47 protein-coding genes (1 of these 47 running past the window's edge) are annotated in these 57671 nt (G+C 46.2%); 20 read left to right on the top strand and 27 right to left on the bottom strand.

Annotated elements, in window-relative coordinates:
• The 6 genes in view from QQL66_RS05335 to pilG are tightly spaced (at most 52 nt apart) and all read right to left on the bottom strand, a layout consistent with a single transcriptional unit that may run on beyond the window.
• On the bottom strand, window positions 1-7019 hold the 5' portion of the coding sequence (locus QQL66_RS05335) for an Hpt domain-containing protein (protein ID WP_284379647.1). 1258 nt of this gene lie to the left of the window's left edge; 7019 of the gene's 8277 nt are visible here — the first part of the coding sequence; the start codon lies at window positions 7017-7019; its stop codon lies beyond the left edge, outside the window.
• A 50-nt stretch (window positions 7020-7069) separates the two neighbouring features.
• Window positions 7070-7948: a CheR family methyltransferase gene (locus QQL66_RS05330; RefSeq protein WP_284379645.1), complete on the bottom strand. Its 879-nt coding sequence runs from the start codon at window positions 7946-7948 to the stop codon at window positions 7070-7072.
• A 42-nt stretch (window positions 7949-7990) separates the two neighbouring features.
• On the bottom strand, window positions 7991-10069 hold the full coding sequence (locus QQL66_RS05325) for a methyl-accepting chemotaxis protein (protein ID WP_431356886.1): 2079 nt from the start codon (window positions 10067-10069) through the stop codon (window positions 7991-7993).
• 52 nt (window positions 10070-10121) lie between these two features.
• On the bottom strand, window positions 10122-10649 hold the full coding sequence (locus tag QQL66_RS05320) for a chemotaxis protein CheW (RefSeq protein ID WP_284379644.1): 528 nt from the start codon (window positions 10647-10649) through the stop codon (window positions 10122-10124).
• A 35-nt stretch (window positions 10650-10684) separates the two neighbouring features.
• On the bottom strand, window positions 10685-11065 hold the full coding sequence (gene pilH / locus QQL66_RS05315; protein ID WP_284379642.1) for a twitching motility response regulator PilH: 381 nt from the start codon (window positions 11063-11065) through the stop codon (window positions 10685-10687).
• 37 nt (window positions 11066-11102) lie between these two features.
• On the bottom strand, window positions 11103-11489 hold the full coding sequence (pilG, locus tag QQL66_RS05310; protein WP_284379640.1) for a twitching motility response regulator PilG: 387 nt from the start codon (window positions 11487-11489) through the stop codon (window positions 11103-11105).
• Window positions 11490-11816: 327 nt separating this feature from the next.
• On the opposite strand from pilG, the gene gshB reads away from it, so the two are divergent.
• The 4 genes from gshB (at window position 11817) to ruvX (ending at window position 14925) form a co-directional block, all read left to right on the top strand.
• A complete protein-coding gene (gshB, locus tag QQL66_RS05305) occupies window positions 11817-12773 on the top strand; it encodes a glutathione synthase (RefSeq protein WP_284379638.1) in 957 nt (318 codons plus the stop codon).
• A gap of 162 nt (window positions 12774-12935) precedes the next feature.
• Window positions 12936-13883: an energy transducer TonB gene (locus QQL66_RS05300; RefSeq protein WP_284379637.1), complete on the top strand. Its 948-nt coding sequence runs from the start codon at window positions 12936-12938 to the stop codon at window positions 13881-13883.
• Window positions 13884-13919: 36 nt separating this feature from the next.
• Window positions 13920-14471: a YqgE/AlgH family protein gene (locus tag QQL66_RS05295; protein ID WP_284379635.1), complete on the top strand. Its 552-nt coding sequence runs from the start codon at window positions 13920-13922 to the stop codon at window positions 14469-14471.
• Between the two features lie 34 nt (window positions 14472-14505).
• The gene (ruvX, locus tag QQL66_RS05290) at window positions 14506-14925 is read left to right on the top strand and encodes a Holliday junction resolvase RuvX (RefSeq protein ID WP_284379632.1); all 420 of its coding nucleotides are present in this window, start codon (window positions 14506-14508) and stop codon (window positions 14923-14925) included.
• Between the two features lie 71 nt (window positions 14926-14996).
• Here ruvX and pyrI read toward each other — a convergent pair whose 3' ends face one another.
• The 4 genes from pyrI to QQL66_RS05270 form a co-directional block, all read right to left on the bottom strand.
• Window positions 14997-15470, bottom strand: a complete 474-nt coding sequence (pyrI, locus tag QQL66_RS05285) for an aspartate carbamoyltransferase regulatory subunit (protein WP_284379630.1) — start codon at window positions 15468-15470, stop codon at window positions 14997-14999.
• Between the two features lie 11 nt (window positions 15471-15481).
• Window positions 15482-16408, bottom strand: coding sequence for an aspartate carbamoyltransferase (gene pyrB / locus QQL66_RS05280; RefSeq protein ID WP_284379628.1), 927 nt, complete (start codon window positions 16406-16408; stop codon window positions 15482-15484).
• A 326-nt stretch (window positions 16409-16734) separates the two neighbouring features.
• Entirely contained in the window at window positions 16735-17868 is a 1134-nt protein-coding gene (locus QQL66_RS05275) for a PilT/PilU family type 4a pilus ATPase (protein WP_284379626.1), read from the bottom strand.
• A gap of 111 nt (window positions 17869-17979) precedes the next feature.
• Entirely contained in the window at window positions 17980-19014 is a 1035-nt protein-coding gene (locus tag QQL66_RS05270; RefSeq protein WP_284379624.1) for a type IV pilus twitching motility protein PilT, read from the bottom strand.
• A 308-nt stretch (window positions 19015-19322) separates the two neighbouring features.
• Here QQL66_RS05270 and QQL66_RS05265 point away from each other — a divergent pair, with 308 nt between their 5' ends.
• From QQL66_RS05265 to rdgB, 8 genes are all read left to right on the top strand, one after another.
• Window positions 19323-20030, top strand: coding sequence for a YggS family pyridoxal phosphate-dependent enzyme (locus QQL66_RS05265; RefSeq protein ID WP_284379622.1), 708 nt, complete (start codon window positions 19323-19325; stop codon window positions 20028-20030).
• A 36-nt stretch (window positions 20031-20066) separates the two neighbouring features.
• A complete protein-coding gene (gene proC / locus QQL66_RS05260) occupies window positions 20067-20891 on the top strand; it encodes a pyrroline-5-carboxylate reductase (protein ID WP_284379617.1) in 825 nt (274 codons plus the stop codon).
• 132 nt (window positions 20892-21023) lie between these two features.
• A complete protein-coding gene (locus tag QQL66_RS05255; protein WP_284379615.1) occupies window positions 21024-21617 on the top strand; it encodes a YggT family protein in 594 nt (197 codons plus the stop codon).
• Window positions 21618-21853: 236 nt separating this feature from the next.
• Window positions 21854-23824, top strand: a complete 1971-nt coding sequence (locus QQL66_RS05250; protein ID WP_284379613.1) for a dynamin family protein — start codon at window positions 21854-21856, stop codon at window positions 23822-23824.
• A gap of 140 nt (window positions 23825-23964) precedes the next feature.
• Window positions 23965-25116, top strand: a complete 1152-nt coding sequence (gene metX / locus QQL66_RS05245) for a homoserine O-succinyltransferase MetX (protein WP_284379611.1) — start codon at window positions 23965-23967, stop codon at window positions 25114-25116.
• A 56-nt stretch (window positions 25117-25172) separates the two neighbouring features.
• Window positions 25173-25766, top strand: a complete 594-nt coding sequence (gene metW / locus QQL66_RS05240; protein WP_284379822.1) for a methionine biosynthesis protein MetW — start codon at window positions 25173-25175, stop codon at window positions 25764-25766.
• A gap of 9 nt (window positions 25767-25775) precedes the next feature.
• On the top strand, window positions 25776-26249 hold the full coding sequence (locus QQL66_RS05235; RefSeq protein WP_284379609.1) for a DUF4426 domain-containing protein: 474 nt from the start codon (window positions 25776-25778) through the stop codon (window positions 26247-26249).
• A gap of 57 nt (window positions 26250-26306) precedes the next feature.
• Window positions 26307-26909 (top strand): RdgB/HAM1 family non-canonical purine NTP pyrophosphatase, encoded by a 603-nt coding sequence (rdgB, locus tag QQL66_RS05230; protein WP_284379607.1) that lies wholly within the window; start codon window positions 26307-26309, stop codon window positions 26907-26909.
• 65 nt (window positions 26910-26974) lie between these two features.
• Here rdgB and QQL66_RS05225 read toward each other — a convergent pair whose 3' ends face one another.
• Window positions 26975-28603, bottom strand: a complete 1629-nt coding sequence (locus tag QQL66_RS05225; protein WP_284379605.1) for a methyl-accepting chemotaxis protein — start codon at window positions 28601-28603, stop codon at window positions 26975-26977.
• A 207-nt stretch (window positions 28604-28810) separates the two neighbouring features.
• Here QQL66_RS05225 and hemW point away from each other — a divergent pair, with 207 nt between their 5' ends.
• Window positions 28811-29971, top strand: coding sequence for a radical SAM family heme chaperone HemW (hemW, locus tag QQL66_RS05220; RefSeq protein ID WP_284379603.1), 1161 nt, complete (start codon window positions 28811-28813; stop codon window positions 29969-29971).
• A gap of 129 nt (window positions 29972-30100) precedes the next feature.
• On the opposite strand, the gene trmB is transcribed toward hemW, so the two are convergent.
• The 6 genes from trmB to ftsY all read right to left on the bottom strand — a co-directional run bounded on the left by trmB (window position 30101) and on the right by ftsY (window position 35560).
• The gene (gene trmB, locus QQL66_RS05215; protein ID WP_284379601.1) at window positions 30101-30871 is read right to left on the bottom strand and encodes a tRNA (guanosine(46)-N7)-methyltransferase TrmB; all 771 of its coding nucleotides are present in this window, start codon (window positions 30869-30871) and stop codon (window positions 30101-30103) included.
• 22 nt (window positions 30872-30893) lie between these two features.
• Window positions 30894-31283, bottom strand: coding sequence for a DUF423 domain-containing protein (locus QQL66_RS05210; RefSeq protein WP_284379600.1), 390 nt, complete (start codon window positions 31281-31283; stop codon window positions 30894-30896).
• A gap of 158 nt (window positions 31284-31441) precedes the next feature.
• Complete coding sequence (rpoH, locus tag QQL66_RS05205; protein ID WP_284379599.1) at window positions 31442-32305, bottom strand: RNA polymerase sigma factor RpoH; 864 nt, start codon at window positions 32303-32305, stop codon at window positions 31442-31444.
• A 134-nt stretch (window positions 32306-32439) separates the two neighbouring features.
• A complete protein-coding gene (gene ftsX / locus QQL66_RS05200) occupies window positions 32440-33564 on the bottom strand; it encodes a permease-like cell division protein FtsX (protein ID WP_284379598.1) in 1125 nt (374 codons plus the stop codon).
• An 11-nt stretch (window positions 33565-33575) separates the two neighbouring features.
• A complete protein-coding gene (ftsE, locus tag QQL66_RS05195; protein ID WP_284379595.1) occupies window positions 33576-34235 on the bottom strand; it encodes a cell division ATP-binding protein FtsE in 660 nt (219 codons plus the stop codon).
• A gap of 32 nt (window positions 34236-34267) precedes the next feature.
• Window positions 34268-35560 carry a signal recognition particle-docking protein FtsY gene (gene ftsY / locus QQL66_RS05190; protein ID WP_284379592.1) on the bottom strand — a complete coding sequence of 431 codons (1293 nt, stop codon included), beginning with the start codon at window positions 35558-35560 and terminating at the stop codon, window positions 34268-34270.
• A gap of 370 nt (window positions 35561-35930) precedes the next feature.
• On the opposite strand from ftsY, the gene rsmD reads away from it, so the two are divergent.
• Window positions 35931-36605 (top strand): 16S rRNA (guanine(966)-N(2))-methyltransferase RsmD, encoded by a 675-nt coding sequence (gene rsmD, locus QQL66_RS05185; protein ID WP_284379591.1) that lies wholly within the window; start codon window positions 35931-35933, stop codon window positions 36603-36605.
• Between the two features lie 46 nt (window positions 36606-36651).
• Here rsmD and QQL66_RS05180 read toward each other — a convergent pair whose 3' ends face one another.
• The gene (locus QQL66_RS05180; protein WP_284379589.1) at window positions 36652-37266 is read right to left on the bottom strand and encodes a tRNA-uridine aminocarboxypropyltransferase; all 615 of its coding nucleotides are present in this window, start codon (window positions 37264-37266) and stop codon (window positions 36652-36654) included.
• Window positions 37267-37479: 213 nt separating this feature from the next.
• Here QQL66_RS05180 and QQL66_RS05175 point away from each other — a divergent pair, with 213 nt between their 5' ends.
• The 4 genes from QQL66_RS05175 (at window position 37480) to QQL66_RS05160 (ending at window position 41673) form a co-directional block, all read left to right on the top strand.
• On the top strand, window positions 37480-38493 hold the full coding sequence (locus tag QQL66_RS05175; protein WP_284379587.1) for an amino acid ABC transporter substrate-binding protein: 1014 nt from the start codon (window positions 37480-37482) through the stop codon (window positions 38491-38493).
• 113 nt (window positions 38494-38606) lie between these two features.
• Window positions 38607-39785, top strand: a complete 1179-nt coding sequence (locus QQL66_RS05170) for an amino acid ABC transporter permease (RefSeq protein ID WP_284379586.1) — start codon at window positions 38607-38609, stop codon at window positions 39783-39785.
• Window positions 39786-39795: 10 nt separating this feature from the next.
• Window positions 39796-40875, top strand: coding sequence for an amino acid ABC transporter permease (locus tag QQL66_RS05165; RefSeq protein WP_284379583.1), 1080 nt, complete (start codon window positions 39796-39798; stop codon window positions 40873-40875).
• Between the two features lie 39 nt (window positions 40876-40914).
• Window positions 40915-41673: an amino acid ABC transporter ATP-binding protein gene (locus QQL66_RS05160; RefSeq protein WP_284379580.1), complete on the top strand. Its 759-nt coding sequence runs from the start codon at window positions 40915-40917 to the stop codon at window positions 41671-41673.
• 143 nt (window positions 41674-41816) lie between these two features.
• On the opposite strand, the gene QQL66_RS05155 is transcribed toward QQL66_RS05160, so the two are convergent.
• The 6 genes from QQL66_RS05155 to QQL66_RS05130 all read right to left on the bottom strand — a co-directional run bounded on the left by QQL66_RS05155 (window position 41817) and on the right by QQL66_RS05130 (window position 50501).
• On the bottom strand, window positions 41817-42650 hold the full coding sequence (locus QQL66_RS05155; protein ID WP_284379577.1) for a substrate-binding periplasmic protein: 834 nt from the start codon (window positions 42648-42650) through the stop codon (window positions 41817-41819).
• 222 nt (window positions 42651-42872) lie between these two features.
• Entirely contained in the window at window positions 42873-45137 is a 2265-nt protein-coding gene (gene parC, locus QQL66_RS05150; protein WP_284379575.1) for a DNA topoisomerase IV subunit A, read from the bottom strand.
• On the bottom strand, window positions 45109-47559 hold the full coding sequence (locus QQL66_RS05145; RefSeq protein ID WP_284379573.1) for an efflux RND transporter permease subunit: 2451 nt from the start codon (window positions 47557-47559) through the stop codon (window positions 45109-45111). Before QQL66_RS05145 ends, parC begins: the two co-directional genes overlap by 29 nt.
• A gap of 195 nt (window positions 47560-47754) precedes the next feature.
• Entirely contained in the window at window positions 47755-48018 is a 264-nt protein-coding gene (locus tag QQL66_RS05140; protein ID WP_284379572.1) for a hypothetical protein, read from the bottom strand.
• A 123-nt stretch (window positions 48019-48141) separates the two neighbouring features.
• On the bottom strand, window positions 48142-50055 hold the full coding sequence (locus QQL66_RS05135) for a HAMP domain-containing sensor histidine kinase (protein WP_284379570.1): 1914 nt from the start codon (window positions 50053-50055) through the stop codon (window positions 48142-48144).
• A gap of 44 nt (window positions 50056-50099) precedes the next feature.
• Window positions 50100-50501 carry a response regulator gene (locus QQL66_RS05130; RefSeq protein ID WP_284379568.1) on the bottom strand — a complete coding sequence of 134 codons (402 nt, stop codon included), beginning with the start codon at window positions 50499-50501 and terminating at the stop codon, window positions 50100-50102.
• A gap of 142 nt (window positions 50502-50643) precedes the next feature.
• Between QQL66_RS05130 and QQL66_RS05125 the strand changes: the two genes are divergently transcribed.
• A complete protein-coding gene (locus QQL66_RS05125; protein ID WP_284379567.1) occupies window positions 50644-51510 on the top strand; it encodes a substrate-binding domain-containing protein in 867 nt (288 codons plus the stop codon).
• Window positions 51507-52586 carry an ABC transporter substrate-binding protein gene (locus QQL66_RS05120; protein ID WP_284379565.1) on the top strand — a complete coding sequence of 360 codons (1080 nt, stop codon included), beginning with the start codon at window positions 51507-51509 and terminating at the stop codon, window positions 52584-52586. The genes QQL66_RS05125 and QQL66_RS05120 overlap by 4 nt, the downstream gene beginning before the upstream one ends.
• Window positions 52587-52758: 172 nt before the next feature.
• On the opposite strand, the gene QQL66_RS05115 is transcribed toward QQL66_RS05120, so the two are convergent.
• The 3 genes from QQL66_RS05115 to QQL66_RS05105 all read right to left on the bottom strand — a co-directional run bounded on the left by QQL66_RS05115 (window position 52759) and on the right by QQL66_RS05105 (window position 57487).
• On the bottom strand, window positions 52759-54729 hold the full coding sequence (locus tag QQL66_RS05115; protein ID WP_284379563.1) for a TonB-dependent receptor plug domain-containing protein: 1971 nt from the start codon (window positions 54727-54729) through the stop codon (window positions 52759-52761).
• Window positions 54730-55249: 520 nt separating this feature from the next.
• The gene (locus QQL66_RS05110; protein WP_284379561.1) at window positions 55250-56737 is read right to left on the bottom strand and encodes a hypothetical protein; all 1488 of its coding nucleotides are present in this window, start codon (window positions 56735-56737) and stop codon (window positions 55250-55252) included.
• A 24-nt stretch (window positions 56738-56761) separates the two neighbouring features.
• Complete coding sequence (locus QQL66_RS05105) at window positions 56762-57487, bottom strand: aspartate/glutamate racemase family protein (protein WP_284379558.1); 726 nt, start codon at window positions 57485-57487, stop codon at window positions 56762-56764.
• Window positions 57488-57671 lie beyond the last annotated feature (184 nt).

Below are 57671 nucleotides of genomic sequence, written 5' to 3'. Positions count from 1 at the left end.
TGTTCAAGAGGCGCAACCATGCGCTCCATCACCGTACGATCCATTTCACCTTCAGCGTTCTCGACTTTAAAGTCGACCTGCTTACCCAGCTCCTGTGCTACCTGACGAACAATTCGACGAAGACGAGGTACCAAACGGCTGAACGGCACCATTCGAGTTTTCATCAAGCCTTCTTGTAGCTCGGTATTAATGCGTGACTGCTGGAGCAGTAATGTTTCAGAATCTTTTACCTTGTTTTCCAAGGTTGTGCGCAGATCAAGAATATCCGTCACCGATTCCAATAAAGCACGAGACAACTGCTGCATGTTGGTATAACGATCCATCTCCAAAGGATCAAAGTCGTCATAATCATGCGTCTGTTGCATCTCTGTCCGGTAAGAGATCTGAGCTTGCGTTTCAATATCCAGACGCTTCAACTGTTCTCTCAGTCGGCTTACCGTCATATCCATATCTTCAAGGGTGAAGCCGATATCGGATACTTCAGTTTCCAATCGACCACGGGTAATGGATGTCTCACCCGCAAGGTTCACAAGATTCTCAAGCAGGTCAGCCGAAACCTTAACGGCTTCTTGCCCCACTTTAGAACCTTGATCCACTAAAGCTTCACGAATTGACGGACCAAACTCAGGTGCTGGAATTTTCTCAATTTCAACTTCGTCACCCAGAATCAATTCATCCGGTGCGTCTTCGTCATCATCAAGTAACGATATTTCTTCAAGTAAATCTTCGTCTGATAATTCAAAAGAAGGTAATTCAGCCGTGTCAGTGTCCGACATAGCGTCATCCAATGACGACAGATCCAGCTCTGACGACAAATCGGAATCAAATGACTGCTCCACCATTGCTTCGAGAGCATCGCTGATAGAGTCACTCTCAACAGATTTTGGAGAAGCACCCGCTTCATCTGAACCTTCAATTAACTGACCGATTTGATCGATACGCTCTACCAGGCCAGCAAAGAAACCTTCAGTGAGTTCACCCGTATACTGTTCAATATGGCTCTCTAACTCATGTGTGGCTTGGGCTAGTGGGTCCAGTTTGGCTAGCCTTGCCCCCCCTTTCAGGGTATGAAGCAAACGCAGAACTTCTGCTTTCGGTCCATTGGCATTAGGATCTTGTGACCAAGCATAACAGGCGTTATCTAATTGCTCCGACAGCTCAGAAGCCTCTTCCAGGAAGATATCCGATACTTCCATCGCTGCTGCATCAAGTGCAGACAATCCAAAGGCGCTAAGATCAATATCATCATCGAGAGCAGACTCATCTTCCTTGGCTGCCTCTGCATCCAAAGCCAGCTCAGTTAAAGCATCGTCAAAATCGGCCTGATCAAAATCAGCTGCCAGCTCTTCTGTCTCAGCTAACCCATCAAGATCCAAGCCACCCTCAAGATCCAAGGCACCATCGAGATCTGAAGCGTCTTCAGCGTCTATGGCTTCTACATCTGTAACTTCGACATCTGTAGCTTCAATAACCTCTGTAATTTCTTCTAGATCAGGTAGTTCCTCAACTTCGGGTAACTCATCAACGCTTGCCTGAACTTCAGGTTCTTCAGTTGAGTCAACCTGTTCTTGGACTTCAGTCTCTTCTTCAAGTACATCTGCAAGAGCTATAGAAACGTCTTCTTCAGTGGATTGATCCAGTTCAGACAAGTCAATCTCGTCTTCCGCTTCAACTTCAAGCTCAGGCAATTGTTCAAACTGATCAACAACATCACTGTCTTCGGCGTCGTCTAACTCCGACAAATCCGTATCGAATGCGTCTTCGTTTTCACTATTGTGTTCATCAGGATGAGCAACGTCTGCAGTTTGCGGAGCACTGTAAGCTAATACAGACTCATCATACGCGCCTGTCTTACAGTACTCAGAAATAGCTTCGATTAAATCATTCGCAGCAAATGGCATTTGCTGGTTTTGAACCGCGTCCGTCATATCCGTTAAACGGTCATGACAAGCGCGAAGCAGATCAATAAGAGCATCAGAACTGGCAAACATTCCATTGACCAGCCCTTCATAAAGATTTTCTAATTCATGCCCCAAGTCACCAATTGGAGCCAGCTCGGCCATTCGTGCGCCACCCTTCAAAGTATGAAGTTCCCTTTGAAGCTCGGCTACTGGCGTTAAATCGTCCTGTTGATCGGCCCATTGTTCCAAGTGCTCAGTAATGCTATCGAGCAGCTCTTCCGCTTCTTCCAGGAAGATTTCAACCAACTCTGGGTCCACATTGCTGCTCAGAGGCTGAGGCACTGACTGAGACAGTTCTTGGTCAGCTTGAGCTGTTAGCTCAGTGATTTCTTCTGACTCGGAATAAGACGGGGTAGGAGTCTCCGAAGACAGCTCAGCAATGATGCGCTGTTCTAGCTCCGGATAGGCCACAGGTTCTTTGTTTTCATGAATGTCAGAAACCTGAGTAGCAATAGCATCATGACAATCTTGTAACAGATCTAATAGCGGCTCGTTGTATTTTAAACGACCTTCTGATAATCCTTCGTACAGATTTTCTAGCTCATGGCACAAATCACCGATTGGCTTAATTTCAGCCAAACGCGCACCACCTTTTAAGGTGTGAATCGCGCGCTGCAATTCCTGAATCGGCTCTTCATTATCTAATTGACCGCGCCATTGCTGAAGATTCTCATCCAGGTGCGAAACAATGTCATCGGCCTCTTCCAAGAAAATACTGACCAATTCACTGTCTTCATCGGTATCATCGTCAATGGCTTCCGGTTCTTCTAGCTCCACAGCTTCTGAAGCTTCAGCAGGCGTACCACCAAACTCATCAAATTCGTCAACCAATGCGGCTAGATCATCATCCGACGCCAATTCTTCAAGGGTAAAATCATCACCCGAATCAGGCAGATCCAAATCATCCAAGGACGCAATTTCTTCCATGGCCATGGACACTTCAGCATCATCCAGTGCTACATCGCCCAAGGCATCGAAGGTTTGTTCTTCACTTTGCTCGTCTTCTGGATAAACCTCCAATTCAGAGAATTCTTCCAGATCAACATCTTGAAGAGGGTCAACCAGAGAGGCTTTGTCCAGAGACATAATTTGTGCAATCTGATCAGCCGTTGAAGAAATAGCCTGACCAGCTGCCAGGAGATCCATCAAGGAAACAAGAGACTCGTATCCCATATCCAATGCATCGAAGAATGCGCTGTTTGGCACTCCATCCATAGCCGTGATGTCTGTAACAAAACGGTCTAACGTGTCGGCCATATTACCAAACGCAATCAATCTTGCCATACGAGCCGCTTTGGCAAGCGTCTCACATTCCGCACCAAGGTCATTGGCCAGCTGTGTATTCAATGGCGATGAGCGCCATTGCTGAATGATTAATTCAATATCCCCCAAGATATCCATACCTTCCATCAGGAAGATATTCATCATTTGATGATCAGGAGATACATCAGTATCAACAACAGCACCACCCTCTTGCTGTACTGCAAGTTCGCTAGGAAGACGCGTAAATGAGGAAGACAGGGATTCAAGCCAATCAGGATCTACCGTTAAATCTACCTGTCCTTGCGCATCAATGTGAGCAATCGCATCGCGAATCCAACCAGCTGCATCCGACAACTGAGAAATCAGTTGCTGATCTGCCATCAAATGCGCCGCGCGAACTTCTTTAACGACTCGTTCACAGGTACCTGCAAACTCAGCAATTGGTGTCACAGAAGCCATGTGAGCACTACCTTTCAAGGTATGCAAGGCTCGTTGTACATCGTCCGTCAGTAGCGCGGAATCCTTATAAAGATTCTCTTGCGTATAGCTATCCAACACATCCAAATGCGTTAGTGCTTCACTCTTGAAGATTTCTAACAGATCCGACGTCTCATCACCGTCCAACTGAATTTCTTCAAGGGTATCTTGATCTTCTGCTTCGTGCTCAGAAAGAGTGCCATCGGTAAAGTCATTCTCTTCAAGATCAAAGGCATCCAGCTCAGAAGCGGCTAAATCTTCGTCATCCGAATCGCCTAGAGACAGTGACTCAGTCAGCTGAGCAGCGATATCGTCAGGGGCTAAATCGAAGGAATCACTCTGATCTTCCTCACTCTCAAGTTGTGAGAATTGATCCAGATTGTCCGTTTCAAACGCTTCACGTGAAGAATCATCAATGTCATCGATCTCTGCTTCTTCGAATTCTTCAACGCCATTGTCTGAGATTTCAAGCTCAGCGCTTTCAAGTGCTGAGCTATCTAATGCCAGTTCATCAGTATCTGAAGTCAGAGACTCGCTGTCGCTTGCTTCATCTTCAGCATCCGATGATGGAATGTCAGTCTCAACAGCCTCTTCCGAGGTCGCAACCGATAGAGATGATGCAGCACCGGATTGATATCCTTTACCGTCAATCAAAGCATCAGCCGCATCCATTAGCGGTTGAGTATCGATGCCGGAAGGTTGCCCTTTCGAAAAAGAGGCCACTAGAGTTGGCAATACCGCACACACATCGTCTATCAAATCAAACAAATCCGGCGATGCCTGAATTGTCTGATCAATCACGCGATTGAGCATGTTTTCTACTTTCCAAGCAAGTTCACCCACTTGCTCAGCACCGACAAGGCGACCACTGCCTTTTAAGGTATGGAATGCTCGTCTGACTTCCGTTTGAGCATCTGTGTTCTCATAGTTCGCTTTATATGCAGGAAGGAACTCGGCTATGGTTTCTTGAACTTCTTCTGCTTCTTCAACAAAAATCTCGATGATTTCATCATCAATCATATCGTCAGAAGCATCCGATTCAGCCTCGTCCGACGAGGCTTCATCAGACGTACTGTCCGTAATTTCTTCTTGAGCAATCTCGGAAGCTTCAGTGACTTGAGGAACTTCCAAAACAGACTCGAGAGAACTGTCACCTAATATAGAAGCTAAGTCTTCATCAGAGGCCAAACCAAGTTCTAGATCTAGCCCATCATCAATGGAATCCAGCTCAGCTAAAACAGGATCTGACTCCAGCTCAGCTTCCTCTTCCACATCCAAAACCGGAATCGAAGGTTCCTCAGGCAGTTCAGAGAACTCCAAACCTAGTTCATCTTCGACCGGAACAACAACGGTTTCTGCCTCAAGGTCTGCGGCTTCAACGGAAGATGTATCTGGCTCAGCTGAATCCGTCACTTCCTCATCCAAGACAGGAAGGTCTATTTCTAGCACGTCATCAACTGACTCTGATTCCGCCATAGGAGCTGATTCTGCAACAAGCTCAGAATCCTCCACAAACTCAGTCGCTTCAGCGAGTTCGCTTACCGTGTCAGACGGCAACTCCAGAGGTTCAAGATCTAAGGTATCGTCAATAGCGACTATGTCGTCATTGCCATCATCTAAATCAATGTCTTCAATCGGTGTAAATGACGAATCTTCCGGTAACGATGTACCTGTAATGGCTGCGATACTCTCAGCAGCAACCTGAAGGACTGACCCTCCTTCTTCCTGGCTGTTTTCTGCTACACGCTCAAGATAATAATCAACACCGGCGACAGCATCCGCAAGGCTGTCCATCATTTCCCAAGTTGGTTGTTCTGGCGGCTCAGCTAATAAGCGTTCTTCAATGATACCCCGTGTTTGCGTAAGTATTTCCGAGGCTTGAAGCAACTGAGGCACCATAGCCAATGCGCCTTCAACACTTTTAAGAAGCTCTGGCACATGTTGAATTTCAGTCACGCTCCACTGCGATGCGATATAACCGATGATGGCATCTTTTACTTGTTCTAAACCGTTACGACACTCTTTAACTACCGCAGTTTGCGCCGTATTCAACGCATCCACCGGGATGTCAGAAGTCGATTCAGATTTATTGTTAGAAGCAACGGCATTGTTCAAACCGACTTCTAACATCAGTAATTCACTGGCAATCGACATCAATTCAGATTGCTCAGGTTTTTCCTGAACTTCAATCCAATGATTAATACGATCAATTTGATCCAATAAGGCTTTTCGTTGAGGACCTAATCCAAGAACAGCCAAAGTATCCGCGATTTGTTTAAAGCTTGCGCCTAATTCACCCAACTTAGCAAAGTCGTAATCAGCAGAACGAGTAAAGAGATCAAACTGCTCTTTCAGGTTTGCCAGCTCTTCAGTCAGTGCAGTTACCACCGAGCCCATGGCTGACTTGTATGAACCATGAAATGCCTGATTCTGTTCTTCAGGAAGTGCTGCATTTAAGCCAAAGACTTGTTTGATACTGCGTACAGCGGGCGTTTCCGAATGGGATTTAGCAATGTAGTACAGCAGATTTTTGGCTAACTCTTCTGGCACAGGTGCATTTAATGCAGCGTCGCCATCGGAGATGAGTCTCACAATCTCTTTTTCCAATTGCCTTAACAGCCCTTTCAGGGAAAAGCTGCTCTCGATGGAGTTATTGGACATCCCCTCAACAATCGCACCTGCAATCCACCATAAACGAGCCATTGGAGCTTCACCACAGAGCTGCTCCAAATGCATACAGGCTTTCGCCAGTGCTGCAAAACTTTTATCAAGCCCTTGGTTTCGGATAACACCGAGCAGACCCAGCTTATAAGCTTCTCTTAAACGGCTAAGCTTTTCAGCAGCACCGGCAGAAACAAATTGAAATTCCCCTTCAGAACGAAGCGGCAACAGATTCGGGCTGAATAATGATGTCTCGGTAAGAAGACTTTCACCACATGCAGAGCGAAGATCGTTCAATAGAGGCAGTAAAGTTACAGGTATGTCGTCCTTGCCCGATTGAAGATGTTCAAGATAGCCTGGCAATTGAAGAATTGCCTGCATCAACACTTCCTGAGCTTCTCTGACTTCACGAACCTTGTTATTGATGATTGCCTGAGCAACCTTCTCCATCTCTTCAGCGAGAAGTGCAGCCCCGTAAAACTCCACCATCTGCAAAGTACCATGCACCTGATGGATATAGGTCAAACAGAAACGCATGCGAGTTCCGTCTTCAGGAGACTCAACATAAGCTTCAAGCGCCTGTTCCGCTTGCTTCAGGGTTTCTTCAATTTCACCTTTTACCCACTCTAGGGCAACATAGTCGCGGTGCTCAGTCATAATGACTCCAATCTCACCTATATGTCCTGTAGCTTGTTCATTTCAAAGATCTAAGCTTTGAAACGTTCAAACGCTAATACGTCTCTACTATCTACTTGTCTTAATTTGGGGTGGCTCCAGTCAGTAACCTCACCCAAGCCTAATACCAAAATACCGCCAACTTTCAAACGTTCAGACAGTCGATTTACGACTTCTTTCCGGCGCCATTTTCTAAGGTATATCAACAAATTCTGACAAAAGATGATATCCATATCGCGTATTGGAACACGATCAAGATCCAGAATATTAACTCGCGCAAAGCACACTCGGTCTGCAATGCGTTGTTTAATTTTTATTGTGTTGTCCAGCCTGTCAAAGCAGTGATGATAATGGTCAGGAATCCAATCGGCTTTTCTGGCTTTGTAGATTCTAAGTTTGGCACTGCTGATGGCAGATAAACTAATATCCGTTCCTATCACACCGTAGCTAGCCATGTGTTCACTCTCTGTTAACACTTTCTCGGCCAACATCGCCAAACTGTAACTCTCTTCGCCACTCGAACATCCCACACTCCACATCTCTATTGACCTTGTTCGTTCTGACGAATCAACAAGCTCTTTAAGATAGGTTTCGATAAAGGAGTATGAATCAAGATGTCGAAAGAACTGGGTTTCCTGAACCGTTAAGGTATCGATTAATTCTGACCATTCCTTAATGCCATTTCGTTCATTAGTCACATACTCCAGATACTGTTCATAATCATGAATATTATGCAGTTTCATTCGGCGATTCAGACCGCCCTGAAGATATGTTCTTAAATGGTCAGCTAATTGAAGCCCTGTTCTCTGCTCGATAAGCGCACGCCATTGCTCATAGCTTTGGTCATCAAACTGACCAAACATCGTATTCTGAAGCCCATTACCTCTATCGGCTTCGTCTTTACTAGACATGCGCGATTGCCATTCCTCTTATTGCCAGACAACAAACCCAGGTTAAACCTGGGCGTGTTCTTCCTCGACAGTCGGAACCAACTCAGAATCTGGAAGCTTAAAGCCTGCCACTGATTCACGAAGGTGGTTCGCCAATTCAGCCAAGTTACCAATAGACTTCGCGGTTGCAGTTGTACCAGACGAGGTCTGAGAAGTAATTTCCTGAATCACGTTCATCGTGTTTGAGATATGACCAGCAGATGACGCCTGCTGACGAGCAGCATTCGAAATGTTCTGAATCAAGTCTGCAAGGTTCTTAGATACTGTCTCAATTTCTTCCAGTGCCACACCCGCGTCTTGTGCCAAGCGAGCTCCGGTCACCACCTCAGAAGTGGTTTGTTCCATTGAGATAACAGCCTCGTTGGTATCGCTCTGAATCGCTTTTACCAAAGATTCGATCTGTTTGGTTGCCGCTGCAGAACGTTCCGCAAGACGTTGAACCTCGTCCGCAACCACCGCGAAGCCTCGACCGGCTTCACCAGCCATCGATGCCTGAATCGCAGCGTTAAGAGATAGAATGTTGGTTTGGTCAGCAATGTCGTTAATCAGAGATACGATATCACCAATTTCTTGTGAAGATTCACCCAGACGTTTGATACGTTTCGATGTTTCCTGAATCTGCTCACGAATCGTATCCATACCATTAATGGTATTTTGTACCACTTCAGCACCTTTGTTCGCGATCGCAACCGATCGCTCCGCCACCGCAGATGACTCCGCAGCGTTCGCTGATACCTGGTCAATGGACACCGCCATTTCGTTAATCGCCGCCGATGCACCCGCAATTTCCTGAGCCTGGTGCTCAGAAGCTTCCGCCAAATGCATTGCCGTTGCCTGTGTTTCTTGAGCAGCTGCCGATACCTGTACCGCAGTCTCGTTAATCGCAGATACCAGACCACGCATCTGGTCGACAGCGAAGTTGATGGAGTCTGCAATTGCCCCGGTGAAGTCTTCAGTTACCGTTGCCTGAGTGGTTAAGTCACCATCTGCAAGGTCAGCAATTTCATCCAGTAGACGTAAAATAGCGGTTTGGTTCTGCTCATTACTTTCAGCTTCTTCCATACGCTCTTTTTCAGATTCTTTATATACAACGTAACCATATCCTGCACCACCAACGAACAGTGCAATCAAACAGATGTATACACCCATTGCTGTTTTGAAGAATGGACGATCATCAGAAAGAGTTTGGAAACGTAACGCCAGTTCTGAAGTAGATTTCAACAAATCTTGGGAGTCGATAAAGATTGAATTTGCTGCTTCACGAACGTGGAATAAGTCAGGAGAGTTATCAAGAATTTCGTCAACGCTACCGCTTACGAATTCAAACAGGTCAGAAATTTCTTCAAGGCTGTAAACCGCTTCTTCATCTTCAACCTGGGAAATGTTCATTGCAACATTGCCTTCCAGCATGCCACTTAGCACACGACCAAATAGGCTGGCATCACGACCGAAGTTATCTGCAGCAAGTACCGCATCATCACCACCAGCAAGTACCTTGTTCACACTACGAACGATACGTTCTGCTAACAGCGATTGTTTCTGAGCGATTACAACCTGCTCTGCCGGTGCATCTACTTCCAGCAAGATCTCAACAACTTCTTCGTATTCGATCTGTAATTGCGGAATGGTTTCGTTCAATGTCGCGGCTACTTCATGAAGCGTCAATACAACTTCTTGCGAATCAAGGATTTGGTCAGCGTTATCACGAACACGCCCCCAAACTGATTTCAACGCATCCATTTCAGCCTGCACTGAATCGGGGCTAGGAGGTAAATCCACCTCAGGATTCCCCTGAAGCAGGTTATTCCAGTGACGCTCAAACGCTTGACGGGTCATTTGCAGCTGTGTAAACGCATCTTCCTTACCGCCCGCAGCTTCCGTTGAGTTCTTTGCAATCGCCTGGGAAAGTACTCGTAACTCACCCGCGTTTGCAATGTATTCTTTATCTCGAGCGCCTTCTACCGTTTGAATCCATGAGGTAACAAATAGACCAATGACCGCTAAGATCATTAGGACCACAGATCCCCCCATTAATGGATTTTCGAACAGCTTATTGGCATTAATACCACCTGCTACTTTCATGCTTCGGACTCCCAGCCGCATTTCTTATTCTTACAAGTTAGTATCCAAGCTGCTAAACAGCCACTTGAACAAATTCCTGATCCTGAGCCAGCTTAAATAAACTTATTACTGTCCACAGTCGATCGTCCCTCGGAAACTCCCCCAAAACGTATGGGCGAACCTCATCTATAATCTCTGTCGTCGATTTTTGAAACTCATCCGATGCGAAGTGCTGCATCCCCATCACTTCATCAACAATCAGTCCGGCCAATATGCCTTTGTAGTCAACAACCAATACTTTTCTTGCCCGCATCAATTTATTGGAGGTCATTCCCAAATACGACGCAAAATCCATAATAGGCAGCAAACGTCCCCGTACATTTGCAATCCCTTTAACCCAAGGTTTTACACCTGGAATTTGAGTAAAACGAGGTACATCCAATACCTCGACTACTTCACCTAAGGGAGAAAGGAAACGTCCACCTGCAATTCGAAAAGCCACACCGCTCCATGTTTTCACGGCTGCTTCTTGCGCAGGCAAACCCGCTGCATGGTTTCGACTCTTTGCAGCAAGTTCCTGTAAGATTTTAAATGGATTCATTATATGTCAGGTTATTGTTGTTCTATGATGTGAAATTAATCGTCTAAAGGCTCACCAGCTAACGCTTTATTTACAGTCGTCATTAGCAAGTCTTCTTGCACTGGTTTCACTAGGTAACCTTTAGCGCCTTGACGTTTGCCCCACACTCGATCCGTTTCCTGATCTTTAGTGGTTACAATAATTACCGGGATATGAGCGGTCTCACCACCTTTTGACAATTGACGTGTAGCCTGAAAGCCATTTAGGCCAGGCATAACAATATCCATCAAAACTAAATCCGGTTGTTCTTGTCTTGCCAGTGCCACACCATCGGCACCGTTTTCAGCATTTAATACTTCATGACCATGCTTTTCTAAAATTGTTGTAAAAGCATAAGTTTCGGTTGGCGAATCATCAACGATCAATATGCGCGCCATTCTATTCTCCAGTTCTATAAAGACAATTCAGTTCTTACTAGTCTTTCTTGAGATGTGCTTTAATCGCACCAAGCAGTTCGTCTTTACTGAACGGCTTGGTTAGATACTCATCAGACCCCACGATGCGGCCTTTCGCCTTGTCAAATAGGCCATCTTTACTCGATAACATGATGACAGGGGTTGATTTAAATGCGCTGTTGTTTTTAATCAGAGCACACGTCTGATAGCCATCAAGACGAGGCATCATGATATCCACAAAAATAATATCAGGGTGGGTATCAGCAATTTTTGCCAGAGCATCAAACCCATCTGTTGCAGTCACAACAGTACATCCAACTTTTTTAAGTAGAGTTTCAGCAGTGCGACGAATGGTTTTACTATCGTCGATTACCATTACTTTCAAACTCTCAAAGTTTTCATCCATAATTCGGCCTTTTCTACCGTTCGCAATAATTCTTGTTTTAGCCGCGAAAAGGCTCCCTTTTTTATCAGCGAGCCAAGAAACACTAACTGGTCAGTTGTAACATAGAACTAAAGTTTAAATCCATATTAATTAAAGCTCTAATCCTCAGAATTACAAAAAAACACATCTATGCTGAAATTAAAACGAACAAAAACTCCAACTATTTACTCTAAGTTCAAGATTATTTTAGCTATTTAGTCACCTAATCATAGGCGATAAAGGTTATATTTAAAGGCGCTATAAAACAGTACAATAGCCCGCACTAAACTTTTAAGGCACAGTATCCAAATGACTATCAAACTCGGCATCGTAATGGACCCGATTCAGTCCATCCACTACAAAAAAGACACCTCCCTTGCCATGTTATGGGCAGCTCAAGATCGCAACTGGGAACTTTTTTATATGGAGCCTCAAGATTTGTATCTTGAAGATGGCCATGCCAGAGCAACAGTCAAATCGCTAACTGTATTCCGATCCGATCAGAAATGGTTCGAATTCAACAGCACTCAGGACATAGAACTATCCGAACTGGACGTCATCCTGATGCGTAAAGACCCGCCTTTTGATAATGAATTCATCTATGCGACCTATTTATTAGAGCGAGCAGAACAGCAAGGCACACTGATCGTTAACAAGCCTTCAAGCCTACGGGACTGCAACGAGAAGATGTACGCTACGGCATTCCCTCAGTGCACACCTCCGCATCTGGTTTCCAAAGATGCCCAACGATTAAAAGCCTTCCACCAAAAACATCAGGACACCATCTACAAACCCCTTGATGGTATGGGCGGTTCATCTATTTTCCATGTAAAAGAAAAAGACACGAATCTGTCTGTAATCATCGAGACACTAACCAACCACGGACAACAACAAATCATGGCACAAAAATACCTGCCTGAAATTGTCCAGGGCGATAAACGAATTCTGATGATTAACGGTGAGCCTGTTCCTTATTGCCTCGCTCGAATTCCGGCAGCAGGTGAAAGCAGAGGCAATCTTGCCGCTGGCGGAAGCGGTGAAGTGAGACCACTAAGTGATCGTGACCGTTGGATTTGCAACCAAGTCTCCGATGAACTTAAACGCCGTAAGCTATACTTTGTAGGATTAGATGTTATTGGCGATTACCTGACAGAAATTAACGTCACCAGTCCGACCTGTTTGCGTGAAATCAGTAATGAGACGGGTATAGATATCGCAGGACAACTCATGGACGTTATTGAAGCCGAACTTGATTCGAGAAAATAACATTCTTAGGCCAGCCGCTATTTCACAGCGGTTGGTCACGACTTCAGTTATTGACGGAAAAGTTGTCGATTAGTGTCACAATTCAGCCAGAACTCCTTGCTCGATGCGTCTAAGCACGTTAACTTTACCCCTTTATCATTAAGCAGTTAAAGTTTTATCACGATGCATGCGGGTTCATTAAACAGCAACGGGTTACCATCTGATCATTCGACAAATAATCAGCCTCAGACACCCCAGCAAATAACACCTAAGATTTCGTCTTCCGATCGTCTTGGTTTTACCGTGTTCATGGCCATTGCGTTACACCTCATCGTGATCATGGGCATCGGTTTCGAAGCATTAAAAACCACCAACAAGCCCACCACTATCGAAGTCACCCTAGCCAAGTTCGAACACCATAAAGAGCCAGACGATGCAGACTTTCTAGCTCAGATGAATCAGCTGGGCAGCGGCCAGCCTATTGAAAAAGCCCAACAACTCACGACCACCGAACAAGCAAAAATCCAGGCACCGAAGGTCAATAAAACTTCACCAACCATGGAAGCGCTTCAGCCCTCAGAAGTCGATCAACAAGAACAGGAAGCGGTAGTTGCAACTCAAGCGCCTCAACGCCTGACCACTAACAAAGACAGTCTACCCGTTCCAAAGCCAGAACAACCTAAGTCAGCAAAGCGTCTACTACAGCGCTCTCTGGAAATCGCCAGCTTAGAAGCCGAATTGGATTACCAACAAAAAGTATTGACCCGAAGTCCAAGGATTCGCACCATCACAACCACCTCAACAAAGCGGGCTTCTGACGCCTATTATGTCAAGGCCTGGCTCGATAAAGTGGAGCGTATAGGCAACCTTAACTACCCCGAAAAAGCTCGACAGAAGGGAATTTTCGGCGATCTTAGACTTCTGGTATCTCTGCTACCCAATGGCGCCTTAAAAGAGATTCGAGTACTTGAATCCTCCGGCCATAAAGTACTTGATGATGCCGCAATCCGAATTGTTCGCTTAGCCGCACCCTTTGCACCGTTCCCGGATGAATTAGCAAAAGATACCGATGAATTGGAAATCATTCGAACCTGGCGATTCCAAAAAAACAATGTTCTTTCGCAGTATTAGACCTATAGTGATAAATAGAATCACTTCGGAGTCATTATGGATAGTTTGAGACATCATTTCTTAATCGCTATGCCCCATCTTCAAGGTGACATATTCACTGGCTCCCTAACCTACCTCTGTGAACATAATGAAGAAGGCGCACTTGGCTTGATTATTAACAAGCCATTGCCCGTTAAGCTCAGTGAGATCCTGCTCGAACTGGATGTATACCCCAGTCTGGAAAGTGAAAACACCCCAGTACTAGCCGGCGGCCCGGTCAGCACCAACCAAGGCTTCATCCTTCACAACGATTCCGATTTTATCTCTAACTCACTAAGAACCGGCCCAGGTACTTACCTGACGACCTCTAAAGAAATGCTGATTTCATTAGCGGAACACAGAGGTCCAAGCAAATATCTGGTCACACTAGGCTATGCAGGATGGGATGCAGGACAACTGGAGGAGGAGTTGTCCAATAACGTTTGGCTAACTTGCCCGGCACAATCCGACATTCTGTTTGATCTTGATATCGAACAAAAACTGCACGCAGCCACCAAAACCCTCGGCATCGACCCGGATCAGTTAAGCTCTGAAGCCGGTCACGCATAATCCCCCTGTTTTAATCTCAAGGAACCACCACTTCATGCCCGACATCAAACACGCCTTGTCTTTTGATTATGGTATTAAACGCATTGGCGTCGCCGTAGGCCAGACCATTACAGGAACGGCCTCACCACTTCCTCCGCTGAAAGCCAAAGACGGCATACCCAATTGGCAGGAAATTGAAAAACTGATCAAAGAATGGAAACCCGATATTTTATTAATCGGACTTCCACTGAATATGGACGGCAGCGAAAGTGAAATGTCAAAACGGGCCCGAAAGTTCGCCAATCGCTTACATGGGCGTTTTGGAAAACCGTTCGAATTAGTCGATGAACGCCTGAGCAGTGAAGAAGCAAAGTACGATTTCAGAGATCAGGGAATCTACGATTTTGGCGAGAACTCGGTTGATGGTATGGTCGCCAAAATCCTATTTGAAGACTGGTGTGATCAGCAAGCATAGCGACACAACCCTGACGTCAGGGTTGCAATAAAGCGATATTAACCATAACTCCAGCAAGAACAGGTAGCCAATTAACTGGCTACCACTACCTCTTTACTGAACGATTTTTCACAATACTTACAACGCATTTTGACCACCGAATCGCCCGATTCTGCACTGGTCTTATTGCTGATATAGAAAAAACTTTTAACCGGCTCGTTCAATGAAATGCAGTTGGTATTCGGGCATGAGAAAACCCCTTCCAACGTATCCGGTAACTGCATGGTAAACTTGTTTACCACCTCATAATCATCAATCACATTAATGGTCGCTGACGGAGCAAACAAGGCTAATTGATGCGCCTCATCCTCTGTAAACATACGACCTTCCACCTTGATGATGTCTTTCAGGCCGTGATTTTTACTCGGTAAATTCATCCCGACAGTGATACGCTTTCCGGCCGATTCCAAATGCAATCGCTTCAAGATCCGAATCCCCTGACCCGCAGGAATATGATCAATCACAGTACCCTGCTGAATCGCCTCAACTTGTAACTTCTCAGACATTTCGATCTCTCCTACTCAAACTCAGGTTTCAGCACTAAGGCCAGCAAGGCTTCACGGGCATAAACACCATTCTCGGCTTGCTGGAAGTAATAGGCGTGCGGAGTATGATCCACATCTACCTCGATTTCATCTACACGCGGTAACGGGTGCAACACTTTCATCGTTGATTTCGCATTGGCCAACATACTCGCTTTCAGAATAAATTTTGAGGCCACGTGCATGTATTCTGTCTGATCAAAACGCTCTTTCTGAACACGCGTCATGTAGAGAATGTCGCACTCAGGAATAACCGCTTCTAAATCATCAGACTGATGCAAAACCACGCCTTTCTCTTCAAGGTCTTCAACAATGTAGTCAGGCATGGCAAGTGCAGACGGCGCCACCAAATAAAACTCGCAGTTAAATTTGGACAACGCCTGAGCCAAGGAATGCACAGTGCGGCCATATTTCAGGTCACCCACCAAAGCGACTTTCAAGCCATCCAAGGTGCCTTGAGATTCGTAAATGGTGTACAGATCCAACAAAGTCTGGGTTGGGTGCTGGTTGGCCCCATCGCCACCATTGATCACAGGTACACTAGAAAACTCGGAAGCCAATCGCGCAGCGCCTTCCTGAGGGTGGCGCATAATAAAAGCATCGGTATACGAAGAAATCACCTGCACCGAATCGGCCAAGGTCTCACCTTTCTTTGCCAGAGAGGTATTTCCCGCATCATCAAAACCAACCAAAGAACCACCCAAGCGCAACACAGCCGTTTCGAAAGACAAACGAGTTCGGGTCGAGGCTTCAAAAAAGCAGCTGGCAATTACCTTACCTTTCAGTAAATCCGGCTCTGGCTGTTGCTTAAGACGCGCCGCTGTTTTGATGATTAATTCAATATCTTCACGAGAGAGATCCGATATGGATACGATATGCTTCTGATAAAGAGGATTTGTCATATTAGTAGCACCAGCCATCACTAGGTTAAGCCATCAATGTCCGTCGAATTTACATTTAATAAACACGAACTGGCAGGCAAAAAAAAGCCTCTGACAATGTCAGAGGCTATAAAAGGAATCCACAGTAGGCAGAAAACACAAACAAACGGTACCAATTCGACTCACAATCATCATGATCACATTCCGTTCCTGCCCAAATGAAGCCATCACCACAATAGCTTCATGCATAAACCGGCGCGAATTATACACACAGTTAGTCATGAATCAAGCGATATGCATCATTCTCTGCACAAAAAACAATCAAAAGTTAATAATACTATTTTCTGTTACCTTCGATGATAATCATCATCGTCCAAGGTTAGACCAGAGTTTGAGTTCATCATCTGGTCCGGGTCAGCGTCCGCACCCATTTTAATCATCAGACGAAGGTCATTAGCTGAGTCTGCATGAGACAAGGCATCGGCATAGGTAATCTCGCCCTGACTATACAAGTCATAAAGCGCTCTATCGAAGGTTTGCATACCCTGTTCTGTAGAACGGTTCATTAGTTCTTTCAGCTTATGCACTTCACCTTTACGAATTAAATCCGCAGCCAACGGCGTATTCAACAGCACTTCCACCACCGCACGTCGACCTTTTCCGTCCGGTGTCGGAACTAATTGCTGAGCAACAATCGCCTTTAGGTTCAAAGACAAATCCATCCAAATCTGGCTGTGTGTTTCTGGCGGGAAGAAGTGAATAATTCGATCCAATGCCTGGTTAGCATTGTTTGCGTGAAGCGTTGCCAAACATAGGTGACCAGTTTCCGCGAAGGTTACTGCGTAATTCATTGTATCCTTCGTCCGCACCTCACCAATCATGATGACATCAGGTGCCTGACGTAGCGTATTTTTCAGCGCTACCTCAAAGCTTTCGGTATCGAGACCCACTTCACGCTGGGTAATAATGCAACCTTGATGCTGATGGATAAATTCGATCGGATCTTCGATAGAAATAATGTGCCCTTTGCTGTTCTTGTTTCGATGACCAATCATCGCAGCCAAAGAGGTGGACTTACCGGTACCGGTTGCCCCCACAAAGATAATCAAACCTCGACGTGTCATCGACAGCTCTTTAAGAACTTCCGGCAAGCCCAGGCTTTCGATGGTAGGAATCTGAGTTTCGATTCGACGCAGCACCATCCCGACCAAGTTACGCTGGTAGAAGGCACTCACACGGAAACGACCAATACCACGAGCACTGATCGCGAAATTACATTCGCGCTGCTCTTTGAACTCTTTACGTTGGGTTTCCGTCATCACACCAAGTACGGTTTGACGCGTCTCTTCAGGGGACAACGGATTCTTGGTTAAAGGGGTCAGTTTCCCGTTTAACTTCACACTTGGAGGAATGCCCGCAGAAATAAATAAGTCAGACGCTCCGTTTTCCACCACGTATTTTAAGAGTTTTTCAATTTCCACCAACACTACCCGTTACTTGATCCTCAATTTCACCTTTCATCATTGAAAGGCCTGTTCAGCACTCACCTATCACTTAAACCCAACATAATAGGCAGTACCGACATATCCTGATTAGAAATTATCCGGCATCTTCGCTTTCTCACGAGCGGACTCAACCGAAATAATATTCTTCTGTAATAAGCCTTGTAAGCACTGATCCAGTGTCTGCATGCCCAATGAGCCACCCGTTTGAATTGCCGAGTACATCTGCGCAACTTTATCTTCACGAATCAGGTTACGAATCGCAGGTGTACCAATCATAATCTCATGTGCGGCCACACGGCCACCGCTGACTTTCTTCATTAACGTTTGTGACACTACCGCCTGTAACGACTCGGAAAGCATTGAACGCACCATGGATTTCTCTTCTGCCGGGAATACATCCACGATCCGGTCAATGGTTTTGGCCGCTGATGTGGTGTGCAAGGTACCAAACACCATGTGACCCGTTTCCGCCGCAGTCAATGCCAGACGAATGGTCTCAAGGTCACGCATCTCACCCACCAGAATGATGTCCGGGTCTTCACGAAGAGCCGAACGTAATGACTCATTAAAGCCCAAGGTATCACGGTGAACCTCACGCTGGTTTACCAGACAACGCTTACTCTCATGAACGAATTCGATCGGGTCTTCAATGGTCAGAATGTGCTTATATTTGGTTTCATTTAAATAATCGAGCATCGCAGCAAGGGTGGTGGATTTACCAGAACCGGTCGGCCCGGTCACCAAACACAAACCACGTGGCTGATCCGCCACCTTACGGAAAACTTCACCCATTCCGAGATCTTCCATCGTCAGCACTTTGGAAGGAATGGTACGAAATACCGCACCGGCACCACGGTTCTGGTTAAAGGCATTTACACGGAAACGAGCCACTCCCGGCACTTCAAACGAGAAGTCAGTTTCCAGGAACTCTTCATAATCCTTACGTTGCTTATCGTTCATGATGTCATAGATAAGCGAATGCACTTGTTTATGATCCATTGGCGGAACGTTAATACGTCGCATATCGCCATCCACACGAATCATCGGAGGCAAACCAGCCGACAAGTGTAGATCCGATGCACCTTGCTTTGCGCTGAATGCCAACAGTTCCGTAATATCCATGCAACCTTCTCCAAAACGTCTCGTTCTATAGCAACAATATTTATAACAACACTCTGAAACTTTGTAATACTTACGTGTAGGACAATATCAAAAAACGTCTACAATTTAACGACCCACTTCAAAAAAGCATTAACTTTTTTCAAAATCGAATCAAGCACTTAAATTACAATTCTTAACATTTACATTAATTAACAAGCCTAAGAATCCACTTAACCACTAGAGTTTTTTAATATCGACATTAATATTAGGCGTAACTTTAAGGTTTGTCTTAGCCATTTTCAGATATTACAACTCCGACGACAGATACCATGACCCAACTTGCCGACCGTTTTCACGCCATAACATCTCAAATCAATACCATTGATCGCCCACTTGGGCAAAGCGTTCACTTATTAGCTGTCAGTAAGACACGTACCAGTGACGAAATTAAAGAAGTACACCAACTGGGTCAAAAAGCCTTCGGTGAAAATTACATTCAGGAAGCTACGGACAAAATCCAACAACTGAAAGATTATGATATCGAGTGGCATTTCATTGGCCCGCTGCAATCCAATAAGTCACGACTGGCAGCCGAACATTTTGATTGGGTACATACTATCGATCGCTTGAAAATAGCTCAGCGATTGAGCGACCAACGCCCCCAGGATATGCCGTCATTAAATGTCTGCATTCAGGTCAACATTGATCAGGAAGAAAGCAAATCAGGTTTTCTCGCACAAGAGGTCATCGAAGCTGCACTGAAGATCAATCAATTACCTCGCTTAACTTTACGAGGGTTGATGGCCATCCCTAAAGCCACCGATGATCCTGAGCAGCAAAGACTGAGTTTATCCAGAATGCATGACCTGTTTACCTCAGTAAAAGCAGCCTTATCAGAACAGAATCAGCCTGCTGAAGCATTCGATACGCTATCGATGGGCATGTCAGGCGATATGGAGACTGCTATACAGTGCGGGGCAACTATCGTTAGAATTGGCACGGCCATTTTTGGTCCAAGACCGGCCAAAACGAAATAATCATTAAAGACATCATCAATTTAAGAAGGATCTCCCATGAGCACTCCAAGCATTGCATTCATCGGCGCAGGCAACATGGCATTCAGTATTATTGGAGGATTAATCAAGCAAGGGGTTGATCCAAAGAAAGTGTGGGCCACAAACATCGACCAGGAGAGTCTGAATAAGCTTGAGCAAGAGTTTCAGGTCAATACCACCACGGACAACCATCAGGCTATTTCGGAAGCGGATGTGGTGGTTCTCTCGGTTAAACCACAAGTGCTTAAATCGGTCGTTACCGATCTTGCCGAGACATTAAAGCAGAACAACCCACTGATTATTTCCATTGCCGCAGGCATCAAAGCCGAGACGCTGCAAGATTGGATTGGTCAACCACTGGCCATCGTACGATGCATGCCAAATACGCCGGCATTGCTGCAATGCGGCGCATCCGGTCTGTACAAAACAGCTGAAGTCACTGATGAACAAGCCAACGTTGCCGAAACATTGATGAATGCTGTAGGTATCACGCTGTGGGTTCAAAATGAACAAGGCATCGATGCGGTAACCGCCGTTTCAGGCAGTGGTCCGGCGTACTACTTCTTATTTATGGAAGCGATGCAACAAGCTGGCGAAGCATTAGGACTGGATGCAGAGACCGCCAAACAGCTGACCTTACAAACAGCACTCGGTGCAGCTCGAATGGCCATAGAAAGTGATGATGCTCCTTCCGAACTAAGACGCAAAGTAACGTCCCCAGGGGGCACCACAGAGCAAGCCATTCAAACTTTCCAGAAAGGCAATCTGGAAGCACTGGTTAAACAGGCAATGCAAGCCGCATCGGATCGATCAGAAGAATTGTCAGAAATTCTTGCAAAATAATTGAGTCACCCCCATTAACCTAACGGGCAATGAGAAAGCAGGCGTTGATCATTGCCCTACTGTATCGCATCCCATATGATTCAGGCGTGCGTTACGTTAAATGGATAGGACAATCAAGTAAGAGGACATCTCGTGACAGGCCCATTAACCGAAGTCGCCCTATTGCTCATCAACACATTTGTAAGCCTTTACGTATTAGTGATCTTGCTGAGATTCCTACTGCAAGTAGTGAAAGCAGATTTCTACAATCCCGTTTCCCAATTTATTGTAAAAGCCACCAACCCATTATTGGTTCCTTTGCGTCGAATTATTCCCGGTGTCGGTGGAATTGATGTAGCGTCATTACTGCTGGCCTGGATTGTTCAATTGGTTGGCATGGGCCTCGTCTACACATTACTGACCGGTGGTCAGTTCCCCCCAATTTTGTACCTCTGCGCGTGGGCCGTGTTAGCTATCATCCAGACAGTATTAAACATTTATCTGTTCTCAATTCTTATCATTGTGATCTTGAGCTGGATTGCGCCGCAGAGCTACAACCCAGCCGTATTACTGCTTCATCAACTGACCGGACCAGCACTGTCTCGCATTCGTAAAGTCATGCCTGACATGGGCATGCTGGATTTATCGCCTATCGTGGCTTTCCTACTTATCCAAGTCATTGAAATCTTTGTGCGACACCTCGCCGCGTCAGTACAACTTCCAAGTCAGTTAGTGCTTGGTTTATAAGCCCTTCTTACTGAGCCAGAAGCCCCCTGCTTCTGGCTTATTCATCTTAATATCTGACCTCGTTTAACCGTCTATCCCGATTTTCTACCAATACGACAGGAATTGTTACTCGCCCGAGGGAATTCTGTTGCGCTATACCGTTCGTCGGATCATACTTGAGCGTTTACCATCGACATATCTGTACAATAAATAAACAACTATTCTAACAAGCTAGCAGTATTACGAGGATTGGGTTCATGGCACACAACGAATTCACCACCCAGGTAGGAAGCCACTGGGCTTGGAAACAGTCGTTAGTTGAAAGTATTGGACGTTACGAAGCCTGGTTAAAACAGAATCAGTTACTCACAGAAGAAGCCAATTCACGTCTTCAGGAAACCATTACAACACTGGGCCAAGAAGACATTCTTATTGCCTTTGTGGGTGAATTCTCTCGCGGCAAGACGGAACTGATTAACGCGCTGTTTTTTGCCGACTATGACCAGCGCATTCTGCCTTCAAAAGCAGGCAGAACCACAATGTGCCCGACTGAAATTTTCTATGATCGTAAAGAAAGTCGCTGCTATATCAAGCTACTGCCCATCGAAACCCGCCAAGCAAGCAGCAGCATGTTAGAACTGTCTGAATTAGGTGACTGGTGGCATGAGATCCCTATCGATCCTTCGCACCCGGAAGCCATGGCAGATGCACTCAAGCAAGTTTCCAAAGTAAAGAGCGTTCCACCAAAACAAGCCAGAGACCTGGGCTTCGATCCTGAACATCTTGAGAAATGCCCTGAAACCCAGGGGATGGTGATTATTCCTTGCTGGCGTCACGCCATCATCAGTATCCAACATCCGTTACTGAAAAAAGGCCTGCGCATTCTGGATACTCCAGGACTGAACGCACTCGGTTCAGAACCTGAACTGACCCTCAAAATGCTCCCGAAAGCCCAAGCGGTTGTATTCGTGCTCTCCGCCGACACCGGCGTTACGGCCAGTGATATGGAAGTTTGGGAAACCCACATTGGTTCATTGCCTCAATCCAAATACATGGTGAAGTATGCCGTGATGAACAAGATTGATGCACTGTGGGATGACCTTGACGGTCCGGATTCAGTAAAACAAGCAATCAACCATGTCCACAACAATACGGCCCGAATTCTTCAGCTTAACGCAGAAGACATCATGCCGCTTTCCGCTAAACAAGGGCTCATTGGTAAAGTAAAAGGGAACAAAGAACTCTTAGAGCAAAGCGGCATCCTGCAACTGGAGAAAGCGTTAGCCAACCGCCTGGTTTCGACCCGTGAACACATCATCCGAAACCAGATGCTCAAAGATATTACAGCAATGGCGTTAGCGAGCCGAGCAACAGTTTCAGGGCATTATCAGATGCTGCACGACCAACTTGAGCAGTTGGAAAAAGCACCTGATCAAACCAAAGAAATCCATCGCCTTAATGATAATCTGAAGCGTGAATACGGCATTTACCAGAAGAAACTGCTGACCATTAAATCCAGCAAATCCCTGGTGAAGCAACAATGGCGAATTCTTAACGAAAAAGCGTCCACTAAAGTGCTGAATACCGCCATTCTTGAAGCCCACCATAAATTGTTGGGCAGCTGGAGCACCATAGGCATGGGGCGGGCAATCGAACGCTTCTTCCTTCATATTTCAAACGAATTGCAACACTTTCATAAGGAAGCGGAGCTGGCTAACCGCATGCTGAATGGCATCTATGGTCGGTTCGAGCAATCAGGAGACCGAATCAAAGCACCAGAGATTGATTCAGAGCGCTACATCAAAGAACTGGATAAGCTGCATCTTCAGGCGGACAAATTCCGTACTCACCTGAAAACCATTCTGACCGAACAGCACATTGTAGTGAAACGCTTCATCGGCACCTTAGTGAATCAGGTGAAAGAACTACACAGTGAGCTTCGCAATGAAATCAACCATTGGCCAAACGAAGCGATTCGCCCCTTGGTTCAAAACACTCATGAACACAAACGTATTCTTGAACAGCAAATGATGCGTTTTAAAGAACTGATCCAAACCGGAAAAACGCGCCAGCAGCAAAAGGCGATCACCGAGAAAATGCTCAAAGAGTTTGAAGATAACATCCGTCAGATTGATGCCATCTGTAAAGACATTCAAATGCCGGGTCAAAACAAGCCAAGCAAAGTGATTGATCTTCAATCCGCCAAGAGCAAACTACAGGCGGGGTAACGCCTCGCTTTCTCGTCACCTCACTGACGCACCTCAACGCACCAAGCGATTGAGGTTTCCCCAAGCGAGGAAAGAGTTGAACAGGGCAGTCTCTCCGTTTAGACTGCCCTTTCTATATTTTTTCCTAAAAACAAAGTCTTATGCCAACAGAAATCCCAGAGAATTCAGTAGGAATTGTAACGCCTCAAGTCTATTCGTTCGATGAACCCCTAAAGCTGCGTTCAGGACAAGAATTACCTGCGTACGATTTAATGGTAGAGACCTATGGCACCCTTAATGAAGACGCCTCCAATGCTGTACTGATCTGCCATGCGCTAAGTGGCGACCATCATGCAGCGGGATACCACTCTTCCGAGGACAAAAAACCCGGTTGGTGGGACAGTGCCATTGGCCCTGGCAAACCGATCGATACCAATCGATTCTTTGTGGTGGCCCTGAACAATTTGGGGGGCTGTGCCGGTAGCACAGGCCCTACATCAATCAATCCGGCCACAGGCAAACCCTATGGCTCAGACTTCCCTATTTTTTGTGTGCGAGACTGGGTCAATAGTCAGGCACGATTGGCCGATCGCTTAGGAATTCAAAAATGGGCCGCTGTCGTTGGTGGTAGTTTGGGCGGCATGCAAGCGCTTCGCTGGTCAATTCAGTACCCGGAACGAGTGGCTCACTGTGTTGTTATTGCCTCCGCGCCGAAATTGACCACCCAGAACATCGCGTTTAACGAAGTTGCTCGCCAAGCCATCGTCAAAGATCCGGAATTTCACGATGGCTACTACCTGGAAAAAGACACCATTCCAAAAGGCGGTTTAATGCAGGCCAGAATGCTCGGTCACATTACCTATTTGTCGGATGACGGCATGGCCTTGAAATTCGGACGCGACCTCAAATCAGGTAAGCTGAACTTCAATTACGATTCAGAGTTCGAAATTGAAAGTTATTTACGTTATCAAGGTGAACGCTTCTCCGGCCAGTTTGATGCCAACACCTATCTGTTGATGACCAAAGCACTGGATTATTTTGATCCGGCGGCAGCCTTTGATAACAATCTGGCAGAGTGCTTAAAACAGGCGCAATGCAAATACATGGTGATGTCGTTCAGCACCGATTGGCGTTTCTCTCCTAAACGTTCAGAAGAGATCGTCAATGCCTTAATGGAAGCAGACAAAGACGTCAGCTACGTAGAAATCGAATCAGACAAAGGTCACGATGCGTTCCTATTACCGATACCGCGATACATGCAAGTCTTTGATGCCTTTATGAATCGAGTTGCCAGTAACCAAGGACTGATCTAACCCGGATCACTATTCGTTCGTTTGAATATACAGAGATACCCATGACAGACACCAAGCTGAGAGCTGACCTGGACATCATTGCCAACTGGATTCAACCCAAACAACAAGTGCTGGATTTGGGTTGTGGTTCAGGGCTGCTACTGGATCATTTGATCAAGACCAAAGGCATTACAGGCTATGGCCTTGAGATTGAAGAAGATGCGATTACCGAGTGTATTCGTAAAGGCATTAACGTGATTCAGCAGGACTTAGACAAAGGGCTGGATAACTTTGAAGATCACAGCGTCGACACCATTGTCATGACCCAAGCAGTTCAGGCCGTTAAACGCCCGGATTTACTGTTGGATGAAATGCTTCGAGTGGCGGACGAGGCCATCATCACCTTCCCAAACTTTGGTCACTGGAGCTGCCGCTTTTACTTGTTGTTCAAAGGCAGAATGCCAATGTCTGAAGCCTTACCATTCAGCTGGTACGACACACCAAATATTCACCTCTGTACATTCAAAGACTTTGAAGCTCTCTGCTATGATAAAGGAATCAAAGTTGTTAATCGCACCGTGGTGGATAACGAACTCAAAGACAGTTGGGCAGTAAGACTATGGCCTAACATGCTCGGTCAGGTAGCTATCTACCACATCACTAAGCGTTAGGAGTCTGTCATGAACGTCTATCAATTTCTCCAAACTCATCGCTCCCGTTTGATTCAATACCTGACCATTGGTTTTGCATTACTTTTTGCTTCATTAAGCTGGGCTGAACAGAAAATCACCGTTGGTGATTATGAAGTGCATTACAGCGCCTTTAATAGCTCCTTCCTACAGCCTAAGGTCGCCGAAAGCTATGGCATTCAGCGTTCGAAATATCGCGGCGTAGTAAACATCACCGTCCTCAAGAAAGGGGCTGATGGCAAGACGACACCAGCCAGAGCCTTTATCAAAGGGAAAGTGAAGAACCTGATTGAACAAACCAACAACCTGAACTTCCGCCCGATCATAGAGAGTGATGCCATTTATCACATTGCTGAGTTTAAGATCTCTTCGGAAGACACTCTGACTTTCAATCTGGACATTCAACCAGATCCGAATCAACCGGCATTTCCTCTGTCCTTTAGACAAGCGGTATACCCCGAGTAACGCCTATTCAGAGCAACGTCTATCTAAAGTAACTTAGGCCAGGAGCGACAACCCGTTATGACCCAAAAGATTGTATTAGCGAGCAATAACCAAAGAAAGATAAAGGAATTAAGTCGTATTCTGGCCGAGCTCGATATCGAAGTATTGCCAATGAGCCACTTTGATATCGAGTCCCCCGAAGAAACCGGTACTACCTTTGTTGAGAATGCCATTCTGAAGGCGCGTTATGTGGCCGAAAAAACCGGGCTACCAGCGTTAGCCGACGATTCAGGTTTATCTGTTGATGCACTGAATGGCGCACCTGGGGTGTACTCTGCTCGTTATGCCGGCGAAAACGCTACCGACGAGGACAACAACCAGAAGCTTCTTGATGCAATGGTTCAGCACCCGGAAGAGCGTGCAGCACACTTCCATTGTGTCCTTGCGTTCTTTAGACATGCAGAGGATCCAACCCCGATCATTTGTGATGGTGTATGGCATGGAGAAATCCTGCAAGAACCGTTGGGAGATAATGGTTTTGGCTACGACCCGTTGTTCTGGGCACCGGAAACTCAAACCAGCTCTGCACAGTTAACCCCCGAGCAGAAAAACACCCTGAGTCATCGAGCCAAAGCGCTGGCCGAGTTCAAGCTTAAGCTAGGCGCCTATCACCACTCATAACCTAATTTAGGACGCCGTGCATGACTTAGAAATCAAAGTAACACGGCGTTAACACTTCGACGAAGTTAGAGTTCACCAAAAAACTCGACACATCGTTCCAACTGAGTCTTTTGATAACGATCCAATTGACTGAACTTCAGTCCATAAATAAATCGACCGTCAGTGTCCCCCGCAATCCTGACGACCTTAGCCTTGAGGCTGACCGGTTCTTGCTGGCTGTAATCTTTAATGTCCCGACTAGGCATCCGAAGTTGCAGCTCAACACCTTGATCTTGCTGAAGTTCCAGCGGTAAAGAAATTCGCATCCCTGACAGGCTGACATCCAAACAGAAACCATCCACCAAACTGCGATTATGCAGCAATTGCACAAGCAGGTTACTGTTTGCCCGAGGGTGGGTTCGTCGATCATCATCCAAAGAAGAGTCTTGCGTTGCCGCGCAATGAGAGAACGTAAAGCCTTCCAGCATCGCCGACATATCATTCGTCAGGCGGTATAAAGATTCACTGATATTCGCCGTATTCGACACCTTGGTGTTGTTCTGTTCCAAACCGCCAAGCAACTTATCCATCGCCGTTTCAAGTTCACTGAAGGTTTTCAGTTGTCGATCACAACTGTTTTCAATCTCTTCCGCATTAGACGCCGAGGTTACGGCACCACTCTCCATGACAGAGATATTTTCAACCATACCTTCAGATTGATCGCTGTTCTTTCTGACACGCTTAACCACTCGTGTCATCGTCTTAGTCACGTCACCCACATGCTCTGAGAAGTTTTCAATAATTTGATTAATTTCCCCGGAAGAGGTGGTCGTTTTTTCCGCTAACGCTCGCACTTCATCCGCCACCACAGCAAACCCGCGCCCTTGCTCACCGGCTCGGGCGGCTTCAATCGCCGCATTAAGTGCCAACAAGTTCGTTTGCTCAGCAATGTCCCGGATACTGCCAACAATCAGCGCAATCTTTTCGGCCGACTGATTCAATTCTTCGACTTTCAACGAGGCATCTTCAATCTGATCACTCACCTTCGCCAAGTCATCTATATTTGCTCTTAGATCTTTCATCCCGGTGATCGCGGAACTTCGAGCTTCACCAGAAGTTTCTCGTGACTGTATTGCCAAATTCATGACCTGATCTGAAATCTGATGCATCTCTCGAATGACATTAGCGACACTTTCAAAGTTGTGATTCTCTTCTCGACCAATACTCGCAATTTCCTGAGACACCAAAGAAATTTGGTAAGCCGACTGCTTCATGTAGGAAGATCCTGAGTCCACCTTCGACAGCACAGAATTCAGTTGTTCCAGCATTTGGTTAAACTGATTAACCAACACACCAATTTCATCTTGAGAGGTACTCTCCAGCGATTGGGTCAGATCGCCCTTACCTACCGCTTTAAGGCCTCTGATCAGTTCTAAAATCGGACGCACAAAAATACTGGCAACCAAGCCAATGACGGCGAACTGAATAGCAAACTCAATGCCCGACTCCCAAATTGAGTTAAAGATGTAGCTCTCTTTTTGCGCTAACAACGCATCAATCAAATCTTGAGGAGCAAGAAACTCTTCGGCCGTATCAATTGCTTTATTTAATTCCTGAGTCGCCATCCACCGATTAAAAATCGTGGTCAACATAGTGACAACGAAGAACCCCAGCTGAAGCTTCCAGCGTATACTGAGACGGGAAAACCATTTCATATTATTATCCGACTGCTTAATTAATTGTTAGAATTGCAGACTGGTCTGGCGTTCCGGGAACGGACATTCAACCAACCAAAATAAACCCCAGTTAACCCTATCGGCAAACCGGATGAAATCTTAATCACTGATGGGACTTATTCAGAAATCCCCTTATTTAATTCGAATTTAAGATTAACAGCCATCCACATCTAAGCAAGTATTCATATGACCACATCCTTACCACCGCTCAGCCTCTACATTCATACACCTTGGTGCATAAGGAAATGTCCCTATTGTGACTTCAACTCACATCAAATGAAGCCGGAAGAACTGCCCGAGAAAGAGTATCTAGAACGGCTGCTCTACGATTTGGAACAAGATCAAGCGTGGGCATACGAGCGACCTATTCAGAGTATTTTTATTGGCGGCGGAACACCCAGTTTACTGTCGAGTGACTTCTATAAAACGCTATTAAGCGAGCTTAGAAACTTTCATGCACTTGCAAACGATATAGAAATCACCATGGAAGCCAATCCGGGTGCAGTGGAAGCGTCGCGCTTCATTGGCTACCACGAGGCAGGCATTAACCGCTTGTCGGTTGGGGTACAAAGTTTTCAAAACGACAAACTTACACAACTGGGGCGAATTCATTCTTCAGAAAATGCTCAGTCTGCTATCAACGCGTTAAAGGCCGCTGGCTTTGAAAACTTCAATATCGACTTAATGCACGGCTTACCCGGCCAATCCCTGGATGATGCCCTCTTTGATCTCCAAACTGCCATCGAACTGGGATGTACGCATTTATCCTGGTATCAATTAACCATTGAACCCAACACCGAGTTTTACAGCCGACCACCTCAGTTACCGGAAGAAGAAACCTTATGTGACATCATTGAGGCCGGTCAGGCACTTATTGCCAAGTCAGGCTTTCAACAATACGAAGTATCGGCTTATTCCAAACCGGGCTACCCAAGTCGTCATAACCTGAACTATTGGCAGTTTGGCGATTACCTGGCCATCGGCGCCGGAGCACATGGAAAAATCACCCAACCCGATGGACAGATCTTCCGATACCGCAAAGTTCGCCAACCGAATCATTACCTGGACACATCACGCCTGTCGACGACCGCCGCGATTGAGCCCATCGAGCAAGAGGACATCCCGTTAGAGTTCTTGATGAATACCCTGCGTCTTACGCAAGGATTCCCCGCCGAGTTATTCCAAGCAGCGACTGGTGTCCCAATTGAGTCAATCCAACCCAAAATAGATCAGGCTGTCCAAGAAGGGTTGCTAGAAATAAATACACACTCACAGCAATCCATCATTGGGCCAACCATCAAAGGACGCATATATCTTAATGAACTGCTAGAGCGTTTTTTGGATTAAGGAAACGACGAGAAAAGAGAAAAGAGAAAAGAGAAAAGAAGACGGTAGAATAAATACAATCAATCAAGCGTGAGGTCATCCAAGCAGAGACCTCACACTCCAGATCTAACGAGAAGATGATCGTCCCGGTTAATCCACGCGTTTAAACATCAAGTCCCATACACCGTGACCCAAGCGTTCACCACGCTGTTCAAACTTGGTCAAAGGACGAGTTTCTGGGCGAGGCACATATTGACCTGCTTCTGCCACATTCTCATAACCTGGGGCTTCGGACATGACTTCCATCATCTGCTCAGCATAATGTTCCCAATCCGTCGCCATGTGCCAAACGCCACCAATTTCCAGCTTTTGACGAACCGCTTCCACAAATTCAGGCTGCACAATACGACGCTTATGATGACGTTTCTTATGCCAAGGATCAGGGAAGAACAACTGCATTCGAGCAATCGATTGATCAGGAATACAATCAGCAAACACTTCGACAGCATCGTGACAGTAGGCTTTTAAGTTCGGTAAACCCAATTGCACTACATTGTTCACCAAACGGCCGACGCCCGGCTCATGCACTTCAATACCAATGAAATCTTTGTCCGGCTCATTCTGAGCCATTTCAACCAGAGAGTCGCCATTACCAAAGCCCACCTCTACAACCAACGGAGCTTCACGGCCAAACAATTCTGCCAGATTCAACTTCCCTTGAGCATGAGAAAGACCAATAGTGCCCCAATGTTCGTCCATTGCCCGTTGCTGACCTTCAGTCATACGACCGGTACGCTTTACAAAGCTACGAATGGTTCGTGTGCGTTTTTGCTCGTCATTTACGCCATGCTCTTCGCTAACGTTTAGCGCTTCACTGACGCGCTGCGCTTCATTGGCCTTTTGCTCAATGGAATCTGACATCTTATTTACTCACTAGATTTACTTATTTCGAGCCTTCCACAGGCTGTATTCTTGAAAATTCACGACCCGCCGCAGCCAACATCAACCAGCCCAACAGCAAGCTCACACCACCAAAAGGCGTCACAATGCCTAGCGTTTTAATACCCGACAACGTAAGTAAGTACAAACTTCCGGAGAACAGAAGTATACCAATCGCCAAGGCTAACGCACTGCGCTTTAACCAACGCAGATGCCCATGGGTGAGCATTAATGCCGATACGACAAACAACAAAACCGAATGAATCAGGTGATATTCAACTGCGGTTTGATACACAGTCAGCATCTCCGGAGATAGCACCTGCTTTAACGCATGAGCGCCAAACGCACCTAACGCCACGGCTAAGAATCCACTTAGTGCTGCAAAAACAATCACGCCACTACCTATCCGATCCTGATGAAAAAGTGTTCGGCATTATAAATTGATTCCAACAGATATAAAGACATCACTGAAGAAAAGTTGGATGGTCGGCCTCAAATCACAGACATAAAAAAACCGCTCACTCTGGAGCGGTTCTTATAACTCAGGAACGCTTAGGCAACGTCTTCTTCAATTGCCGCTTTCAATTTCTTCATTGCGTTCTTTTCTAATTGACGGATACGTTCTGCAGACACCGCATACTTATCCGCCAAATCATGCAAGGTGGCCTTCTCTTCTTGCAACCAGCGCTGCATCAAAATGTCCTGGCTACGCTCATCCAAATCAGCCAATGCTTCCTGAAGACGGGTATTTGAATTCTCAGTCCAGTCAGAATGCTCTAATAGCATCGCAGGATCAGCACTCTTGTCTTCAAGGTAATACACAGGTGCATTTGGCGCCGACTCATCATCAGCATCAACCGGAGCGTCAAAGGACGTATCCACAGAGGCCAAGCGACCTTCCATTTCCCGAACAACTTTCGGCTCTACACCCAAGTCTTTGGCAACTTCATTGACTTCATCATTGGTAAACCAAGACAAAGATTTCTTAGCACTGCGTAGATTGAAGAACATTTTACGTTGTGCTTTTGTGGTGGCAATTTTCACAATCCGCCAGTTCTTCAAGATGAACTCATGGATCTCGGCTTTAATCCAGTGCACTGCAAACGATACCAATCGAACACCCACAGTTGGATCAAAACGTTTAACGGCTTTCATCAGCCCTACATTACCTTCTTGGATCAGGTCAGCCTGAGATAAGCCATAACCAGAGTAACTTCTTGCAATATGAACCACGAAACGCAGATGCGACATAACCAACTGACGGGCCGCTTCCAAATCGTTCTGATAATGCAAACGTTCCGCCAAGTCACGTTCTTCTTCAATCGTAAGAACGGGAATTGTGCTCACCGACGAAATATACGCCTCCAGATTTGCACCCGGGGTTGTCATATCTACGGCTAGTAACTGTTTACTCATAATTTTCCTGTTTCCATTTTGAACCGTTACGTTGGACTACACGTTGCAGGGAAAGTTCCATCATCCCCGTTCCAACCGTTCTCAAATATAACTGTTTTGCAGCTCGTTTCAAGAGCCTCAAGATGAAACTTTTTTCATTCAGGCTCAATTTCACCAAGATGCCGATAAACCGCCAACCAAGCTCCCGTAACAGCCAAAATCACCGAACATAGATACAGCTTCAGCACATCAACCAAGCCTAAATAATTTACGACGACATCAGAGGAATAGAGAGATAACAAGCGACTAACAAAGGGCGATAACCAAAGACCAATCAACCACAAACAGACGGTGGCCAGCGTCGCTCCGAGAACACCATACCAGAAGCCACTATAGAGAAAAGGCAGTCGAATGAAACTGTCTGTTCCACCAACCAACTTAATCACGATAATCTCCTGGCGCCGGTTTTCAATCTCCAAACGAATGGAATTACTGATTGCCAACACTGCTGCCAGTGCCAACAAGATACCGATCAGCAAGGCAAATCGCTCAGCCAAGCCCACGTAATTAATGAGTCGTTGCACCCACTGTAAGTCATAGCTCACCTCATCAACACCGTTCAATGCTTCCAGCTGACGCACCAGCTCTCTCATCCGTAGCGGATATTGCTCATCTTCGACATCAAGACGAGGAACGACCTCGATCACCGCAGGTAAGGGATTTGACTCAAACAGACTCAACAGTTCAGCACCAGCCACCCCTTGAAACTCTTCCAAACCTTGTTCGGGAGAAATCAGCGTTACACTATCAACACTTTCAAGAGACTGCACCTGATTCACGACCTTGAGGGACTGAGCATCTGCCATCCCCGAATCCAAATACACGGACAGAGATAATTGATCCTGCCAGCCAGTAGTTAACTGCTGTAAATTCGATACCACTAATAACAGCAACATCGGCAACGTTAACGACACCGCCACCAAAGCAGAGGTCATCGCTGTCGCCAAGCGCCCATCCGTCAGCCGAGTCCGACTCGCCTTCAAACACTCACGATGGTATTGAATTAAGGTCGAGAAAGAAGAAGGTTTGCGAAGAGAACCGGATTTTTTATTTCCAGCCTTTGGTGTCTTGGCAGCGCTAGGTGCAGGTGTTTTTGCAGACACAGCGCCGGCTTTTGGTGAAGCGGCTTTTGGTGAAGCAGATGGTCGGGTCGCCCCTTTGCGCGTCGCGCCTTTAACCGGCGCTTTAGGAGATTGGACTTTGTCTTTCTTTCCGAACATACCAACTACTCCTAGCTAAAGTTGACCAACTGGCCTTCAGCCAATGTCATCACCGGCAGAGCCATAGATTGAATCAACTCATGATCATGACTGGCGATTAACACCGTCACACCTACCCGCTGAAAATCTTTAAACAAGGTCATGATTTCTTGAGACAACTCAGGGTCTAGGTTTCCGGTCGGTTCATCAGCCAATAACAGCGCGGGCTTGTTCACAACAGCCCGAGCGATACCGACTCGCTGCTGCTCACCGGTCGACAAAGCAACCGGACTGACTTTTTCCTTATGCAGCAAGCCCACTTTATCCAAGGCAGCTCTGACACGCTTACCAATGTCATGTTCGGAGTGACCACTGATACGCATCGGCAACGCCACATTTTCATAGACAGAGCGGTCGAATAATAACTGGTGATTTTGAAATACCACACCGATATGGCGTCGGTAAAAAGGAATGTCTTTTCGATCTAACTGCGTCAGATTCTGGCCAGCAATCTGAACCCGGCCAGAGGTTGGCGTTTCCATGCGCATGATCAGTTTCAGCAAGGTACTCTTACCGGCGCCTGAGTGTCCGGTGAGAAACACCATTTGACCACGCTCAATATGAAAAGAGACGTTTGACAACGCCTCCTGCCCGGTTTCATATCGTTTGGTTACTTGCTCAAACTTAATCATGTCTTACCTGACGTTGTGTCCCTGATTAAACGTTAGATATCCAAGTCTTCAAACAAGGCTTCAACAAAGTCTTCCGATCGGAACGGGCGTAAATCATCAATTTGTTCACCCACACCAATAAAGCGAATTGGTAAGCCAAGTTGTTTCGCGATGGCGAAGATCACACCACCTTTGGCAGTTCCGTCCAATTTCGTCAACGCAACACCCGTCACACCCACCGCCTTACGGAAGTGTTCTGCCTGACTCAAGGCATTCTGGCCGGTTGCTGCATCCAATACCAACAACACTTCGTGAGGTGCAGAGGCATCGAGTTTCTGCATAACACGCACAACCTTGGATAACTCTTCCATCAGGTTGCTCTTGTTATGCAAACGTCCCGCTGTATCAGCAATGATAATATCGGTGCCACGAGCCTTCGCCGCTTCAACTGCATCATAAATCACCGAGGCACTGTCCGCGCCAGTATGCTGGGCGATAACAGGCACGTCGTTACGTTCACCCCACACTTGGAGCTGTTCAACCGCAGCGGCACGGAAGGTATCACCCGCCGCCAACATCACGCTCTTACCTTGCTGTTGATAGAACTTCGCCATCTTACCGATGGTCGTGGTTTTACCTACACCATTAACACCAACCACTAGCAATACAAACGGACCTTGCTGAGGTTTGGTGACATTCAACGCACTCTGACACGGCTCAAGAATGTTGCTCAACTCTTGTTTTAACGCACGAACTAACGCATGGCCGTCCGCCATTTCCTGACGCTCTACACGTTGTTCCAGGTTATCAATCACTTGGCGGGTCGCTTCGACACCAACGTCGGAAATTACCAATTGCATTTCAAGCTCTTCAAACAACTCGTCATCGATCTCGCGACGACCCAGCAATAACGTGCCAATACCCGACGACATGGCTTTTCTGGTCTTACTCAGACCGGATTTCATACGTTTGAAGAATCGTCCTTTTTCTTCGCCTTCGCTGATTTCTGCCGTTTCCTGACTCATTTCTGTCGGTGTAGTTTCCACCGGGCTTCTTTCCATCGAGCTGGCTTCCATTGGCCGATCAGATTCCGCCTCAGTATGCGGAGTTGACGTCGGTGCCTGTTGGGCAATGTGATCAGCAGAGCCGGAAGGTAATGAATGCTCTGAGGTGTTAGCAGGTGCCGTATTCGTTTGGATGTGAGCAGAGGCATCTGACGATGCTGAATGGCTTTGATCAGGCGGGTTATTGTCCTGTTCCTGGAATGTTTGTTGAGAGTCTGCTGACTTTTTATCGGACTTCTTAAAGCGGCTAAAGAAGCCTTTCTTTGGTTGCTGTTCGCTCATTCAATTCTTCTCAATCAGGATCAATCCACGAAATCGCGGTAAGACAAAAAATATAAAGACAAAAACAAGGCGCCTATCCTAACACGACCAGCCTATTATGTAATATCATTAAGAATCAGCTTTGAACGTAACGTTTTGTAGGTAGTGTTGTAGGTAGTGACTGGGATCATCTCTTGCTATGTCTGATCAATGGCCGGTTAAACCACCGGAGCATAAGAAATCATTCTTTCGCCCCACCAAGCGACAACGATGGTTAATTATCCTTGTACTGATCCCGCTGATCTGGTTTCTTCACACGCTATAAAAGACCGTTAAGCGATAACTCTAATTCATCATTCAATCCAATAGTGTCAGTCCAAGCTAATTCATTATGACTCGTCGACGTACAGCTACTTCCAGAAAACCGGCCGGGAAACACGGCGCCCAGTCAAAAGGGCCTGGCTCAAAAGCCTCCACTTTAAAATCAACTGGCTCTAAACCTGTTAACTCACAGCTCCGTATTATTGGTGGTGAATGGCGCAGCCGGAAATTAAACTTTCACCCAGCGGAAGGCCTGAGACCAACTCTGGATCGCGTACGTGAAACCTTGTTTAACTGGCTATCGCCCTATATGGAAGGAGCCAGCTGCCTGGACTTATTCTCCGGCAGTGGCGCATTAACATTGGAAGCCTTATCTCGTGGCGCAAAGTTTGTTCATATCAATGAATTAAATCCGGACGTTCGCCGTACTCTACAAGATCAACTGAACCTGTTGAGCTGTGCTCAAGAACGGTATGAATTGTCAGGGTTTAATGGTGAGTCACCTCAACCACAGGCCTTTTCATCCCAGTACGATCTTATCTTCTTAGACCCGCCCTTCAGAAAGGAACTGTTGGAAAGTTGCTGCCACAACCTTGAGCAATGCCCGATCTTCAAATCCAGATGTCATATTTACATTGAATCCGAAATTTCACTCGAACAACTCTCCTTACCCGAGAACTGGAATCTGATAAAACAGAAAAAAGCCGGGCAAACACACTATGGCTTAATCGAACGATTAAGCTAATACGGATAGGAAGAACGAAGATGATGGTTGCACAAGCCAACCATCATCAGGATGTTTGAGAGGGATCGTTAGAATCTTTCTGAAACAGGTCAAAATAGTCCAACATCTGATCCGCAGTTTCAGACTCCCCTAACAAATGCATAGCAAAGGCAACAGTTTCAATTGTTGAACAACCGGTCGACTGCTGATTTTTTCGTAGTTGATAATCAAATCCCGATAATCGTGAAATCTCATCCCGCTTTGCCATCGGTAGAGACCACACATCCAGAGACTGCAACCACTCGGATTGTCTGTACATTTTTCGAGCTTGCTGCCAGGTGGCATCGATAATCAGTAACGGCCGTGATTGCCAACTCGCCTGATATTCCTCATAGCAAGCCGCCTCATCACTGACAAAGTTTTCAGGAAAAAGTAGCACAGGCGGTTTTCCTAACGACGCACATGAGGCCTCCATATTTTGCTGCTGAGTGCGTTGCCAGGGGATTACGGACGCGTTTTCACCCAGCAATCGTTTTACATGAAAACCACTGTTACTTCGCTTGTTTGCCTCGTTCGGATGCATTAAAAGTTTCCAGTGCATTTTACTGGCGCACGCAGGTCGATCGGCACAAATGCAATGAGAAATCAGCAAACGACATTCAATACAATAAGTCTTTGACATACGTCCTTGCATGGAATTTAAGACAAGATAGACCTTGCCTTTCGCTTTTAAAAAACTACATTATATGAAACCACTGCCTTTCTCGGGCATATTTTTAATAAAATCAATTCAAAACTAATAATAACGAAAATTTGGTTCTTTTTTTGCTAACTAAATGGTCAAACAAGAACTTTAATTAACTCAGTGGGAAAATCCTAAACAGGGAGACACATTGTGAAAAAACTTCTTTCAACTGCGATCGTTTCAACTTCGCTAGTACTAGCCGCTTCAGCTCAGGCTGGTACGCTTGAAGATGTTCAGTCCAAGAAATTCATCAACTGTGGTGTAAGTACTGGATTACCAGGCTTCTCAAATACCGATGACAAAGGTGAGTGGAAAGGTATCGATGTTGATACTTGTCGTGCAGTTGCTGCCGCAGTGTTTGGCGACGCAAGCAAAGTAAAATACGTTCCTCTAACTGCGAAAGAACGCTTCACAGCATTACAGTCTGGTGAGGTAGACATCCTAAGCCGTAACACCACCTGGACATTAACTCGTGACGCAGGTCTGGGCCTTAACTTTGCTGGTGTAAACTATTACGACGGTCAAGGCTTCATGGTAAGCAAGAAAATCGGTGTGAAAAGCGCACTAGAATTGGATGGCGCCACTGTGTGTGTTCAAGCAGGTACAACCACTGAATTGAACTTGGCTGACTATTTCCGTGCAAACAAAATGTCTTATAAGCCAATCACTTTTGATACCTCTGATCAAACAGCTACAGCTTTTGATAGCGGCCGTTGTGATGTATTAACCAGTGACCAATCTCAGCTATACGCAATCCGAATCAAGCTGAAAAACCCAAGCGATGCAATGGTTCTTCCTGAAGTTATCTCGAAAGAACCTCTAGGCCCTGTAGTTCGCCAAGGTGACGACGAGTGGTTCAACATTGCCAAGTGGTCTTTGAATGCAATGATTAATGCAGAAGAACTAGGTGTTTCTCAAGCTAATGTTGACGACATGACTAAGTCCACTAACCCTAACGTTCAGCGTCTATTGGGTGTAACCGGTGAGCTAGGTTCTAAACTTAAACTGGAAAATGATTGGGCTTACAACATCGTTAAACAAGTTGGTAACTACGGTGAAGTGTTTGAGCGCAATGTAGGTGCAGGTTCACCACTTAAAATCCAGCGTGGCATTAACGCATTGTGGAACAAAGGTGGCTTCCTATACGCGCCACCAATTCGATAAGGTACGGTAAACCGGGCTCCTATTGGGGCCCGTTTTCGTTTCTGGTGAAGCACAAATTCATTCAGATCTCTGAAAAGAGTCCTTTAAATCAAACAGTTATCATGTAGTTTCCTATGAAAACCCCAAATCAAGATCCATCAGGCAAAATTTGGAATGATCCGGTCTTCCGAGGGCGCGTTTTTCAAGGTGTGGTTCTCACTGCGCTGATCGCTTTTTTTGCCTTTATTGTTAACAACACGCTGCACAATCTCGAAGTCCGTGGTATTTCCACCGGGTTTGCGTTCCTTGATCAAGAAGCAGGCTTTGGAATTATCCAGTCTCTGATTGAATACAACGAAACCCACACTTACGGCCGAACCTTCATCGTAGGGATTTTAAATACCCTGCTGGTTTCTGTATTAGGCATTATCTTAGCTACCCTTCTGGGCTTTCTTATTGGCATCGGGCGTCTGTCCACCAACTGGTTGATTTCCAGACTGGCCGCAATTTACATTGAGACCTTCCGAAATATTCCGCTGCTGCTTCAGATTTTCTTCTGGTACTTTGCGGTACTCGGGGTTATGCCGCATCCCAAACAAAGTATTTCCTGGGGCGAGGCGATTTTCTTAAATGTGCGTGGTTTGTACATTCCTGATCCTCAATTCAGTGACGGTATTGGTTTTGTTATCGCCAGTATATTTATTACCCTGATCGGCATATGGTTCCTAAAACGTTGGGCGCATAAGCGTCAGGAAGACACAGGCCAACAGTTCCATACGTTCTATGCATCAATCGCACTCCTGATTGCTATTCCGGGCATAACCTACCTAATTTCAGGCACTACCCTGACCTGGGATATCCCTGAATTACGTGGTTTCAATTTCAAAGGTGGCACCACTATCCTGCCGGAATTTACCGCCTTGCTAGTGGCACTGACCATTTATACGGCAGCATTTATTGCTGAAAACGTTCGCTCCGGTCTTCAGTCTGTACCTAAAGGGCAATTGGAGGCATCACGCGCACTTGGCCTAAAAAACAGTCAGATGCTGCGTTTAGTGGTCATTCCACAAGCCATGCGCGTCATCATTCCTCCGCTCACCAGCCAATACCTGAACTTGACGAAAAACTCCTCGTTGGCAACAGCCATTGGCTATCCGGACTTAGTCTCCATCTTTGCCGGCACCACGCTAAACCAGTCAGGTCAGGCCATCGAAATTATCTTCATGGTAATGGCGGTGTACTTAACCATCAGCTTGGTGATTTCTTTAATTATGAACATCTACAACAAGCGCATGGCGCTGGTTGAGCGATAGGAGGCGAACCATGTTAGAACCAATACACTCTCCTCCATTCAGGAAGCATCCATTACGATGGCTTCAAATAAACCTATTCTCCAATTGGTTTAACAGTCTGTTAACCATTGCCGTCGGCTACGCGCTGATTACCTTAATCCCGGGACTTATCGACTGGGTGTTCTTAAGCGCTGACTGGAGCGGAACCACCAGTGCCGACTGCTCCCGTGAAGGGGCATGCTGGGTGTTTATCGATGCCCGGATGAATCAATTCATGTATGGATTCTATCCGTCTGAAGAGCAGTGGCGTGTAGACCTTGCCTTTGCTTTCTTGGTTTCACTGGTCATTCCGTTGTTCATTGAACGAGTCCCAAGAAAAGGCTGGCTGATTGGTTTCATTTTGATTGGCTACCCAATCATTGCGAACTGGCTGTTCTTCGGAAATATCTTTGGCCTCAAGCAGGTAGATACAGAACAATGGGGCGGCTTGATGTTGACCCTGATCATCGCAACGGTCGGAATCATTGCGTCTTTGCCCATCGGTGTTTTATTAGCACTTGGGCGTCGTTCTGAAATGCCAATCATTCGCTGGATTTGTATTTCCTTTATTGAAGTCATGCGCGGCGTACCACTTATTACCATTCTATTTATGGCGTCGGTCATGCTGCCGTTGTTTATGCCGGAAGGCGTAAGCTTCGACAAGCTGGTACGAGCTATGATTGGTATTACCTTATTCCAGTCTGCCTACATGGCAGAAGTAATTCGTGGTGGTCTTCAGGCCATACCGAAAGGACAATACGAAGCGGCTGACGCTCTGGGGTTAAATTACTTCCAGAAAATGGCTCTCGTTATTCTTCCTCAAGCCTTAAAACTTGTGATTCCAGGCATCGTAAACACTTTCATTGCGCTGTTTAAAGACACCAGCCTGATTTTGATCATTGGCCTATTTGAATTGTCCGGCATTATGAAAGCCGCGTTGAATGACCCAGAGTGGCTGGGCTTTGCAACCGAAGGCTATCTATTTGCAGCACTCATCTACTGGATGTTCTGCTTCAGCATGTCACGTTACAGCATGCATCTGGAGAACAAGCTGCACACTGGACACAAATAACTTGCCGGACTTACATAAAGAATATTGAGAGTAAAGATTATGGCTCAGCCACATTTACAAGACGAAATTATTATTAAGCTCAACAACGTCAACAAATGGTATGACGACTTCCATGTGCTACGTGACATCAACCTTGAAGTCCGTAAAGGTGAACGTATTGTGATTTGCGGGCCTTCCGGTTCAGGAAAGTCCACTATGATTCGCTGCCTTAACCGACTGGAGGCCCACCAGAAAGGCGACATCATCATTCAAGGTACGCCGTTAACCAGCGACATTCGTAACATCGATACGATCCGTAAAGATGTAGGTATGGTGTTCCAGCACTTCAACCTGTTCCCTCACCTTACGGTGCTGGACAACTGCTGTCTCGCGCCTCAATGGGTGAAGAAGGTGCCTCGTAAAGAAGCGGAAAAAACCGCAATGATGTTCCTTGAACGGGTCAAAATTCCAGATCAGGCACTGAAATACCCGGGGCAGTTATCCGGTGGTCAGCAGCAGCGTGTGGCGATTGCGCGCAGCCTGTGCATGAACCCGAACATCATGCTCTTTGACGAACCAACTTCAGCGCTTGATCCCGAAATGATTAAAGAAGTGTTGGATGTAATGGTTGAGTTGGCCGAAGAAGGCATGACCATGTTGTGTGTAACCCACGAAATGGGTTTCGCCAAGAAAGTTGCCGACCGAGTGATCTTTATGGATGCCGGAGAGATTATCGAGGAGAATGAGCCTCATGCCTTCTTCGATAATCCTCAATCAGAACGCACAAAACTCTTCTTGAGCCAGATTCTTCACAACTAGGGAACCTAATTACTCAGAAGAGAACAACTGAAGACCTAAAGCCTCTGTCTCACCTGAGCCAGAGGCTTTTTTATACTCGGGTAACGCCCCTAAGATCACCACTTACCTTACGATTGAATACACAACCACAGAGCCAACCTCATTCACCTGTCATTCTCGGTGTGAGGTCTCTCGTTATAGAGCGCCGGAAGAATTACATTATATTTGTTCAACAAAGCCCGATAACGCTCTGTTTTCTTATATGATCCAAGGCTGGTATCCAAGTGTGCTTGAATAGCGTCGATTTTATGTGATGGCTTAGGCGACAATGCAAACCAAAGCTCATCCCGTTTAATACATTCATCAACAACCAAAGGCTGACGCTTTTGCATCTGCTGATAGAAAATCACCGAGTTCACCGTAAATATGAATGTATTGGCACGCTTGGCTTCTAGCAGCTGAATCGCTCTCGGAATGTATCGCTCGTCATAGCTGATCTCAAAATAGTGATCACTGTTGATCGGCACCTTGCCTGATGCAAAGAAAGAGACGTAAGAATGGTCTCGATAAATTACGAAGGGTTTGCTGGTCAGGCTCTCCAACCCTTTAAAATGCCAGTCCGAATCTTTCAACTTCCAAAAGCAATGAGTTTGGTAAGACAGTGGTTCCAGGTGATAGCGTAAATCCGGCGCTTCCTCTTTGGAAGGCGACAGCAGAGCATCGGTCTGACCGGTTTTAACACGATAAATGGCTCGGCTCCACGGAACATACTCAAAGTCTAATTGAAACTCCGACTCTCGAAACAGGTCATCAATCATTTCAACAAGATAGCCCGGTTTGTCAGGTGTTGTCGGGCAGATCTGAGGACACCAATCAATCGCAGAAACATACAACGTATGTTGTGACGATGCTGAGTTTCCTGTCACCGGGCTGGCGATTAACACACCAGAAACCAACGCCAACGTCAGAGAAGCTAAGACTGGTTTATAAAATCCCATTATCTGTGGTTACCTTTTAACCAATAACCTTACGAATACAAGTTCAAAGAGTGTCTATTTAACTTAGACTATAGTTCTCAAATGACCGTTCAAGAAGAACAAAAAGACAGGAAGAGGGATTAAAAAATTCGCTTTAAATGGAAACAACCGGTTTAACGATCATTTCCATTTAAGAAAGACCGGCCGCCCCGTTTTTAACGAGTACGACCTTCACAGCCAAGGTTAGTTAGTCTCTGGTTTTACCACTTCGACACCATCGACTTTCTGGAAACCTCTTGGCAATTTATTACCACGACGACCACGCTCACCACGATAGTGCTCTAAATCATCGGGTTTTAGGGTTAAGGTTCGCTTGCCTGACTGCACCACCAATGAATCACGTTCATCCACTACTGCCAGAGCCACAAGCAATTCCTCACGGTCTTTCGCACGCGCAGAAGGAATATTAATGATCTTATTCCCTTTACCTTTGCTCAGTACCGGCAAATCGGCCAATGGGAAGACCAATAAGCGTCCTTCATTGGACACCGCAGCCAACAGACCTTTATCGGCAGCTTCCGCTTCCAGCACAGGTAATACGTGCGCGTTGTCAGACAAACTAATGGCCGCCTTACCGGATTTATTCTTGGTAAAGAGATCACCCAATTTGGTGACAAACCCATAACCCGCATCGCTTGCCATCACCAACATTTGCTCATCATTCCCCATGTAGGCGGTAGCAATGGAGCTTGAAGAGTCGAGGTTTATGCGTCCGGTGATCGGCTCACCCTGACCTCGGGCAGACGGTAACGTATGCGCTGGAATTGAATAGGCGCGTCCGGTAGACGCAATCAACGTCACTTGCTGATTACTCTTACCTTTCACCGACAGCGCATAGCCATCACCCGACTTATAACTCAAACCTTCGGCGTCGACATCATGGCCTTTGGCCGCACGTATCCAGCCCTTCTTGGACAAAACTACGGTCACAGGGTCAGACGTCGCCAGATCAGCTTCGGTCATTGCCTTGGCTTCAGATCGTGCAACAATCGGCGAACGACGATCATCGCCGTAGGTTTCCGCATCCGCCAACAATTCTTTCTTGATCAGGTTACGCATGCGCGCTGGTGAGTTCAGGATCTTTTCCAGCTTATCGCGTTCAGCACTCAGTTCATCCTGCTCACCACGAATCTTCATCTCTTCCAGCTTGGCCAGATGACGAAGTTTCAATTCCAGAATGGCTTCTGCCTGAATGTCAGTAATCCCGAAGCGCTCCATCAGTACAGGCTTAGGTTTGTCTTCGGTACGAATGATTTCGATCACTTCATCGATATTCAGGAAAGCAACTAACAAACCTTCCAAGATGTGTAAGCGCTTATTGACCTTATCCAAACGGTATTCGATACGTCGGGTCACCGTCTGACGACGATATTCCAGCCACTCAGTAAGAATTTCCTGAATATTGCGAACTTTCGGTAAACCATCCAGGCCAACCATATTCAGGTTCACTCGATAGCTTTTCTCAAGGTCGGTGGTCGCAAATAAGTGCGCCATCAGTTGTTCTATATCAACTCGATTCGAACGAGGAACAATCACCAAACGCGTAGGATTCTCATGATCCGACTCATCTCGCAGATCCGCAACTAACGGGAGCTTCTTGGCCTGCATTTGGGAAGCAATTTGCTCAAGCACTTTGGCGCCGGAAGTTTGGTGAGGCAAAGCGGTGATAACCACATCCCCGTCTTCCACCAAATAAGTCGCCCGCATTTTGACCGAGCCTCGGCCTTGCTCGTACAGTTTTACGATATCTTCACGTGGCGTAATGATTTCAGCATCGGTCGGATAATCCGGCCCCTGTACCATTTCACACACTTGCTCTACCGTCAGATTCGGTTCGTCCAGCAAACGGATACAAGCGCTGGTCACTTCTCGCAAGTTATGCGGAGGAATGTCGGTCGCCATACCTACTGCGATCCCCGTCGAACCATTCAATAGCACATTCGGCAAACGAGACGGTAAGAGCGAAGGCTCATCCAAGGTGCCATCAAAGTTCGGCACCATATCGACGGTTCCCTGCCCTAATTCAGACAGCAACACTTCAGCGTATTTGGCCAACTTCGCTTCGGTATAACGCATCGCCGCAAACGACTTAGGATCGTCCGCCGAGCCCCAGTTTCCTTGACCATCCACCAGCGGATAGCGATAGGAGAACGGCTGCGCCATCAACACCATAGCTTCGTAACAAGCGCTGTCTCCGTGCGGATGGAATTTACCCAACACGTCGCCCACGGTTCTGGCAGATTTCTTGTATTTGGCTGTGGCTTTCAGACCCAGCTCGGACATGGCGTAAATAATTCTTCGCTGAACGGGCTTCAAGCCGTCACCAATGTGCGGCAAAGCCCGATCGAGAATTACGTACATGGAATAATCAAGATACGCTTTCTCCGTGTACTCACTCAAGGAGAAGCGTTCGATACCGTCATCGGTATAACTTGTCTGATCCGTCATGAACTACCTTGTTATTTATTTCAGGACGTGACCTTGCGTCACGCGGCTTGTCATCGTTCGAAAGTACCTCTGGCACCTCGTCCGACGATACATGTTCAGTGTGTAGCTGATAGTACGACATCTTATCGAACAGTAACAGTAATGCAGGTAAGAAAAGGAAGTCCACCACCAAGGCTAATGCCAGAGTCAACGCCATCAAGGTTCCGGTGGCGACACTTGGCGTAAAATGGGAAAACATCATTACGGAGAAGCCCGCAACCAGTGTTACTGTTGTGATTAACAATGCCACCGCTACCGTTCGAAAAGCGTAACGAACCGCTTCAGGCGCAGACATACCATGCTCTCTTCGGGCTCTCAGATACTTACTCATAAAGTGCACCGTATCATCAACCACCACCCCGAGGCTGATGCACATCACCACCGCCACTGCCGTATCAATATACCCTTCAGTCATTCCCCAAATGCCATACGCCAGTGCTGCAGGCGCAATATTGGGAATCAGGCTAAGCAAACCCAGCTTGATCGACTTCAACGAGACCATCAACACCACACAGATCACCAACATCGCGATCATAGTGCCAATCACCAAACTCACCACATTACGATGGACAATGTGAGCAAAAATCACCGCGTAGCTGGTGCCTTCAATCTCCACCAGCTCTGGTGCATTCGCTCTCAACCAGGCGCCTGCGTTCTGCTCAATGGCGATAATACTTTCGGAATCCATTTTCTTTAATGTCACGCCCACCCGGCTTGCAGAGCGGTCAATATCAATGGTGTCTTCCAAACCCAGTCCCATAGGCAAAGACAATTCGTATAAGAGCATCTGCTGGGCAATCATTTCCCGAGACTCAGGAATCCGATAGAAGGATGCCTGCCCCTGGTTCAGATCCCGATTTAATCGTTTTACCGTGTCTGAAAGCGAATAAACATGTGCCACTCCAGGCTGCAGTCGTAACCAATCGGTAAACTCAGCAAGCTTGGTCATATAGTCGGGTTCGTATATGCCTTCCGCAACCCCAGTTTCGATACTGAATTCCATCAGGTTATTGCCGCCAATGGTTTCATTGATTCGGTCGACGGCCTTTCTCACTTCAAAGGTTTCATCATAGTATTCATGCCAGCTTTCACTGAGCTTGTTGAAAGAAACGCTATAACAAAGCAACAATACAACCACACCAAAGCCAAGGAACCAGACCAGAGGGCGACGAATCACTTGTTCCGCCAATGCCAACAACCAGCGTTGCTGAATGCCCACCGACTGTCGGGATTCATCGGAATGATTCACTGGTTCAGGCAACCAAACCAACAACGCCGGAGTTAACGTCATTGATAATAACCACGCCATGAACACACCCACCGCAATCATGTTTCCAAGATCCTGATACGGCGGCGAATCACTGCTATTGAGACACAGAACACCAATAATGGTGGTGAGACTGGTAATGAACACCGGCCCGAGATTAATTCGTAAGCTCTCCCGGATGGCCTGCTGTTTAGGTTTTCCATCGCCAAGCTGTTGGAAGTAACTGACCAACAGGTGTACCGAGTCGGCAATGGCTAAGGTCATAATGGCCGTCAGCACAAACCCCGCAACGGGTGCTAAAGTCGTACCTATCCAACCGAAAAAGCCCATCGTCCCTAACGAAGACAAGGAAATAACGCCCAGCGAAATGATCATGCCGAAGACACTGCGAAGCAGTAACCACAAGACCACCAGCAGCATTAAATAGCTGACGATGGCGAGTGAACCTAAATCCTGAGCCACCGCCTCTTGCATGGTAACGTTAGACACCACCGATCCGGCCAGCAGGAATTGAATCTTGGGGTATTGAGCACGATATTCGTTGATCAAGGCCCGTGTTTTCGCCAGATGTTCCTGACCGGCCTCAATTCGTCCCTGCCCCTCATCAGGTAATGCGAGGCGGAGCTGAATTAAGGCGGCCTGCCCCGTGGGGCCAATGACATTGTTCTTTAACGAAGGTTCTGAACCTGCAATCGCCCGAATTTTCTCAAGATCCGCCGAAGACAGCGACTCGGCGTCTTCAACTAAGAAATTGACCCACAATTCATCGCCTTCCACCTGCGTATGTTGATAGTTACTCAACGAAGACACCCGAATCACATAGGGTAATTGCCAAGCGTCCTCCGTCAGTTTTTCCAACAGTGATAAATTTTCCGGTTCAAAAAGTGATGCGTGTTCGGATTCCAAATACATCCAAAGATTATCCATCTTGGAGAACTGCTCCTCCAAGGCATCGAAGGTCTTTAACTGAGGATTGTCATCACTGAAGTAGATCCGAAAATCAGAACTTAACCCCAGCCGGGTCATACCCGATGCAATAAACACACTGATAATCAGAGTCCAGAGAACCACCCAGCGATGGTTCCGCTCAATAAAAGAAAGGTAACGATCAAACATGACATATCCCTGAGTGTGTCAGGCTTGTTGACCTGACATGTATAAGCAAACCCAACCACCCCACTCAGACCGAGTGTTCCTATGATTTGCTTGAGTTGATTATTATTCTTGTTCTACAACACGTTATGCAGTTGACGCTTTTATCCGTCGTACTCTGAGTATGTTCTAACGACATTGAAGAATGAACACAGAGCACTATGAATCGTATGATGATCCTGAACCGAAAATACTCTCTAAATGATCGAGAATTTGATTTTCACCTTGCTGAAAGCCATCATCCAGACTTGCTTCCAATTCGCCCAGATCAAAACCACCGAGTCCCGCAAGATAGCCAATTTTTCTGAGCAGGCGCTCTAACACCAATTGCTGATCAGCATTGTACTTATTGGTCACTTCATTAATGGTTTCAGCAGCCAATTCAACAATCGCATCCACTTCTTGTTTGGTATCCCGATTCATGAGTCACCCCCAGCCTAATGGCATTTGCGACGAGGAATACTATCAGTATACGCCATTACTCGCCTGAGGATAGAGTACCACTACCCGCGTCACAGCGAGCTTCACAGCCAGACCGAAAGAGGCTCAACTCGTCACAGGCAAACGAACGATAAATTGGGTCTTACCTGGCTCACTCTCAAAGCTCAGCTCACCTAAGTGTTTTTCCACAATTCGCTTACAAATACCTAAGCCTAATCCACTGCCTTCACCGGCTGGCTTAGTGGTAAAAAACGACTCCCAGACTCGATGGGTCAGATGTTCGGGAATACCAGGTCCGTTATCCGTGATCGTCACAACAATGGACTCTTTGTCCTGCTGACTCTCCACATAGGAGGCAATTTCCAACTTACCCTTATTGTCCATCGCCTGCAGCGCATTATGAATAAGGTTGGTCCAGACCTGATTCAGCTCGTCCGAATAGCACAGAACCTCAGGAAGCTCACCAAAGTTTCGAATAACCTCACACCCTTGCTTAAACAAGCCCCGATACAACTCAAGAACGGTTTCCAGCCCCTGGTTAACGTCCGTTAGGACTTTATCACCACTGCTTTCTTTATGAGAGAAATGTTTCAACGCAAACACGACCTTGGAGGCACGAGCCGTGGCCGTATTAATGGTGTTCAGCCCGGCATGAATACTGAATAACTGGTAGGCACTCTGAACCATATCCAGCGCGTTATGCGTTTCCAAATAAGGAAGTAATGAGTCCAGTGATTCTTGAAGCCCCATTTCTGCAAACAATAATGCGATTTCTTCTGCGTCCTGAATGTTATGTTCTTCAAGAGTCGCTTCAATTTGCCTACGAATTTTCCGCTCTTCACGAGTCGTCATGGTTGATTGAATCTTTGAATTTAGCAGCAACTGGGTAAAAAAAGCTTTATCCACATCCGTACTGGACTCCACCAATTGAGCCAGATTACCCATGAAGTTCGCATAGCCTTTGCCAGCATTCTCCGACGATGCCTGAATCGCCCCCAATGGCGTATTAATCTCGTGAGCAATACTCGCAATCAATAACCCAAGGGCCGCCATTTTCTCTGAATGAATCAGCTGCTGCTGACTGTCCGCCAGCTCCCGGGTTCTGTCCTCAACTTTCTTTTCAAGAGTCAGGTTATAGTCTTCTAACTGCTCATAGGATTTTTTGAGTCGATTCGCCATTTCAATGAAGCTATCGGACAACATGCCCACTTCATCTTCTTTACCTTTTGGCAGTTGAGAACCTATTGAAAAATTCCCATCCGCTATTTGCTTGGCGTAATGGGTCAGATGAATCAAAGGGGCACTCAAGCGTTGTGATAACTGAGAAATCACCAGGTAAATCACCAAGAGCACAAACAATACAATGGCAAAGGTCTTTAAAGTGATATTTTTAATGCTCTGGGCAATTTCATCTTGAGAACGACTGATTTCATCATTCAATTGTTGTAAAGAGAAGCTCAGAACCATTTCCCCCCAACGTTTCGTGCCGATGAAAATGGGTATGTGATAATCCAGCCAGTGCGTGTATTTCTGAACACGAGTTGAGGACAAAATATCTTCAACCGATGAATCATCAGCGAAATGATCCAGAAGAATTTTTTGATGAAACCGGGATGCCGGTGGCTGATATTCTTTTTGCTGTAAGAAACGATCAGAGGTGTGCAAAACCACTTTGTTGTTTCGATCAATCAGAACCGCCATTTCAAGATCAGGATGATTCAGCACCAACTGACGTAATTCATTTGCAAGGTAATAAAGATTGTATGATGCGATTTCGTCTTCGGTGAGACGTCGCAATTGATTGGCTAACGACAGGGCTCTACGTTGCAAGTTTTCCTGCATCAGAGAGACCCGCTTATCCATCTCGGCTTCCAGCAGCCTCGATTGACTGGTGACCTGAAACGCCGCCAGCAATACGGAAACGACCAGCACCAAACACACCATTGCCAGGGAAAAGCGTTTTCGAATTCCGTTCTTAACTTTGAAATCGGATGTTACAACCGAGGGGGTCTGCTCCATACCTTCAACCGTCCCTGAAATGTCAGTCCCCTAGCATATGAACTTCAGGCGATCTTTTCCAGCTTGGCGTGCTCTATGGCTTCAGCAATATCTGCGACAGTCCAGGGTTTTGAAAAGCACGCGGCCAGATTAGCATCTCTTTCCGATCGCTCAATCGCCACTTGATCCGCCTGCCCTGTGAGCATGATTTTGATAATCTCAGGGTACTTTCCATGTAAATCTATCAAAAATTGGTCGCCCTTTACTTCCGGCATCAACCAATCCGAAATCACCACATCGACCTTATCGCCATCAGCAAACGCATCTTCAATAATTTCCCAGGCTTCTTCAGCACTCTCTGCAATCTCGTATGAATAGCGCTCACCGTATTGCCGTTTTAGCTGGGCCCGTAAACTCATGAGAATGGTTCTATCATCATCCACACATAGAATGTATTCTTTAGCCATTCTAAAACCACCTTTTAAATCCAACCCAGTTGTAAGATGGTCTATACTCGTTCGTGATAACTTTTCTTTCTAAGAAAAAGCACTTACGGTACAACCACTTACCAAAAGTAATATAGAAAATTTGTGGGATAATCAACTTTTCATGCATTTATTTGTACGTCACAAATGGCTAAGGCCCCTAGTCACGAGTCTCTTATTGCTCGTCTCGGGGATTGCCGCATCTGATGAAAAGCTGACGCCCATCTATTTTTACGACCCAGAGATCACCATAAGTCGTAACTCTACATTAAAGCAGAAACTCGATCAGTTTCTGGTGCAACGGGGTAATTATCAGTTCCAGCCGGTAACAGATCGGGACATTTTCTCAAGCCTGACTGCGACAGAAACTGACTCCGTATTTATGATGTCCAGTTGGCTGTTTGATTCACTGATCAACAAAGCAGAACTGACAGCTCAACTTGTTGGAATCAAAAACAACACGCCCTACTACAAGAAGTTGCTGGTGATTCATAAAGATCATCTTTCTACACCACCTTCTGAACTGATTGTCGCTTCGACAGGGAGTTCTGCCTACAGCAACTCAGTCCTGGACAATATCCTCAATAAGACCGGACTTTCCAGGTACAAAGACATTACACGATCTAAACTGTTAAGCGTACCCAAGGATCTTGATGCCTTATTATCCGTTGGCTTTGGCATGGCACAAGCGGCCCTCAGCACCGAAGACAGTTTGCTTCAGTTACAACGCTTATACCAAAACCAACATCAGCAATTGGAAGTGCTGGGGCTCAGCGCTCCGCTGATGCGTATTCTGGTGGTAACACCAAAACAGAGTTCACCTGAAACTGCACGATTAATTCATGTAATAGAACAAATGGGGCAAAGCCAAACAGGAAAGATTTCCCTTTCACTGATTGGTTTGGACAGCTGGATGCAAGTTAAAGACGCCGTTTCTCTCGCCCCGAGCAACAAGCTCAAAGAGAAACAGCAAGGAGGCAAGAAGCCATGATGTTACTATGCCGAATGACCATTCCGCGCCGAATAACGATACAGCGCCGAATAACGATACAGCGCCGAATAACGATAGAGCGCCAGACTCAAAGGGTTATGCGTTTAAGTGCAACGCTGAAGTCCCTGCTACTGCTCACTGTGTTCGTATTTCTTCAAGGATGCCAAACAGCCGCCCTGAGAGATTCAGCAGACAGTGGAGTCAAGCCATCGACCTCATCCGTAGCAAGTACCGCCTCACAAAGAATCCTTTTGGTGAATTCAAATTCGCGGGTGGAAAGATACAGAATTGCAGAGCAAACCTTCGCGGAACAAGTAGGTAAAGACGCCTATCTAGCCATTGATCTTTTCAACGAGGACAACCCTATCGGGCGACTGCAAGCGGCTTTAAACTCAGGTAACTACGATCGCATCTACTGCATTGGAGCAAAAGCATTGGGCAGCATAGACACCATCGCACCAGACCAGAATATCGTTTTCAGTTCGGTTCTGAACTGGCAGCGTTTTCAGGGACAACAGGGTATTTCAGGCATTGCCAGTGACGTAGCCGCAGCGTCCCAGCTGGCTATGTTCAAATATTTCTTCCCGGAAATTACCACCATCGGCGTTATTTACAGTCAAACAAATCAAGCGCTGATCAACGAAGCGAAAGCAGCAGCTCGTGAACTGGGATTAACATTGGTTGCCGTTAAAACACAGGATTCCAGATTGCTCAAAGAGCAAGTCACCGAATTGGCTTCAAGCGCTCAAGCCCTCTGGCTCATATCAGATCCGGTGACCTTATCGTCATCGGAACAAGCCAAACAACTGCTTCAGATAGCCGATCAGAACGCGCTGCCGGTGTTCTCGACTCATCGTTTCTTCAGCAAGTTAGGCGCAACCTTCACCATCAGCGCAGACTTACCTACCATTGGCAGGCAAGCGGCGGTATTGATACAACAAAATCATCAAATACAAAGTAACAAAATCCACCACCCGGTGGGCAGTTACATCAGTGTCAATCTTGAGAAGGTCAAACAGTATCAACTCACCTTGAACTATCAGGCGCTGGACAGCGTGAATGAGCTGTTGGAGTAGTACCGAAGAGTAATCCGATTATTACGTCAGTCCAGTCACGCTAGTCCAGTCGTACCACGCCAATACGGAACACGCCAATACGAAACACGCCCAAATACACAGATTCAGCTGAATCAGTTCAGACCAATAAATCCCGCTAAATCAGTCCAACTAAATAAGCTCAACTAAATAATTAGTCCAGAGTATAAGTAGCTTCCAACATCAGGTTAACGCCGTTCTTAGGGTAATCAGAGATCATGACGTCCATCGGGCTTGGGTCTTGGTAATCGGTATTGAATAGGTTATACGCAGAGGCTTTTACTTCTAGATTCTCAATCAACACATTCTGAACCAGTAATGCCAGATCGACGGTAATATAGTCGTCGACATCGTCTCTGCTATCTCCAGAAGCCCGAATCGTTTCGCCTTTATACATTGCACTGGTATAGAGGGATACACGTTCAGAAATGAAGTAATTGAACGACACATTTGCTCTATGCAAAGGGACATCGGCCACACGCTCATTGGAGACTTGATTGATCGGATGTTGATAGGTGTAGTTACCCGACAATACAGAACCATCCGGTAAACGCTGAGACATTTCTAACTCAACCCCCGTCACTTTCAGTTCCCCAACATTGTCAGAAGTATTTACGGCCGTTTCGGTAGGTCGAGGAGCAATCAAATCTTCAATTTTGTTCTCAAAGTAGGTAATGCCATAAGACGATTTACGCGAGAGTTCCCCTCGAATACCGATCTCATAGGTCTGTATTTCCTCTGGGTTCACATTGGGATTGCCCACCACGGAGGGATTATTGATGTTATACAATTCCCCAAACGTAGGTGCCCTGAAGGCAGAACCATAACTCGCAATCACACGTAGATTTTCTTTTACCGACCAGGTCACACTCGCCCTTGGATTCCACGTATCACCAAAATCACTGTAGTGGTCATATCGCACCCCTAAAATGAAGCGTAACGAGTCGAGTGCATCCCAAATGTCCTGAAAATAAACGGCATTGATGTCTCTGTTATGACTGCCATTCCAGTTCCTATCTTCGGAAACATCGACCAAAGACCCTGTCCCATCATTTGACCAGAAAGCGACATCGTACTGACTCTGGCGCTCATACATAGCCCCGATCAACACCTTGTTCTGTTCAGTAAGCTGGAGATCCACTTGCGTTTCTATGCCCGTCATATCGTGTTTCACAGGGCTGCGAACGATAAAGCCATCTGGAAAACCATCAGATCCTGCTGGCATCAATTCCCAGGTGTTATCGAATTGAAAATGATCAAAGTAGGTTTTGATATTGAAATTGAATTGAGTCGAAAGAGCTTTGCTGTAGGCTAATTCGAAGAAATAATCGATGTATTCCTGATCCGACTTATTGCTCAAAACGTTGTTGGCCCCCAGGTAACTACCGCTCTCACGACGCAGGTAGCGAGCCTGCCCTGAAACGTCTCCCGCCTGGAAATTCAAACTGCCTTCATAACGTTTCTGCCAGTAATCCACATTATCGGCCTGCCCGATAGAATCAGAACGGACATATTCATCAAAACCATGGGTATCACTGGCATGAAAATTACCCGCAAGAGAAAAGTTATCTGACTGATGTCCGAACTGGACGTTGGCTTTTTTAGTGTCATCACTGCCTACACCGGCCGTAATGTCTGTGCCCGAGATATCCTCAGCTTGCTTGGTAATGATATTGATCACCGCTACAAAAGCGTTCGTGCCATACAATGCAGAGCCCGGACCACGAATAACTTCAACGTGTCGAATATCATCCACAATAAATTCATTGAACGCTGAATTTGCGCCGCCATTGGCCAAGTTACTGTTGATGGGATGACCGTTGATGAGAAACAACACTTTCTCTGCAAAGTCGGTTTTTACCCCCCGAACTTCGACCGACGACATCCCCATATTGAACTGACTGACGCCAAATCCCGGAAGGCGCTTTAACGCGTCATAGAGAGTTCTCGCGCCCATCGCTTTGAGGTCTTCAGCGGTAATGACAGAAATTGTTGAACCGCTCTTTTTTAACGTCTCACGAGTCTTGGTTGCCGTGGTGACATACACCTCTTCCTGTAACCATTTAATTTCTTCTTCGAGCTGATCGAAGACATCCCCCGAGGGTTGCTCTGCATGACTGATCATTGGCTGAGACCAGATCAAACAAAACAAGGTTCTACGAAACAAGGAGTTACGGAACACTGTTTCAGAAAACAAGGGGCTACGAAACTTTGTCGAGAGACAAGACACTGGCTAACTTCCTTATCAAAACACGTATCGGAGGACATTGCGTCCACATTAAGCGTATTCGCTATATTCACAGCACACAATTAACGAAACTCAAAGTAAACGGACTTCTGCCAACTGTCCAGCCATGAAGGCTACAAACTTCTGAGTTAAGCACCGATTCTGAGTTAAGCACCGATTCTGAGTTAAGCACCAACGTAGCAAGAATGCCACCACGAAGCGTCAGTCCGTTTTCTCTTCTGTAATATAAGCCGGTTCCTCTGTCTTGATGGAAGTGACCCAGTTAATCGGAATGCCCTATCCAGAGCTAATGTTGCCAAGAGGAGTTATTTATAAAAGCCGTATGTTAGACCACTCGTTTGAATGCAGTGCATCTGGATTCAGGCACTTTTAAGCCGAATCCAGATAACCTCGAAAGTTAAGCAATGATGGATTTCAAAAACGATTCATAATTCACGTTTAGATCACTTCTTAAATCCACCTGGCTGGCCGTTAACATAAAACATTCCCGAATAAAGAACGTAAGGCTGACTTCCGACAGTAAATCCAGGTAGTCAGAAATATAAAACGCTCTTTCCTGGAAATCTTCGATATGCACCAAGAACGGTGGCAACCACTGAATATACAAAAGCTCTTTATTAGGCAAACTGTTTGCAAACAGCTTTTTATAGAAGTGCACCACAGGCGCTTCTTGCAGAGGCAATAAAGAACAGACCCGGGAATCCTCAGAACTTACAACACTCAAAGCCAGACTTGCGCTGTAATCAATGTAATTTAAGTCCAACAGAGAATTGAAATGTTTGATGGATTCACATTCTGTATTGAGGGCTTCATGCCAAAGGGTCTTCGCCTCGGAGCTACCACAAAATAGCAATCGATCTTTAAAAAGAGGTAATAATTTATCAGGAAGAGTCAGGTCAGATACGCCTGACAACCCATAATCCGACACCAACTCCGCTAAAAACCGGTGAGAGTCATAGGACCGGAAATTCAAAGATTCCAGACTGCTCCGGTAAACCACTGTGATTCCCTGGGCGTCCGCCAACTCAGATAAAAACGTCCGCATGTCAGCGCTTCGTTGCCGCACATGTGCCACATACTCATGAAATGCATTGTCTGACAGCGCACCGTGAGCGTACCAATTCAAGGCATAAAGAAGATAGTTATCTTCAGGAAGGTGATAATTCAGGATAGGTTGACCATCTTTCGCAAGGCATTTGAGCAGAACCACAAAGTTTTTAAGTGACTCCCGGGTCAACACCTCATCAGGATGAAGATCAGGTTGAGCAACGATCGAGACAATGGTTACATTGTCCGGGATTTGATAATGAGGGTTGGTCAACGAATGCTCTTTACCAAACTGATCGATACCGACCATGGTAGAGCCAAAAAAACAGCCCCCGGTGTGGAACTCGGTAATACCTTTGCTCGATAAATGCTCAACCTGCTTCGAATCGCCAATGGATTTGAAGTTCAAATAGGCACCGCCCTTGAGCTCATTATTTTCATAAAACGCAAACGGAAAATAATACTCGCCCTTAATTTGATCCGAAGACAATATATCCGTGCCCTCATCTCCTTTACCCGAAATTCTGAATTCACCGTTAGAAAGCGAAAATTGATCCCGGCTGCCCATCAGCGATTCCATCAAATTAAGCGAACGCTTGAAGTATTTTCGTCTTGAAGAAGACGACATATAAAGCACCCGATCCGTAGAATCATTTGTTTTCCGGTTACAGACACCGATCGACTGATGAGCACATCGTATCCAATCGGAGCTGGAGTCTCGTAAAGATAGGTTTTTCCGTTCCTCAAGCGCAAAGAAGCCTTGCTTGAAAAGTTTCAATAAGGCATACATTTTACGGCCTGGTGATACCCCTAAAGGTATAATGTTGGATTGCGTCATGACTAAATTCCCTTTAAAAGTTGGTTACCTATTTGAAGGAGGAAGATAAGTAGTTCTACTTTGGGAAAGCTGATTTCTGACCAATAAATTCAAGAACGAGACCGCGGCATGGTTCGGATCGATCACTGGCACATCGTATCCATAGGAACTCAACAGCCGGCGTTTAACCTCGGCAGCAATGCACATAAATCCGGTACAACCAAACAAAATCGCACTGGCCTTATGGTCCTCAATAGCGGACTTACTGCATACAACCGCTTTTTCTATGACAGACTCTCTGTTGGTGAGTTCATGTACCGATAAATTGATAGGGATAATCGAGGCTAACTTTGTACGCTCTATGCCAAACAACCCAAGATGGGAGGCCTGTAAATCCCGAACGGAATCGGTAATGGTGAGAATGGAAAACTTATCGCCCAAAGCCATCGCCGTAAAGACACTGGGCCTGAAGCCACCGATCACCGGAATACTGACCACCTCTCGAGCTTCTTCGACGCCGCAGAAATCAAAATCCGAAACAAATACGCCGTCATAGCCATCACGCTCAGCCTGAACGACGGCCTCAACGACGTGAGGTGCGTTGGTCATACGATCCCAACGGCTTTCTATAGACGAATTTCCGGCTTTAATATTGTCCACATCGATATCCATATCGGGCGGAGCAACTTGCAGTGCGACTTCTCTCAATTCCTCGTTATAAGAAGCATCATTAATCGGTATGATAATTTTGATTTTGACTACTCTATCCATAAGCCTTTTCTCCTTGTATTTGTTCAAAAAGTGTAGACCAGCGCACAAAAATAAAGATCAAAATTTGCACTCTGTAACACTTTCTATACCCAGGCATACAATTTGCACCAAGAGGGGGCGATTTCGACAAAAAAGGAGAAAGAAAGGACTGTCAAAATGATCGTTTATCAACCGATCAGGAATA

The sequence above is a fragment of the Litoribrevibacter albus genome (assembly GCF_030159995.1).
Lineage (GTDB): Bacteria > Pseudomonadota > Gammaproteobacteria > Pseudomonadales > Litoribrevibacteraceae > Litoribrevibacter > Litoribrevibacter albus.
Note: the sequence above shows the minus strand (reverse complement) of the source record. Positions and strands in the feature narration are given on the sequence as shown.

What these genes read in the sequence shown, in the direction of transcription:
- QQL66_RS05105 (WP_284379558.1), bottom strand. Translation starts at nt 57,487, where the DNA reads ATGGATAGAGTAGTCAAAATCAAAATTATCATACCGATTAATGATGCT.
- rdgB (WP_284379607.1), top strand. Translation starts at nt 26,307, where the DNA reads ATGACCCAAAAGATTGTATTAGCGAGCAATAACCAAAGAAAGATAAAG.
- QQL66_RS05250 (WP_284379613.1), top strand. Translation starts at nt 21,854, where the DNA reads ATGGCACACAACGAATTCACCACCCAGGTAGGAAGCCACTGGGCTTGG.
- pyrI (WP_284379630.1), bottom strand. Translation starts at nt 15,470, where the DNA reads ATGTCTGAGAAGTTACAAGTTGAGGCGATTCAGCAGGGTACTGTGATT.
- QQL66_RS05110 (WP_284379561.1), bottom strand. Translation starts at nt 56,737, where the DNA reads ATGACGCAATCCAACATTATACCTTTAGGGGTATCACCAGGCCGTAAA.
- parC (WP_284379575.1), bottom strand. Translation starts at nt 45,137, where the DNA reads ATGACGGATCAGACAAGTTATACCGATGACGGTATCGAACGCTTCTCC.
- QQL66_RS05320 (WP_284379644.1), bottom strand. Translation starts at nt 10,649, where the DNA reads ATGAATCCATTTAAAATCTTACAGGAACTTGCTGCAAAGAGTCGAAAC.
- QQL66_RS05140 (WP_284379572.1), bottom strand. Translation starts at nt 48,018, where the DNA reads ATGAATCGGGATACCAAACAAGAAGTGGATGCGATTGTTGAATTGGCT.
- QQL66_RS05170 (WP_284379586.1), top strand. Translation starts at nt 38,607, where the DNA reads ATGAAAACCCCAAATCAAGATCCATCAGGCAAAATTTGGAATGATCCG.
- QQL66_RS05145 (WP_284379573.1), bottom strand. Translation starts at nt 47,559, where the DNA reads ATGTTTGATCGTTACCTTTCTTTTATTGAGCGGAACCATCGCTGGGTG.
- ftsY (WP_284379592.1), bottom strand. Translation starts at nt 35,560, where the DNA reads ATGAGCGAACAGCAACCAAAGAAAGGCTTCTTTAGCCGCTTTAAGAAG.
- QQL66_RS05325 (WP_431356886.1), bottom strand. Translation starts at nt 10,069, where the DNA reads ATGAAAGTAGCAGGTGGTATTAATGCCAATAAGCTGTTCGAAAATCCA.
- QQL66_RS05115 (WP_284379563.1), bottom strand. Translation starts at nt 54,729, where the DNA reads ATGATCAGTCATGCAGAGCAACCCTCGGGGGATGTCTTCGATCAGCTC.
- ruvX (WP_284379632.1), top strand. Translation starts at nt 14,506, where the DNA reads ATGCCCGACATCAAACACGCCTTGTCTTTTGATTATGGTATTAAACGC.
- QQL66_RS05125 (WP_284379567.1), top strand. Translation starts at nt 50,644, where the DNA reads ATGCATTTATTTGTACGTCACAAATGGCTAAGGCCCCTAGTCACGAGT.
- QQL66_RS05265 (WP_284379622.1), top strand. Translation starts at nt 19,323, where the DNA reads ATGACCCAACTTGCCGACCGTTTTCACGCCATAACATCTCAAATCAAT.
- proC (WP_284379617.1), top strand. Translation starts at nt 20,067, where the DNA reads ATGAGCACTCCAAGCATTGCATTCATCGGCGCAGGCAACATGGCATTC.
- rpoH (WP_284379599.1), bottom strand. Translation starts at nt 32,305, where the DNA reads ATGAGTAAACAGTTACTAGCCGTAGATATGACAACCCCGGGTGCAAAT.
- pilG (WP_284379640.1), bottom strand. Translation starts at nt 11,489, where the DNA reads ATGGATGAAAACTTTGAGAGTTTGAAAGTAATGGTAATCGACGATAGT.
- ftsX (WP_284379598.1), bottom strand. Translation starts at nt 33,564, where the DNA reads ATGTTCGGAAAGAAAGACAAAGTCCAATCTCCTAAAGCGCCGGTTAAA.
- QQL66_RS05330 (WP_284379645.1), bottom strand. Translation starts at nt 7,948, where the DNA reads ATGTCTAGTAAAGACGAAGCCGATAGAGGTAATGGGCTTCAGAATACG.
- QQL66_RS05235 (WP_284379609.1), top strand. Translation starts at nt 25,776, where the DNA reads ATGAACGTCTATCAATTTCTCCAAACTCATCGCTCCCGTTTGATTCAA.
- QQL66_RS05180 (WP_284379589.1), bottom strand. Translation starts at nt 37,266, where the DNA reads ATGTCAAAGACTTATTGTATTGAATGTCGTTTGCTGATTTCTCATTGC.
- pilH (WP_284379642.1), bottom strand. Translation starts at nt 11,065, where the DNA reads ATGGCGCGCATATTGATCGTTGATGATTCGCCAACCGAAACTTATGCT.
- QQL66_RS05120 (WP_284379565.1), top strand. Translation starts at nt 51,507, where the DNA reads ATGATGTTACTATGCCGAATGACCATTCCGCGCCGAATAACGATACAG.
- QQL66_RS05155 (WP_284379577.1), bottom strand. Translation starts at nt 42,650, where the DNA reads ATGGGATTTTATAAACCAGTCTTAGCTTCTCTGACGTTGGCGTTGGTT.
- QQL66_RS05165 (WP_284379583.1), top strand. Translation starts at nt 39,796, where the DNA reads ATGTTAGAACCAATACACTCTCCTCCATTCAGGAAGCATCCATTACGA.
- ftsE (WP_284379595.1), bottom strand. Translation starts at nt 34,235, where the DNA reads ATGATTAAGTTTGAGCAAGTAACCAAACGATATGAAACCGGGCAGGAG.
- QQL66_RS05300 (WP_284379637.1), top strand. Translation starts at nt 12,936, where the DNA reads ATGCATGCGGGTTCATTAAACAGCAACGGGTTACCATCTGATCATTCG.
- rsmD (WP_284379591.1), top strand. Translation starts at nt 35,931, where the DNA reads ATGACTCGTCGACGTACAGCTACTTCCAGAAAACCGGCCGGGAAACAC.
- QQL66_RS05270 (WP_284379624.1), bottom strand. Translation starts at nt 19,014, where the DNA reads ATGGATATTACGGAACTGTTGGCATTCAGCGCAAAGCAAGGTGCATCG.
- QQL66_RS05135 (WP_284379570.1), bottom strand. Translation starts at nt 50,055, where the DNA reads ATGGAGCAGACCCCCTCGGTTGTAACATCCGATTTCAAAGTTAAGAAC.
- metX (WP_284379611.1), top strand. Translation starts at nt 23,965, where the DNA reads ATGCCAACAGAAATCCCAGAGAATTCAGTAGGAATTGTAACGCCTCAA.
- pyrB (WP_284379628.1), bottom strand. Translation starts at nt 16,408, where the DNA reads ATGACAAATCCTCTTTATCAGAAGCATATCGTATCCATATCGGATCTC.
- gshB (WP_284379638.1), top strand. Translation starts at nt 11,817, where the DNA reads ATGACTATCAAACTCGGCATCGTAATGGACCCGATTCAGTCCATCCAC.
- hemW (WP_284379603.1), top strand. Translation starts at nt 28,811, where the DNA reads ATGACCACATCCTTACCACCGCTCAGCCTCTACATTCATACACCTTGG.
- trmB (WP_284379601.1), bottom strand. Translation starts at nt 30,871, where the DNA reads ATGTCAGATTCCATTGAGCAAAAGGCCAATGAAGCGCAGCGCGTCAGT.
- QQL66_RS05160 (WP_284379580.1), top strand. Translation starts at nt 40,915, where the DNA reads ATGGCTCAGCCACATTTACAAGACGAAATTATTATTAAGCTCAACAAC.
- QQL66_RS05295 (WP_284379635.1), top strand. Translation starts at nt 13,920, where the DNA reads ATGGATAGTTTGAGACATCATTTCTTAATCGCTATGCCCCATCTTCAA.
- QQL66_RS05225 (WP_284379605.1), bottom strand. Translation starts at nt 28,603, where the DNA reads ATGAAATGGTTTTCCCGTCTCAGTATACGCTGGAAGCTTCAGCTGGGG.
- QQL66_RS05130 (WP_284379568.1), bottom strand. Translation starts at nt 50,501, where the DNA reads ATGGCTAAAGAATACATTCTATGTGTGGATGATGATAGAACCATTCTC.